Raw genomic sequence first — 44,450 nt, 5'->3', positions numbered from 1 at the left:
CGGGTCGACTGGACCGTGCCCTGGTACTGAGGAACCCGAGCGCCTACCACCCCCCCCTCCCCCCCCCCCCCCCCCCCACCCCGCTGCGCGGAGCACCAGCCTTCGAGACGGACCAGACGGCAAAGAGAGTGGCGGCCTTCCGCACGAGGCTGCGTGGGTACGACAGCGCGTTCCTCGTCCAACTCGATGAACATCCGGGGACCCGGGCCGTCGCCCTGCCGACGCACTACGGCACCGAGTCGGTGGACGTGCAAGTGCTGTGGTGGGTGCACGATCCGGTCCAGGTCGTGCGATCGCGCACCACGCACGGCTGGCTCGCCGTGCGGAAGGACCTCGACCGGCGTCTACGTCACCTCAAGGAGCAGTACGGCACCGACGGGAGCGGCCTCGGTGCGCCCGAGATGATGCAGGACCTGGCCGTGCAGCACGAGCTGCAGGGCTGCGGCCTGGCTTACCGCGTCACGGACATCTCCGCTCGGGAAGATGATGGCGAACTGCGCTTGGGCGAGCCCGGTGACGCGGGACTGCCGTATGCCTGGACTGACAAGAGCCGCGAAGAGTACGCGTTCTGCACACGGGCCGTCCGGGACGGTCCGGTGTCACTTGCGGCGCTCTGGCTGGCCAGACACCCGGATCAGGTCAGCCAGGTGCTTGATTGGGCGGTGAACCACTCCAGCCTGATACGGGGGGAGACCAACTGGCAGGACGAGGTGGCCGGCCTGCTGGGCAAGTTGACAGCACAGGAGCAGCAGGAACTCTCCGCATTGTTGCGTGACCGGCTCGTTGCGCTGGGGCGGCACACACCTGGTCGGCAGGGATCAGGCGCGGACGGAGAACGGGCCCACTCGCAGGCCAATGGCTGGGCACGAGGCACGGCGAAAGGGCAACCGGTGTGATGCGGACAGCCGCCGGCCGGGGCCCGGTGTGGGGAGAGCCACGAGGCATCGCTGCCAGACCCCCGCGCCCGTCTCCGGGTCCTCGCCATCGTCAACTGCACAGGACACTGCGCCGGCGCCATCCGGTGGCTTGCTTTCCCCCTGGCCCAAGCCGGGAAACCGTAGCGGCGATGGAGCGCTTCATGGCCGCCAACGGCGTGGAACTCACGCGAGCGGACACCAAAGCGGCCGTGCTCCTTGGCTTCACAGGAGCGGTCCTCGGCGTCTTCATCACGGTGACCAGGAGTGGCGACGCCGTTCAGACACCCAGCACTTGGGGAGTGCACCTATTGTGGTGGACCGCCGTCATCAGCGCGCTGCTGGCCATCGTTTGCTTCGTATGCGCCATCGTTCCACGCCGCCGCGGAGGGCGTCGCCAGGGAATGGTCGCTCCCGGGTACTTCGAGCACATCACGCCGGAACTGGGCGGCGAGCGGCTGAGCCGTGCCTTCGAGCAGGTCGGACACAATCCGACAGGCCCCTTACTGTCTTCCCTGGGAAGAACCAGCGAGATCATTCGCGCCAAATACCGCTGGATCGAAACGGGAACCGTTCTGCTGCTGGTCGCCCTCCCCCAGTTCGCCGTAACCCTGCGGCCGACATGAGGGAAGAATGCGAGGAGCGCGACCATTCTGGACCATGGGCGTCCAACCCCAGCCGGTCGGAATCTTGCGTTAGCCCTGCTGGGCAGCCCCTTGCCGATCCGTCGCGATCAGTTCCTGCCGGTGCTGCCTGACCGTCGGCGAGTCCAGAAGGCAACGTGGTCGATTGTCCCTTCTTCGAGCGATGGTGTACAGGTCGCGGGATGATGCCACCGACGGCACAAGCGGGATGCCGGAACGCAGATCGGTTGGCATGACTCAAGGCGAGGCGAGTATGACGGTGCATCGGCAGTGGATCGAAGGCGCAACGATCTACGGCCCGGTTCTCCAGGTGCGTGACGTCAATGGGGACATCGTCGTCAATCACAGTCGGCCGCTCTACAGCATCGAACGGTTTCCCCTGTCGCACCCCCGGATCAGCACCGAGCGTGCCCGCCGGCAGCCCGCCCGACTGCTGCACGCACGCTACGCACTAGTCGACTTCATGGGCCGCCGGAAGGAATTGGCAGCCATGGCCGAGTGGCGGGACACAGCGGATGACGTCTCCGTCATGCTCCTGCACGGTCCGGGCGGACAGGGCAAGTCGCGTCTGGCGGCTCAGTTCGCCGAGATCAGTCATGCGGGTGGTTGGAAGGTGCTTCAGCCACGCCACGCGACCGACCCTGTCCCCTCGTCCAGTGGCGGCGAAGCCTTGGATTCCGCGACGTTGATGATTGTCGACTACGCAGAGCGCTGGCCCGTATCGGACCTCCTGGAACTGCTCGTAGACGCGGTACGACAGCGCGGACGGGCTCGGGTACTGCTCGTCGCTAGGCCTCGGGGTACATGGTGGCAAAACCTCGTCTACCGCCTGGATGCACATGACTTGAACACGCAGGACCTGTTCCTTCCCGCCCTCGCCAATGAGTTGCACTCACCGGCAGAGCTGTTCAACGCCGCACGGGTCCGCTTCGCTGGCGCTCTCGACGTGCAGGGTGCACACGCTGTCGCGGCCCCACAAGAGATGAACCGCGATCCCGACTATCGTCAGGTGCTTGCCATCCACATGGCCGCTCTGGCTGCCGTGGACGCTCATCGCCGCAACGAGGCAGCGCCCAATGGAACCGCCGGGGTATCGGCGTACCTCTTGGCCCGGGAAGACGCCCACTGGCGCGCCCTCCACCACAACGGGCGCGTGCGCATCACACCGGACACCTTCAAGCAGACCGTTTATACCGCAGCCCTCACCAACGCCCTCCACTACGACGATGGCCTCGCTGCTCTTCAGCGCATTGGCGTGGCGTCCGCCGAACCTGGGGACCAGATCCTCAAGGACCACGCCATCGCCTATCCACCGATGGGCGGCTCCACTGTGATGGAGCCCCTCTACCCCGACCGTCTGGCGGAGGATTTCCTGGCCCTGACGGTCTTCGGACATGGCATCGAGTCCTACGAGCCGGACCCATGGGCCGAGCTCGCCCCGCAGCGGCTGCTGACGATGGATTCCTCCTGGCAGCGTACGGCCATGACGACGTTGGTGGCCGCTGCGGCGCGTTGGCCACACGTGGCGGAGAAGCAGCTGACACCTCTACTGATGGCAGATCCCGCACTGGCGCTCAAAGGCGGTGGCGCGGCGCTGGCCACTTTGAGCGAAATCACGCACTTGGACGTCTCCGTCCTGGAAGCTGTCGAGACCTGCTTACCGTCCGACAGTCATGCCGATCTCAATGCGGGCATTGCCACCTTGACCCAGCGCCTGACCGACCACCGCGTCGCCATGACCGATGACCCTCATCAGCACGCGCGCCTCTTCGAGACACTCGCCCAGCGGCAGTCACTAGCGGGTCTGCATAAGCAGGCCCTCCTTTCCGGCCGGCGTTCAATGCAGATCAGGATGCAGCTCGACGGAGGCAATCCGACCGCGCAGGAGTCCTCGTTCGCCTCCACGCTATGCGATGTGGGGGTTTACCTCGCACGTAACGGCCAGTATCAGGATGCCCTCGTCACGACCGAGCAGGCCGTCGGAATCTTCCGGAAGCTGGCAGACACGGATCCGGATCGGCACCGCAGCGGACTGGCATCCGCCTTGTTGAACTACGGCGCTGACCTGGCCCAGGTGGGGCGTTGGGAAGAGGCACTCGTCGTTGTCCACGAGTCAGTCGCCATTCGCCGCAAGCTGGTACTGCACAATCCGACGGAGCATGAGCCCTACCATGCCGCTTCGCTCTCCAGCCTGGCCGTTCTCCTCTCAAGATCCGGACAGCGGAGGGAAGCAGTGGAGGCTGCTTCGCAAGCAGTGAATATCCGACGTCGACTGGCGGCAACAAGAGCTTACGCGCATGAACCCGAGCTGGCGATGTCGCTCGTCAATCTGAGCGTTCGCCTGTCGCACGTATCCAAATTCCCTGAAGCGTGCGATGCCGCAGAGGAGGCTGCGGAAATTTACGCGCGACTCGCTGCGCACAACCCTCTGACGTTCGAAGCAGAACATGCCAGGGCCCAGATTAACTTGGGGAGCCATCTCTCGCACATCGGCCTCAACGAACGTGCTCTGGCAGCTACCTCAAAAGCTGTCGCCATCAGGAACAGGCTCGTATCCCTGCACCCGGGAGAGCACGAGGTCGAACTGTCCGAAGGTCTCTCGAAGCTTGGGCTTCAGCTGGCATCCTGCGGACAATTCGACGCAGCAATGAACACCTGGAAGCAAGCCATTGACCTCAGACGTCAACTGGCCGCGACCGGAGGATCGGAACAGCGCCAGGAACTCGCGAAAGCGCTCTGGACCGTGGCATGGATGTGCGTAGCTCAGCAGCGGGATCTCCCCGACGCTGTAGAGACGATTCAGGAGTCGGTGACGGTATACCGCGCGCTGGCTCGGCAGTCGGAGTCCTTCATGGCAGACTTCCGCGGCGCTGTGGACACCTATGCCCGTGCACTTGTCCTACTGGGCAGGGACCAGGAGGCTCGAAGCATCCTCCGCTCGCTCGCCGCAAATCCGCTGGGGGCAGGCGATGAGCTGCGAGCCGACGAAGACGGATGCGAGTATCTGGAGGGTTCGGGCTCGACCTGAGTCATCCCGAGAACCCAGCAGTCTGAAAGCAGCAGTACGAATTTTTCACCCTGGATGCCGGCACATCCCCGGTGTACGTGGAATTTGGCAGCATGCCCCTGCGCTATGCGGAGGACGTCGCCCGGGTGGCCGTCGAGGCGGTCCGGGCACGGGCTGCCGCGCGTCGGTGGCGGCGAGGCTGCTGCGCGATGCGATCGGCTGAAGCCGGGTGTTCCGCCAGCCGCGGCCCGGGGTGAGTCGGCGACCGGCGCCTTCGTGATCCGCTGTGCGCCCCAGCGTGCGCCCAGCGCATCAAGTCGGCCCTGCGCACTCTCTGCCCTGGTGGGCTCCCAACTGCTCTTCTGTGTCCCATGATTCGTACGGATCGGACGAATCACGGCGGCAGCTGAGGAGAAGAGGAACGCCCTTGACCACACAGTCCGAAACCCAGGGTCGGGAGGAGTGGCCCGTCCGCAGCTTTCTCGGCGGTATGTCGGAAGCCGTGCGCGCCGAGCTGCTCCGGCTCGGTACCCGCTGCCGTTATCTGCCGCAGGAGATCCTGATACGCGAGGGCGACCGCTCCCACCATGTCGTGCTGCTGCGCTCCGGCTTCGTGAAGGTCACCGCGCGCCTGGACAACGGCCATGAGGCGCTGCTGGCCATCCGTGTGGGCGGCGACATCGTCGGCGAGATGGCGGCCATGGACGACGCCCCGAGGTCGGCCACGGTCACCGCCTGCGGAGAGGTGGTCGCCAGCATCGTCCGCGAGTCCGACCTGCGGTTCTTCCTCGGTACCCATCCCGATGCGGCGCTGACCATCGCGGGGATCGTCGCCCAGCGGCTGCGCTGGGCGAACCGCCGGCGCATCGAGTTCGGCGGCTATCCGGTCAAGGTCCGGCTCGCCCGGGTGCTCGCGGAGCTGGCGGGTTCCTACGGCCATCCGGTGCCGCGTGGGCTGGTCATCGGCGTGGACCTCACCCAGCCGGAGCTGGCCGCGCTCACCGGTTCCGCGGAGGTCACGATCCACAAGGCGCTCGCCGACCTGCGCAAGGACGGCCTGATCACCACGGGGTACCGGCGTACCACCGTGCTCGACCTGAGTCGGCTGCGGGAGGTCGCCCGGATGGGCCCGGCCGTTGCGTAACACCCGCCACTACGGCCGAAAACCGTATTTCTACGACCCACTCGGTGTTTCCCGCCTCCGGCCGCACAGTTGACGCCCGACCTCGGTCAACTACGGCAGACAGGTGGCGAAAGCCCATGACATCGCAGCCCCCGGCCCAGTCCCAACCGCAGCCGCACGCACAGGAGATCATCACCCGCCATCTGTGCATGGCGGCCGATGTGGAGAAGTACAGCCGTCTCGACACTCCGAGCCAGGAAGTCATTCAGGCCGACCTGGTCCGGGTGCTGGAGGAGTCGGCCGTGCTCAGTGGCCTCGACCGTACGACCTGGTCCCGCCAGCCTCAGGGGGACCAGGAGTTCGCCGTGCTGCCTCCGGACACCCCGGAGGCGGTGGTGCTGGGCGACTTCGTCCGGCACCTGGCCGTCCAGCTGGGCGAGCGCAACGCCAACCGCGCCGAAGGGGACCGGATGCGGCTCCGGCTGGCGATCGACATCGGCGTGGCCCGTACCGCCGCACTCGGGTACTCCGGCCCCGCCCCGATAGCCGTGGCCCGGTATCTGAACGCGCCCCAGCTGAAGCGGGTGCTGGAGGTCATGGACTCGACCGACCTCGTGGTCATCGTCTCCGACCGGCTCTACCAGGACGTCGTGCGGCTGCGGGGGCAGGGCCTGGACCCGCAGCGGTACGTCAGCGCGCACATCCGGCAGAAGGAGTTCAACGGCTACGGCTGGATCCACGTACCGGAGCACGGCCCCGAGGAGGTGCGGCCGCTGGTCGGCGACCCGGAACCGGACGGTGCGACGAGCGGTACCGGGCCCGCGCCCACCAATCTCGTGGAGCGGATCGACGGCGGCGTCGTCCACTTCGGAAGCGGTGACGCGGCCAACACCATCGAGAAGAAGTACTACAGGTGATGGAGCGTCAGGCGGTGGACGACACCACTGGCTCCGCCGACGAGCCCATGGACGAGCTGGTGGACGACGGGTCCGCGGATCCGGCCGGCGACTTCGACGACGAGGAGAGCCGGCAGCCGCAGGACCAGACCGAGGAGGAGCTCGCCGAGCAGGCCGACCACATCCGCCGGCTGCGCCGGCAGGGCCTGCGCGCGCCGTTCATGTCGGGCGGGGTCGCCGGCTTCGGCGCCGGGGACGCCGCCGGGACGATCAACAAGCACTACTACGGCACCGCTCCGCAGGACGTCCCGTTCGACGGACGGGTCCCGGGCGCCGACCTCGACCGGCTGCGGGAGCTGTATGTGGAGCCCCGCTCGCACGGCGAGCTGCGCAAGCTGCTGACGCTCCACGGTGTCGCGGTGCTGCGCGGGGCGCCCGGTTCCGGGCGCTACACCACGGCGCTGCTGACCGCGCAGGAGGTGATGGACGCCGACGTCGTCTACCTGGACCCGGAGGCCGACCTCAAGCGGCTGCTGAACAAGGACCTCCGGCCCGGCGGGCTCCAGCCGGGCCGGGGCCATGTCGTCGAGGGCGACGGCAGGCCCTGGGCGTCCGCGCTGCGCGGACAGCTCCTCAACCGCCTGCGCGCGGAGACCTACCGGCGCTCCCCGCTGGTGATCATCGTCGACGACCAGGTGCCGGTCGACGGGCTGGACGACCATGTCGTCGAGCACCCGAACACGGAGGACCTGCGGCTGGAGGTGCTGACGCGGCATCTGACGGTCCTGCTCGACGACCGGCCGGAGGGCTGCCGGAAGCTCCTGGAGCACGAGGCCCTGGTCGAGGAGTTGCGCGGACGCACGTCCATGGCGGAGATCGCGCGCCTGGCCCGCCAGTTGGCGCAGGGCGAGCGGGACGGCCACGACACCGACCAGATCGTCCAGGGGCTGAACGCCCGGCTGCGCGCCAGGGCGGAGCGACTGCTCCGTCCGCCGGCGCCGTCCGGGGACGGTGGTGCGGGCAAGGTGCCGGTCTCCCTGTGGTCCCGGGCGTTCCTGCTGGCCTGTGTGGTCCTCGACGGGACGCCGCTGAGCCGGGTCAGCCGGGAGTCCCATCGGCTGGCGGAACTGCTGCACGGCGTGCGCTCGCCGTCCTCCGTACCGGAGATGCCGCTCTTCCAGGAGAGCCTGAAGGACTGGCTGGACGACTCCGACGTGGAGTTCACCGACCGTGAGGGCAACCCCGTCGGGGCCCGGCATCCGGAGTGCCGGGTGCGGGTCAGTCAGCGCGGTCTCGGCGAGGCCGTGCTGGAGGTGCTGTGGCACGACCACAGCGGGGCCCGCCGGCCGCTGCTGGAGTGGCTGGACGGCCTGGTGATCCGGGGCGAGGAGGACATCCGGGTCGCGGCGGCCCAGACCGTCGGCCTGCTGGCCACCTTCGACTGGACCTACATCCAGGAGGAGCCGCTCGTCCGCTGGGCGACCGACAAGGGGGAGCACGCCGCCCGGCGGCGGTTCGCCGCGGCGTGGGCACTGGAACGGGCGGCGAACGAGGACGTGCTCGCGCCCCGGGTGCGGCGGCTGCTGCGGAACTGGTCCGGCAGGCGCGACTACCAGGCGTGCGCCGAGGCGGCGTACGGCACCCAGATCGGCGTGCTGTTCCCCGCCGAGGCGCTGGGCAACCTGGAGAAGATCGCCCAGACGCAGCAGCGGAGCGTACGAGCCGCCATCCACGAGATCTACGCCGCGGGGTCGCGGACCCAGACCCTGGAGCGGCTGGCGGACTGGTCGCTCTCACCGCACTACCGGCTGCGCGACGACGCCGCCATGTGTCTTCAGCAGCTCAGCCGGTTCCGCGGCGAGCTGGCGGTCACCGGCTTCCTCAAGGAGCCCCTCCCGCGCGGGCATCTGCTGCGGCTGACCCGGAACGTGCTGCTCAGCCGCGACCTCGCCATCTGGCGGCGGGGCTGGGACACCCTGCGGCTGTGGGTGGAGCGGACCGCGGACGAGCCGGGGCTGGACACCGCGCTGGCGGAGTTCGTCGCCGAGCTGCCGCCCGACACCGGCGAGCCCTCGGACCGCCTGCGCGAGCGGTTCCTGTTCTACCTGCGGCTGTGGGAGCACCAGGGCGTCGGTGTCGACGCGGCCGCGCACATCACTTCCCTTGTCACCGAAAGGTGGTCGATATGACCAGCACCTCGCGTCGCGGCCCGCTCACCTGGCTGCGCGCCCTCCTCGGGCGCGGGCCGCAGGCCGCCGCCCCGCTCTTCGAATCCGCGGAGGTGACCGTCCCGGAGCTGCAGGCGGCGCACCAGGAATCCACCGTGTCGTTCGAAACCCCGGCCCGCGGCGGGGGGTTCGACTTCCAGGTCGAGATCCGCTGCGACTGGTGCGCCGAGGGACGACTGGACCAGGGCACGCTCAGCCGCGCCATCGACGGCTACCGCGCGACCATGCCGCAGCTGCTCACCGAGCGGGTCCGGGACATCGCCGGCCGGTACGCGCCGTTTCGTGTGGAGGAGGCGGAGCGCGCCGTCAACGACGCCCTGCGCGAGGGTGAGTGCTTCGAGAACGGGCTGGTCACGTGCCGCACCACGGCGATTCTCAAGCCCGCGCCCGAGGTGCTGGAGCAGCAGCGCAGGGCGGCACTGGAGATGCAGGAGATCGAGCACCGCTACGCCAAGTCCGCGCTTCAGGTGCGGCTGCTGGGCGAGGTCGCGGAGCAGTGGCGGGAGTTCCTGGCCGGCGGTCTGGCCGGGGTGCGGCACGACGACGAGACCAGTTCCTGGCTCACGCCCTGGGCGGTGCTGCTGGCGGAGCAGCCGGACAAGGCCGCCACCGAGGTCGGCAGCATGTTCCGGCTGCGCCAGGAGCAGTTCGACCGGTACGTCAAGCTCCTGGGTCGGCAGCACAAGGAGTACGAGGCGCGCGATCTGTTCGAGTTCGTCGCGAAGAACGAGCAGCAACTCGGCCAGGCGATGCGGGTCTTCGGGCTGGCCCTGCCGGGCGAGGACGGCTCCGGCGAGGGGCCGGCCGAGCCGCTGCCGCGGCCGGCCCGGACCTGAGCGGCCGCGGGGCGGCTCAGGCCAGCAGCGGACCGGCGAGGAAGGAGAGCCCGGCGACCACGGCCATCAGCCCCGTCCAGACCACCCCCCGGGCGATGTACCGGTGCTTGGCCATCACCACCCGGGCCAGCACCGGGATCAGCTGCCAGATCTCCGCCCGCTCGCTGTCCTCGTCCGGCGGCGGGGGGCTGCCGTCGGCGGCGGCCAGCAGCGGCAGGCTGAACCTGTTCGGGGCGGGCGGCGGCCCCAGCCGGGGGCGGAGCGCCTGGACGACGCAGTACACGGCCGGCAGGAACGCGGCCACATGCAGTACGAGCAGGGCGACCGCCACCCAGGCTCCGGGGCCGCCGCGTCCCCAGGCCTCCCGCACCACGCCGCCCTGTGGGATCGCGGTGGCCGCCAGCGCCACCTGGACGGCCCCGAGTATGCCGACCTTCGTGTCGGCGAACTGGGCCGACGCCTGGAGCGAGGTGTAGACGGCCAGCCCCGACCGGAGGCCGGCGGCGCCGCCCTCGTCCTCGCCGGAACCTCCGGCGGTGCGGGGGGCTGGGGGAACGGAGCTGGACACGGAAACCTCCTGGCGCCGGGTGGTCGAAGGCTCCCAGTAACTCCCCTGACGTGGCCCGACAACAGTCATAAATGCGGATTCCGCTCACTTTTGGAGAGCCCAGCAATGCCCCTGACACGCATATCTCCCCGCCGCTTCGTCGCCCTGACCCTGACCCTGACCGCCGTCATGGCGGGCAGCGGCTGCGGCGCCTTCGACATGCCCACGGCACAGCCCTGTAACTGGCTGGCCGGTGTCTCCGACGACGCGGGCAGCGCCCGCAAGCAGACCGTCGTGCTCGTGGACCGCAGCTCCTCCACCCGGCCCGACCGGGCCACCGCGGCGACGGCCCGGGTACCGGACTGGGCGGCCACCCTGCTGGCCGCCCCGGGGCTCGCACTGCCGGAGCTGGAGGGCGGGCTGCTGTCCGTCGCCGGCTTCGACGGCACCCGGGCCACCGTGGACTGGCAGGTGGACCGGGTGTCCGTCACACCGGCGAAGGGCAACGAGACGCTCAAGGAGGACCGGCGCGACGCCCGGCGAGGCTGCCTGAAGAAGCGGCTGCGGCAGCTGTCCGCCACGGAGCCGAGCGCCGATCGCACCGACGTGCTCGGTGCCCTCGCCGCGGCCGCCGACCAGCTCGCCCCGGGTGGTGGCCGCCGCCGGATCGTCATGGCGACCGACGGCCTGGCGAACACCGGCTGCGCCGACCTGCGCTCCGCCGGATTCGACGGCGTGCCGGAGATCGAGGCCCTCGTGCGGCGCTGCCGCACGGCGGGCGAACTGCCCGACCTGAAGGGCGCCGAGGTGAGCCTGGTCGGCGTCGGCCGCACGGCCCGGGGCCAGGCCCCGTCGTCGCCGCAGACCGCCTGGCTCGCCTCGCTGTGGACCCGGCTGTGCGAGGCCTCGGGGGCCGCACGGTGCAAGGTGGCCGCCACCGCCCGGTCCCACGCGGCGGGAAAGCGCACCGGGGCCGGGAAGAAGGCCGGCAAGGCCGAACCCGAGGTGAGTTTCCCCGCCGTCTCGGAGCGGCCGGCCGGCCGGGTCACCACCCTCACCCTCCCCGGCTCCGTCCTGTTCGCGACCGACAGCGCGGAGCTGTCCGCGGCGGCCCGCAGCACGCTCGACGACGTCGCACGCCGGGTGCGGGAGCTGCACCCGCTGTCCGTCGCCGTCTCCGGACACACCGACTCGCGCGGCAGCGAACAGCACGGCCGGCAGCTCTCCCTGGCCCGCGCCAAGGCCGTCCGGTCCGCGCTCGTCCAGCGCCGGATCGCCGTCGCGTCGGCGCGCGGCTACTCGGACGACCGGCCCAGCTGCACACCCGAATACCGCGACGGCGTACCGGACTACGCGGCCATGGCCTGCAACCGCCGAGTGGAGGTCGCCGTGACGGTGCGCCGCTGACCGGCCCCGGGCCGCCACCCGACTCCCCGACGCAAACCCGGCTCTGAAGCAAAGGACTCGTCCATGTCCCACAAACACCGAGGCATCCCCTGTCACCACGGGTGCGGATGCGACATCCGGCACCTGGTGAAGGGCGCCGAACAGGGCCCCGAACGGGAGCCCGAGCACCTGGACAACGGTGAGATGCGGATGCTGCTGCGCGCGGCCCGCGAGGTCGCCGAACTCGTCGGCCACAACCGCGAGCAACTCGCCGCCGCACGTGCCCGCACCATCGACGCCCACGCCAGAACCGAGGAGACGATCCACTCCCTGGCCCGCTTCGAGGCCGCCGCCTCCCTCCGCACGGCCCGGACGGCCCACGAGGCGGTCGAGGCCCGCCATGTGGCGGACGGGGCCCACGACCGGCGCCGCCGCGAGATGTGGATCCGGGTGCTGCGCTGGCCGGTCATCGGTGCCATGGCCGTGTTCGACGCCTGGTACTTCATGCGGGTCTTCCAGTACCTCACCGTCAGCGAGGAGGACGTCTCGCTGCTCGAACAGACGGTCTCCTTCCTGCCGGGTGTCGTGCTGGCCCTGGCCCTGATGCTGTCCGGGCACGCCATCGCGGCCCCGCTGCACCGGATACGCGAAGGGCTGCACGCGCTCCGCGAGCGCCGCCCCGTGCTCGCGCTGCTCGGCTCGCTCACCCTGCCCGCCCTCTACCTGGCCGCCGTGCTGTTCACCGTCACCGTGTGGGCGGTGCTGCGGGCCCGCGACACCGGAGTGGAGGAGGGAGCGATCGAGGGCGCCCGGTACGCGCCCGGCTGGGTCGCGGTGCTGATGCTGGTGCTCGCGATCACCGCCGTCGCCATGAAGGTCGTCGCGCACAACCCGTACGCGGACAGCGCCGCCGAGGCCCGCCGCGGTCTGCTGCGCACCCGGATGACGTACGCCTGGCTGGTGGGGCGGACCGGCCAGGCCCTGCGCGAGCACGAGCAGGCCTGGAGCGACCTGTGCGCGCTGCGGGACGAACTGGCCTCCCATGTCCGGCTGGAGAGCATGCGCGTCTGGGAGGCGGCCATCCTCACCGCCCGTATGCTGCACGGCCAGGCCGGTCCGACGCCGCCCACCCCGGCCCTCCCGGGCGACGGGCCGGTGCAGGCGCCGACGGCGGCCTGGATGGCGCCGCTCTTCGCCGGTGTGGTCGAGCCGCCCCCGGAACTCGGCCCGCTGGTCGAGGCGCACCGCATCGCCCTCACCTGCGCCCCGGCCGAACTGCGCCTGCGCCGCGCCGAACTGATCGGCCGCATCGACCGCCAGCTCGGCCCGGCACAGGCGGCCTGAGGCGCCGGGCGGCGTGAGGCGCGGGCGGCCCGCTTCGGGGCTGCCGCCGCGTCAGGGGGCCGACGGGCGGGCGCGCAGCTCCTTCTTGAGGATCTTGCCCGTGGGCCCCTTGGGCAGCTCGTCGACGATCCGGATCTCGCGCGGGTACTTGTAGGCGGCCAGCTGCTGCCGGCAGTGCGCGGTGAGGTCCTCGGGGGTGGCCCGCGCGCCGGGGGCGAGGCTGACGACGGCGACGACCTCCTCGCCGAGCCGGTCGTCGGGGCGGCCGACGACCGCGGCCTCGGCGACGGCGGGATGGGTGTGCAGGACCTCCTCGACCTCGCGCGGGTAGACGTTGTAGCCACCGCGGATGACCAGGTCCTTCTTGCGGTCGACGACGAAGAAGTAGCCGTCGTGGTCCTGGTGGCCGAGGTCTCCGGTGTGCAGCCAGCCGCCGCGCAGCGCCTCGGCGGTCTCCTCGGGCCGCCCGTGGTAGCCCTTCATGACGTTGTGGCCGCGGACGAGGATCTCGCCGACGTGGTCGGGGCCCGGTGGCAGGACGGCACCGGTGTCGTCGACGATGCGGACCTCCACGCCCCAGATCGGCTTGCCGATGGAGAGCACCCTGCGCTGCTCGGCGCTGATGTTGAAGGTCGTGGTGCTGGCCGTCTCCGACAGGCCGTAGCCCTCCAGGACGGCCACGCCGGCGAACTTCTCCTCGAAGGCGCGGAGGACCTCGCCGGGCAGCGGCGCGCCGCCGCAGACGCCGACCCGCAGCGCGCCGAGGTCCCGGCCGGCGATGTCGGCCTGCAGCAGGGCGGTGTACATGGTGGGGACGCCGGCGAAGATCGTGCAGCGGTGCCGTTCGAGGGCGTCGAGGACCGCTGCGGACTCGAAGCGCGGTACGAGGGCGAGGGTCCCCCCATGGCGTACGGCCATGTTGAGGACGCCGGAGAGGCCGAAGACATGGAAGAGCGGCAGGACGGCGAGGGCGACGTCGTCGGGGCGGTAGCCGAACACCTCTCCGGTGACGGTGCAGTTCATATAGAGCTGGAAGTGGGTCAGCTCGGCGCCCTTGGGGCGGCCGGTGGTCCCGCTGGTGTAGAGCAGGACGGCGGTGTCGTCGGAGCCGGTCGGCGCGATCTCGCCGGTGTCGTCCACGGCGTACAGCTCCGCGTAGGGGCGGGTGCCGGCGATCGTCCGGTCGCTGCCGGGCAGCGGGACGACGTAGGTGGCGACGCCGTCGGCGAGCTCGGCGCCCTTGACGGCCTGGTCCGCGAACTCCTCGAAGGTGACCAGGAGTTCGACGCCGGCGTCGCGGAGCTGGTAGGCGATCTCGGGGGCCGTCAGCAGCGGGTTGAGCGGGACCATGACCAGTCCGGCCTTGAGGATGCCGAAGTAGGTGAACAGGAACTGCGGCACGTTGGGCAGTTGGACGGCGACCCTGGCTCCGGGCCCCAGGCCCAGGGCCCGCAGTGTGGCCGCGAGGCGACCGGACGCCTGGTCGGCCTGGGCGTAGCTGACGGTCAGCTCCCCGAGGTGGCACAGGGGCTTGTCCGGGTGGGATCGGCGGGATTCACGCAGAGCGGTCGCGAGATTGAAGCTCATCCGGGCTCCTGGCGGGCTGCGGCTCGTATCACGCGGGGCATCGATGGGCGGTACAACGATGGCTGCCGAGCATAGGGAGCCGCTAAGCATCGCTCAACAGCGCCTGCGTCACCCGGGACGCCGGAAGCCGCGCGAGGGACGGAATCCAGCCGGAATCACGGGGAATCGGCCGGAGGTCGCCCCCGATGCGGCGCACAACGCTGACGCAGCTGATCACTCCTCAGTGGATCAGAATGCTAAATATGGGGCATGACGGAAAAATTCCGGCGAGAGGGTGACGCCCCACAGCGGTCGTCGCCCTCCCCCCGGCAACCCCTCCGCTCGCTGCTGGAGGCGCACAGCGTCGCCGGCCAGGTGTTCGTGTTGCAGCTCGCCCTTGTGGTGCTGCTGGCCGTCGCGGCCGTGCTGGCCCTGGTCTTCCAGGCACAGGGCGCGCTCACGCAGGAGGCCCGTCAGCGCTCGGTCGTCGCGGCCGAGATCTTCGCGCACGCGCCGGGCACCCTCGCCGCCATGAAGTCCGCCGACCCCAGCACGGTGTTGCAGCCCCAGGCGGAGGCGGCCCGGAAGGGCTCCGGCGTCGACTACATCGTCGCGTTCCGTCCCGACGGCATCCGCTGGACCCACCCGGACCCGCGCCTGATCGGCAAGCGTGTCGTCGGCGGCTCCTTCCAGCCGGCCCTGCGCGGCAAGGCGTTCACCGCCACCGTCTCCTCGGCCCTCGGCCCCGCGGTGAACACCGTGGTCCCGGTCGTCGACCGGGACCGCTCGGTCGCCGGGCTGGTGTCCGTCGGCATCCGCATCCAGCGGACCGAAGAGCGGGTGGTCGACCAGCTGCCGCTGCTGCTCGGCTTCGCGGCCGCGGCGCTGCTGCTGGGCACCGGCGGGGCGGTGCTGATCAACCGCCGGCTGCGGCGGCAGACCCACGGGCTGTACCCGGCCGAGATGCGGCGGATGTACGACCACCACGACGCGGTGCTGCACGCCGTACGGGAGGGCGTGCTGATCATCAGCAGTGAGGGGCGGCTGCTGCTGGCCAACGACGAGGCACGGCGGCTGCTCGGCCTGCCCGAGAGCGCGGTGGCGGACCGGCTCCCGGTCGCCGGCCTGGGCCTGGAGCCCCGGCTGAGCGCGCTGTTGACCTCCGGCCGGGAGGTGACCGACGAGGTGCATCTGGCGGGCGACCGGCTGCTCGCCGTCAACGTCCGGCCGACCGCCCCCTACGGCGGCCCGGCCGGGTGCGCGGTGACGCTGCGGGACACCACCGAACTGCGGGCGGTCTCCGGCGCGGCGGAGGTGGCACAGGAGCGGCTGAAACTGATCTACGACGCGGGGCTGGGCATCGGCACCACGCTGGATGTGTCGCAGACCTCCCAGGAACTGGCCGAGGTCGCGGTCCCCCGGTTCGCCGACGTCGTCACCGTCGAGCTGTTGGAGCCGGTGCTGCGCGGGGACGAGCCGGAGAGCGGGTCGGGCACCGATCTGCGGCGGATGGCGGTCCGCGGCGTCACCGAGGACTCGCCCGTCTACCAGGTCGGCGAGGTGCTCAGATTCCCGCCCGGCACGCCGATGGCATCGAGTCTGGAGAGCGGCCACCCGGTCCTCGTCGACGACATGGGCAGCTCCCACGAGTGGCGGGAGCAGGATCCCACGGCCACCCAGCGGATCCTGGACATCGGCATCCGCTCGGTGATCGCCGTCCCGCTGCAGGCGCGGGGGGTGGTGCTGGGACTGGCCAACTTCTGGCGGTCCGCGGCCTCCGGCGGCTTCACGGGGGAGGATCTGTCCTTCGCCGAGGAGCTGGCCGCGCGGGCCGCGGTCTCGATCGACAACGCCCGCCGCTACACCCGCGAGCACACCCTCGCCGTCACCCTGCAGCGCAGCCTGCTGCCGCAGGCCCTGCCCGCGCAGACCGCCCTGGAGGTGGCGCACCGCTATCTGCCCGCGCAGGCCGGCGTCGGCGGCGACTGGTTCGACGTCATTCCGCTGCCCGGCGCCCGGGTCGCCCTGGTCGTCGGCGATGTCGTCGGCCACGGTCTGCACGCCGCCGCCACCATGGGCCGGCTGCGTACCGCGGTGCACAACTTCTCCGCGCTCGACCTGCCGCCCGACGAGCTGGTCAACCACCTGGACGAACTGGTCGGTCATATCGACACCGACGAGGCGCGGGCGGCCGGCGGGGCCGCGGGCGAGGGGAACCCGGCGGACGACGAGGCCTTCTGGCCGGGCGTCAGCAGCGAGGGCGACGGCGTCCGCCCGGAGGGCAGCCGTACCGGGATCACCGGCGCGACCTGCCTGTACGCCATCTACGACCCGGTCGGGGGCCGGGCCACCGTGGCCCGGGCGGGCCATCCGGGACCGGCCCTGATCCGCCCCGACGGGACCGTCACCTTTCCCGAGGTGCCGGTCTCGCCGCCCCTGGGCCTGGGCGGCAGCGTGCCGGTGGAGACCGCGGAACTCACCCTGGCCGAGGGCTCCCGGCTGGTGCTGTACACGAACGGGCTGGTCGAGGACCGCGACCGCGATATCGACACCGGACTGGAGCTGCTGCGCAGCGCTCTGGCCTCCGGGGCGGACCGCACCCCGGAGCAGACCTGTACGGCGGTCCTGGACGCCGTGCTGCCCGCGCACCCCAGCGACGACATCGCCCTGCTGGTGGCCCGTACCCGGCTGCTGGACCCCGCGCGGGTCGCCGAATGGGAGGTGCCCTCGGACCCGGCGGCCGTCGCCCCCATCCGGTCCGCCTGCCTGCGCAGGCTGGAGTCCTGGGGGCTGGAGGCGATCGCGTTCACCACCGAGTTGATCCTCAGCGAGCTGATCACCAACGCCATCCGCTACGGCGCCCAGCCCATCCGGGTGCGGCTGCTGCACGACCGCGCCCTGATCTGCGAGGTCTCCGACGGCACCAGCGCCTCGCCGCATCTGCGCCGGGCCGCGACCACCGACGAGGGCGGCCGAGGCCTGTTCCTCGTCGCGCAGTTCGCCGAGCGCTGGGGCACCCGTTACGCCCCGGGCGGCAAGGTCATCTGGACCGAGCAGACCCTGGACAGCGGTGAACCGGAGCCCGGCCCGGAGTCGTTGGACGACATCCTCGACCAGTGGGACGACGTGCCCACGAGGTGAGGTGGGCCCTGGCCGGTGGCCGGGCCGCTTCCGGTGGATCAGCCCGAGCGGATCCACCGCGGTGGTCCTAGGGTCGGTGGAGGGGACGACGACCCGATCTGGAGGCCCGATGGTGCCGCTGCCCCAAGCCCGTGATGTCGCCCCGCGACTGGCCACCGGCGCGTTCATCGTGAACAGCGGGCTGACCAAGCTGCGGGCGGACCAGGCGACCGCCGAGGGCCTGCACGCGATGGCCCGTACGGCGTATCCGTTCCTGGAGAGGATTCCGGCCGAGCGGTTCACCCGGCTGCTGGCGTGCACGGAAGTCGCGGTGGGGAGCGCGCTACTCGCGCCGTTCGTGCCGACCCGGCTGGCCGGGCTGGCGCTGACCGGGTTCGCCGGCGGGCTGGTCGGCCTGTACCTGCGGGTCCCCGGGATGCGGGAGCCGGGCAGTCTGCGACCGACCCCGGACGGGGTGCCGATGGCCAAGGACACCTGGATGCTGGGGATCGGGCTGGGGTTCCTGAGCGCGTCGGGCAGAGCGCGGCGGGCGGCCCGCCGCGGGCGGTGCGCCGCCCGGCACCGGCACCACCACCCCCACCGGTGCCGCTGTCACTGCCACTGACCTCCTCTCCTCCGGCCTCCCCTGTGCCGCGGCTCCGCTCAGCGGCCGGGGCCGGTGCCGGCCGCCGCCTGCCGGCGGAGCGCGCGAACGGCGGCCGCGCAGCCCGCGCCCGCGAGGCCGGCGAGCAGCAGCACCAGCAGGCTCGTCCGGTCGGGCTGTTGGAAGGCCAGGTCCGAGCGCTGGTTGAGCACGAAGCCGTCGTAGAACAGCCAGCCCACCAGGGCGACGGCGGGCACCAGCAGCGGTCTGGCCAGCGCGGAGACGGCCACGGTCAGCGCGGTGAAGACGGCGAGCGCCACGGCGGTGTGCGGCGTCTGGCCGGTCAGCAGCAGGGCGGTCGCCAGCAGCGCCGCGCCGACGGCGCCGAGCGGCATGGCGAGGTCGCCGGCGAGGGTGCGGGTGGGCGGCGCCCGGTGGGCGACGCCCGGAGGGCGCAGCGCGGCGCGCGGGAAGCCGGCGATGTGCACGATGCGCGGGCGCCGGAGCGGCGTCGGGGAGTGAAGCGCAGCCATGGGAAGCACCTCCTGCCGTAGGGCCTGGGCCCTGCCGTCAGTCTGCGCGCCCCGGCGGTGTCCGAGCGCCGCGGTGGCGTCTGTTGACGCGGTACGTACGCACTACGGCCGGATACTGACACTGCCTTGACGCCCGGGGCCGGCGCCGCCGATGTCGCCGGGCGCGGGGCGGGCCGGATCGCCGGGCGCACGGTGTTGCATACTCGCTGCTCGTTGCCGAAAGCAGCCCGAACCCACGACCGACGAACGGCAGGACGCATCCGCATGACCACCCCCACACAGGCGGACCCCACGCCTGCCGTCCCCGCCGCCCAGCGGTGGCGCGGCTGGCTGCTGGACGGACTGAGCAGTCGCACCGCCCGGCACTCCGGGCCGCACGGCACCCCGCCGGCCGAGCACAAGGGGCATTCCTGGTGGCGCGTCATGTGCCTCACGGGCGTCGACTACTTCTCGACCCTGGGCTACCAGCCGGGCATCGCGGCGCTGGCGGCCGGACTGCTCTCGCCGTTCGCCACCCTCGTACTGATCGCGCTGACCCTGCTCGGCGCCCTGCCCGTCTACCGCAGGGTCGCCAAGGAGAGCCCCAACGGTGAGGGCTCGATCGCCATGCTGGAGCGGCTGCTGCCCTGGTGGGCGGGGAAGCTGCTGGTCCTGGTGCTGCTCGGGTTCGCCGCCACGGACTTCGTGATCACCATGACGCTGTCGGCCGCGGACGCCTCGGCGCACGTGGTGGAGAACCCCTTCGCTCCGCAAGCGCTGCACGGCGCCAACCTGTGGATCACGCTGGTGCTGCTGGCGGCCCTGGGCGCGGTCTTCCTCAAGGGCTTCCGGGAGGCGATCGGCATCGCCGTCGGACTCGTCGGTACCTACCTGGTGCTCAACGTCGTCGTGCTGGCCACCTCGGCCTGGCAGGTCATCTCGCACCCCGTGGTGGTCGGCGACTGGTGGGGCGCGATGAGCGCCCAGCACTCCTCGCCGCTGGCGATCGCGGGGGTGGCGCTGCTGGTCTTCCCCAAGCTGGCGCTGGGCATGTCCGGTTTCGAGACCGGTGTGGCCGTCATGCCGCAGGTCCGGGGCGAGGCCACCGACACCGACGTGCGGCCGGCGGGCCGGATCCGCGGCACCCGCAGGCTGCTGACCACCGCGGCCCTGATCATGAGCGGCTTCCTGCTGCTGTCGAGCCTGGCCACCACCCTGCTGATACCGCAGAAGGAGTTCGAGACGGGCGGCTCGGCCAACGGCCGTGCCCTGGCCTATCTGGCGCACGGGCACCTGGGCGAGGCGTTCGGCACCGTCTACGACATCTCCACCATCGCCATCCTCTGGTTCGCCGGCGCCTCGGCGATGGCCGGGCTGCTGAACCTCGTGCCGCGCTATCTGCCCCGCTACGGCATGGCCCCGGAGTGGACCCAGGCGGTCCGCCCGCTGGTGCTGATCTTCCTGGCGATCGCCTTCGGCGTCACCGTCGTCTTCGACGCCAGCGTCGACGAGCAGAGCGGGGCGTATGCGACCGGTGTGCTGGTGCTGATGCTCTCGGCGTCCTTCGCCTCCACCGTCGCCGCCCGCCACCGTCGGCTGCGGGCGGCCACCATCGGATTCGGCGCCATCACCCTGGTGTTCGGCTACACCCTGGTCACCAATGTCATCGAGCGGCCCGACGGCCTGAAGATCGCGCTGCTGTTCATCCTCGGCATCCTGCTGACCTCGTTCGCCTCCCGCGTCCACCGCGCCTTCGAACTGCGCGCCACAGAGGTCGACTTCGACGAGACCGCGGTGCGCCTGATCGACGCCGCGACGGCGGCCGGGCCGCTGCGGGTGATCGCCAACGAGCCCGATGAGCGGGACGCCGCGGAGTACCAGGAGAAGGAGTACAGCCAGCGCGAGGAGACCCATATCCCCGACGGCCGTCCCGTGCTGTTCCTGGAGGTGACCGTCCGGGATTCCTCGGACTTCACCAGCAATCTGCACGTCCAGGGCGAGGAGCGGTACGGGGCGCAGATCCTGCGGGTGGAGGGTGCCGGAGTGGCCAACACCATCGCCGCCGTGCTGATGCAGCTGCGCGAGCACACCGGGCAGGTGCCGCACGCCTACTTCAACTGGACCGAGGGCCACCCCTTCAGCCATCTGCTGCGGTTCCTGGTCTTCGGCGACGGCGAGGTCGCTCCGGTCACCCGCGAGGTCCTGCGCCGCGCCGAGCCCGATCTCGCCCGACGCCCGCGCATCCACGTCGGCTGACGGCCGGACGCCACCACTGAACCCGCCCGGCCGGCCGCCGGGCGGGTTCAGCCGCGTCGGCCGAGCGCCTTCGCCTTCGTGTGCGACCAGCCGGTCAGCAGCACGCCCACGGCGACCAGCGCCAGATGGGCGGTGAGCGCGCCGCCGAAGCCGCCACCGAGCCGGCCCAGCAGGCCGGTGTTGTCGTGGTCGACGAGCAGCCGGATGGCGCCCTGCGCGAAGAGCACCATCACCACGGCGCCGATGCCCTGCAGGATGTCGTACTTCATCGGTGTCCCCAAAGTCCCCTCGTAGAGTTCCGCGCCGCATTGCGCGTCGGGTTTCCTGCCGCCTTGCGCGTCGGTTATTGCGCGCCCTCAGGACGTTACGAACGTATCATCGAGAAAGTGACGACCGGCGGGCTATTCACCGGTGAATTCGCTTTTCGTCACACAATTTCAGGTGCGGGAAAGGGGAATGATGCGTGACGAAAAGAAGCCGGCGACCGGGCCGGTGTGCCGGATGTGCCGTGCGGCGCTGGCCCCTCCCCGGCGCGGCCGGCCGGCGCTCTACTGCTCGCGCGGCTGCCAGGCGAAGGCCTACCGGCGGCGCAAGCAGACACCGGCTCCGGCCGCCGAGCGACCGGCGGTGACCGGCGCCCAGGCCCGCCGGCGCCGGCAGGTGGCCGAGGCGCTGTGGCGGATCGCCGCCGAGCGGGGGCTGCACGCCGCGAGCCTGCGGGAGGTGGCGGCCGAGGCCGGTGTGTCGCTGCGCGCGGTGCAGTACCACTTCGAGAGCAAGCACCATCTCCTGGTCACCGCGCTGCACCTGCTCCACGAGGAGAACGAGCGGATCGCCCGCTCCCGTGTCCCCCACGACCCCGCCGACCCGCGCGCCCTGCTGCGCGCGGTGCTGGAGGAGTTCCTTCCGGTGGACGCCCAACGTGCCACCGCGCTACGGGTGTTCGCCGCCTACTACGCCCGGAGCCTGACCGATCCCGCGCTGGCCGAGGTGTTCCTCGCCGCCGAACAGCCCCTGGAACGGCTGGTGGCCGACCTCATCAGGGCGGCGCAGGACGCCGGGCGGACCGCGCCCGGCCTCGACGCCTGGCACGAGGCCGATCTGCTGGTCTCCGGGGCGATCGGGCTGGGCGGCGATGTGCTGCACCACCGCCGCACGCTGGACGACGTACGCCGCACCCTCGACTACCACCTCGACAAGATCTTCGCCGGGGACCCGGCGCGCACGGCGCGGGTCCCCGGCGAAGGGTCGGACGGATGCCAGGACGGTCAGCGGGTGGCGGGCTCCGGGTAGAACTCGCGCGGCCGGCCGCGGTGGTCCTTGAGGCGGCCGAGCAGGCTCGCCGGGTATTCGACGAGCCAGTAGCTCGCCGCCGCCGCGGGCAGCGCCACCGCGAAGACGATCAGCAGGGCCAGCGGGAAGCCCGCCTGGCCGGCGGGCAGCAGCCCGGCCTTGTGGAGCTGGAGCATCACCGGCTCGTGCCAGATGAAGAGGGAGTAGCTGACCAGGCCGACGGCGGTGAGCCAACGGGCCGTCAACATCCGGTGCCAGCGGGTCTGCCGCCGTACGTGGACGGTGCCGAAGACCAGCCCGGCCCACAGGAGCGAGGCGAGCGGGTGGTAGAAGGTGAAGGTGAAGTTCTCCGGTCCGGAGTCCAGGGAGAGGGCGAACAGCCCGGCCAGCCCCAGCCCGGCCAGCGGCAGCGCGGAGCGCGGACCGAGCCGGCCCCGGTCACCGAGCGCGACCACCGCCACGGCCAGCCCCATCCCGGCCGCGAAGCCGCCGAACCGGGCCTGCGGGCCGAAGTACACCACCCAGTCGGTGTGCGGCACACCGAACACGTAGTGGGCGACGGCGATCCAGGCCAGCGGCGCGGCGAACAGCACCCCACACCCCGCCGCGCACACCGCCACCCGGCTGCCGCGCCGCCGCAGCGGCCGGCAGGCGCGGACCGCGAGCGGCCCGAGCGCCACCAGCAGGAGGTAGAACAGCACCTCCAGCGAGAGCGACCAGGTGGGGCCCAGGGTGTAGAAGATCCGCTGCTGGTCGAAGACATGGGTGAAGGTGAGGTGCTCGACCAGGTCCCGCCAGTCGCCGGGCAGGGTCGGGTTGCGCATCGCCCAGACGACCAGGACCGCCAGGACGTACAGCGGCAGGATCCGGATCGTCCGCCGGAAGAGGAACAGCCGGGCGGGCTTGGTCGAGCGCCCGTCGATCGCGGCCCGCGCGTACGACAGCGTCAGCAGATACGCGGACAGCACGAAGAACACGTCGATCACTTCGAGGGACAGCACCGCGCCGAGCACCGGGTCGTCGACCGGCGGGTGGGCGCCCTCGGCGTCGTAGCGGAAGTACTGCTGCCAGACGTGGAAGACGACGGTGCTCAGCGCGGCGAGCCCGCGGAAGCCGTCGATGGCGCTCGCCCGGGCGGGGGCGGGGGCGGCGCTCATCGGCGGGCCACCGCCTTGGTGGCGGCCCGCGGCGTGACCCGCCACTGCCGGTCTCCCAACGCCTCCTTCAGATGGGCCTGTCGGGCCACCATGTTCTTGAAGTGGCTGTAGAAGAACGTCGAGACGAGGAAGTACGACCAGAACCACCGGCGGCGGGCGCGCAGTTCGGGGACCGCGAGCCGCCAGGCGAAGAGCGCCTGCACGGGGCCGGCCGCCATGGTGAACAGCACGGCCAGTACGCACACCGGCACGGCCCAGTCCAGCCTGTGCAGGCCGCCGGCCCGCCAGGCCGAGTACAGCAGGATCGGCAGGATCTGCAGCGTCAGCCAGGGCTGCACCTCGCGCCAGCCCAGCAGGACGAACAGTCCGAGCTTCTGACGTGCCGTGAACACCGGCGAACGCAGCCCGCGCCACAGGTGCTTGAGCGAGACCTGGAGCCACCCCTGCGCCCAGCGGGAGCGCTGGTTCCACAGGGCCTTCAGGGTGGTGGGCGCGAGTTCGCGGGAGATCAGGGTGCGGTCGACGGCGAACCGGGCGCCCTCGCCCAGTGCGCGCAGCGTGGAGTCGATGTCCTCGGTCAGCATCGAGCCGTGCATCCGGGTGCGGGCGAGCAGGTCGGTGCGCCAGAAGCCGTTCGAGCCGCCGAAGACACCGAATCCGTAGAGCCGGGTGCGGCCCGGGTGGCTGACCGCGTAGATCGCCTCGAACTCCACCGCGACCAGCTCGGCGACCCGGGAACTCTCGCCGTTGCGTATCACGCAGTGGCCCTGGACGACGTCGTGGCCGTTGGACAGCCAGTGCCAGGCGTCCTTGAAGGCGGTCGGGGCGGGGTGGTGGTCGGCGTCGAAGATGCCGACGAACTCGCCGCGGACGCGGGTGACCGCGGCGTTGATGTTCTGCGCCTTGGAGGTGGAGCCGGCGACCGGCAGCAGCACCAGCCGCGGGTCGCGGGCGGCGATCTCGCGCAGGGTGTCCTCGACGGGCAGCGGGTGCGGCGTGTTGTACGCCAGCACGATCTCCAACTCGTCGGGGTAGTCCAGCCTCAGGAACGACTCGACCGTGTCGACGATGGTCGCGGCCTCATTGGGCAGATAGGCGGCGATGACGGCGCTGGCGGGCGGGTACGGCGCTCCGGGGCGCTCGGGACGGGCCGCGGCGTCGAGCGAGAAGAGGCACTCCAGCACGATCAGCAGCGCGGACAGCACCAGCCCGGCCACCACCACCCAGTACATGGCCGAGCCCAGGTCCCAGCCCAGCGCATAGGTCTGCTGGTAGAGCAGGAACGGCACGGCCACCCCGAGCAGCAGCGCCAGGACCGGGGAGAGCGCCGAGAGGGCGGGGCGCAGCAGCGCGCTCAGCGGCGGGCGCCGGTGGCGCTGCGGTGCGCCGCGCATCCAGGGCGCGTACCGCACCGGCCGCAGATCCCGGTGGCGCAGCGCCTCCTGTACGGCGTCCCGGGCCTGCTCGACGGCCTCGGTGCCGTCGGCGCATCCGGTCAGCGGCAGCCAGCCGACGGCCGGGGTGAGGCGGACGTTCTCGTCGGCGACGATGAAGCGGGTGCCGGCCACGGTGGCGGCGAACCGCTCCAGTCCGCGGCGGGCGGTCTCCTCGTCGACGCCGGGCAGCAGCATCAGCAGATGGCCGTCGTCGTCCCAGCCGAGCCGGTCGCAGAAGCTGCCGAGCCGCTCGGCCAGACCGGCCAGCCGCTCGGCGACCTCCCGGCGCACCCGCTGCCCGAGCCGGGCTTCCAGGGCGGCCATCTCGGCCACCGAGACCACGGCGAGCACGCCGCCGTGCCGGGCCGCTTCGGGGCGCTGCAGTTCGCGGTCGAGTTCGTCCAGGAAGTGCGGATGGGAGTAGAGCCCGGTGCGCGGATCGCGCGGCAGGCTCTCGACCGGTACGGGCACCCGGCGGAGTTTGGCCTCGATACGGGCGGACAGCTCCCCCGGATCGAAGGCCTCGGGTATGCAGTCGTCGGCGCCGTGGCGCAGCATGTCCACCACGCCGGACGGCTCCGGGGTGTCGGTGACCATGAGCAGCGGCAGCGCCCGCCCCGCGGACGCGGTACGGACCTCGCGGATCACCGCGAGGCCGCTCTCGTGGGGTGCGCCGTGTGCGTCGAGGGCGACGACGGCGTCCGGGTGCGCCTGCCCCATGCGCCGGTCGACCTCGCCGGGCGGGGCGTGGCTGACCTCGTGGCCGGTGGCGCGCAGGGTCCGGGTGAGGCGCTCCAGGCGCGGTCCCGGAGCGCCGACGACCAGTACGTGCCCGCCGTCGCGGGCGTGGTCGGCGCAGTCGTGCGGGGCGCGGTCCCCGTCGTCGAGCAGGGCCAGGGGTGAGCCCTGGGAGTTGCCGTGGTGCGAAATGAGCACCTGGGAATGTCCTTTCGTGCAAGGAGACATGCGAAAGCGGTCCGGTCGCCGGGTATGCGGCGTTTTTCCGGACCTTCGGCCGTCAGCCGGCCGCCGGCCGCGTGGCCGTCAGCTGCATGGCGGGCGCGACGCCTCGGTCGCTCTCGGCGTCCGTCTCTCCGCGGGACGGACGGGGAAGGGGCGGCGGGCCGCTAAGGCAGGCTCCAAGCCGGGGAACGCGCAGGCGCGTTCGAGCACTGATCGCATATGAGGGGGTCCCATCCTGATCGGATTGTGGGGGGAGGACCGGATGTCGGTGTGCCGCCGGCCGGCTCCGCGGGACGGGGTCGGTCGGCAACGCCAGCCTCGGGGGTCACTGTGACACCACCCCCTCATCCACGTAACGCTCTCATTACAGAGCGCCGTCCGGGCGATCTCGTGACGCGCTACCGCCCGGTAAGCACCGAGGCATCGGCTATACCCAGTAAGTGAGTTGATGAGCGAATTAGGACAGATAGTGCACATCTCTCGCACCCGCCCATCCGTCGGACCCGGAACCTTCGACTCCAAGGGAACTGGAGCTTCGTACGTATGGACCATCTGTTAATCTGCCCGCCCCTGGAGCTTCCTCCAGCCTCCCGCCCCCCAAGCACCCCTCGAACGAAGGGTGCAGCGAGGTGTCCCGTACGTGTACAGCACTCCCTTCTCTCCCGCAGAGGCCAGATCCGCGCGGGCCCGGGTGGGCCTGAGTACGGCTCAGGTCGCCCAGGCCATGACGGCGTGCGGCGCGCCGGTCCGTCCCGAGCTGATCGAGGCCTGGGAGTACGGCTCCCAGGCACCGACCGAGCCTCAGCTGTTCGCCCTCGCCGATGTCCTGTGGTGCCCGCCGACCGTGCTGATGGGCATCGAGCCGCGGACGCTCGCCGAACACCGGATGGCCCGCCAGTTGAGCGTGGAACGGCTGGCACAGCTGATCGGCATGGACCCGGCCCGGTACTGGGCCGCCGAGTCGGCACAGCAGTGGAGCGGTGACTACCGGCAGACCAAGGCGCTGGTGGAGGCACTGGGGCTGTCGCTGCGCAAGCTGATCGGGGTGATGGGCCGGGACGACGAACTGGCCGGACATCTGCGGTCGGCCATCGACGGGCGCTGGAAGGCGCACGTCGGAGCGGTCACCGAGATCACCACGCTGAACAAGACCCGGGTGAGCGACGCGCTGCGCACGATGCACGCGGAGTTCGCGGAGTTCTCCGAGCGCTACATGGGGCATGTGGTGGCGCGGAACGACGACTCCCGGCTCAAGGAGGTCGCGGCCGAGCGCTCGGCGTATCTGCGCAGGCTCGCCGACCACTTCTGGGAGCTGATCGGCGAGGCGGGCGAGGCACCGCCCTTCAACACCGTGACCACACACTGACGGCACCGGCGGGGACGGCGGCGACAGGCGGGCGGGGAGGGACCGGATTCCGGTTCCCTCCCCGCCCGCGGCCGTCGGCGGCCTTCAGTGGGCGGGAGTCCCCCAGGGCGGGCCCTGCGGGTCGTGCGGGGCCTGCGCCTGGTAGCCGCCGCCCTGCGGGTGCTGCGGCGCCGGCGGGCTGTAGCCGCCCTGCGGGTGGTGCGGGCCCGGCCGGCCGTACGGCTCCGCCGGCTCGTGCGCACCGGCCGGCTGGTGCGCCTCCACCGGCTCGTCGGCCTCGATCTCGTCCCAGTCGATCTCCATCGCCTTGCGGCCGGTGAAGACGTTGAAGAAGAGGTTCAGCAGGACGGCGGACAGGCTGCCCAGCGTGATCCCGCTGTTGAGGACCGCGCGGACGTCCTCCGGCATCCGCTCGAAGAACGGCGCGACCGCGCCCGGCAGCAGCGCGGCGGCGAGGCTGACCGCCAGGATCAGGGCGTTGCGCTCCTCACGCAGATCGACCTTGCCCAGGATCTGGATGCCGACCGCGGCGACCATGCCGAACATCGCGATCGCGGCACCACCGAGCACCGGGTGCGGGATCGCGGCCACCACGCTGCCCGCCTTGGGCAGCAGCCCCATGACGATCATGAAGCCGCCGGCCGCGACCACCACGAAGCGGCTCATCACCTTCGACATCCGCACCAGGCCGATGTTCTCGGCGAAGGCCACATAGGGGAAGGAGTTGAAGACACCGCCGAGGACGGTGGCGACACCGTCGGCGCGCAGCGCGTTGGCGACGGTGGTGTTGTCGACCTTCTTGCGCGTGATCTCCCCGATGGCGTAGACGTCTCCGGTCGTCTCCACCATCGTGATCAGCATGACGACGACCATGGCGATGATCGGGAACACCTCGAACTTGGGCATTCCGTAATGGAACGGCGTGCTGACGCCGAACCAGTCGGCGCTGCCCACCGCGCTGAAGTCCGCGTCACCGAGGGCCCAGGCGACCGCGGTGCCGACGACCAGGCCGAGCAGTACGGCGAGACTGCTCAGGTACGACTTCCCGAGCCGGACGACGAGCAGGATGAACACCAGGGTGCCCAGCGCGTACAGCAGGTTCTTGGTGTCGCCGTACTCGGGGTGCCCCTTCAACTGCGCGCCGCCGGCCGCGTCCTGCAGGCCCTGTGGGATGAGGGTGAGGCCGATGACGGTGAGGATCGTGCCGATGACGATCGGTGGGAAGTACTTCACCAGCTTGCTGAAGAAGGGCGCGAACAGGAAGGTCGCTATACCCGCCGTGATCACCGCGCCGTAGACGACGAGCAGCCCGGCGGTGCCGCCGCCCGCCCCCAGCCCGATGGCGATCATCGGCGAGACCGCGGTGAAGGTCACGCCCTGGACCAGGGGCAGCCTGGCGCCGATCTTCCAGACGCCGAGGGCCTGGATGATCGAGGCGACACCACAGGTCAGCAGGTCGGCATTGATCAGATAGACGAGTTCCTCGCGGGAGAGGCCCAGGGCGTTCCCGAGGACGATCGGGACGATCACCGCTCCCGCGTAGAAGGCGAGGACGTGCTGAAAGCCGTAGAGGGTGAGTTTGCCGACGGGAAGGACCTCGTCGACGGGGTGCGCCCGCTGGCCGGGGAACTGCGGGGGGTCTTGTCGGGAGACTCGTGCCATCTCTGCCTTGCCTTCTAGAGGTAGGTGAATAAGAAGGGACCGGCACCGTCGTGTCCGGGATGACAGACGGACCGGCTGGGTCCTACAAAGCCGACGTTTAGCGGTGTTGCCGACACCACGTAGCCCTGTTCTGCACTTTGCGTCCTGGTTCGACAGGACTTCCTTCGATCAGCCGGCAAACTCCGGCATTTCCTTGGAATTTACAGGTTGGGCTAATCGAATTGCTCACCTTAGTTGACCTGCGCCCTTTCTCGCGAGTAACCGGTCGTATTCGCTCGCATAAGGGGCGCTCATACCGCGAAATGCCGTTTTGGGCAGGGACTTTGTGTGCCGCCCCGCCGGTTCGCGAACAGGCGGGGCGTGGCCGGCCGCCGTAAAATCCTGGTATGGCTGAGCGGCCGGACGCGTCCACCGCGCCTGAACTCGTCGTCGAGTCCGACGGCGGCACCCAGGTGATGAGCCCCGGGCGCGTCTATCACGTGGGGCGGGACCCGCAGAGCGAGGTCGTACTGGACGACGCCAGGGTCTCCTGGCACCACGCGGTCCTGCGGGCCGAGGCCGGCCACTGGATGGTGCAGGACGAAGGCAGCACGAACGGCACCTTCGCCGACGGACGCCGCGTCCAGGAGTCCGGGGTCGGGCCGGGCAGCGTGATCCGGTTCGGCAACCCCGCCGACGGGCCGTGCGCGGTGCTCTCCGGAGTGCCGCGGCCGAGCCGGGTCGACCGGCCGTCCGCCGTCTCCCACCCCGCCGGCACCCGCACCTTCCGCCACCCCACCTCCATCCGGCCGATCCCGGCCGCCCGGACCACCCGGATCGGCCGCTCGCCCGACAACGACCTGGTCATCGACGACCTCTCGGTCTCCCGCCGGCACGCCGAACTGCGGGCGGGCCCCGAGGGCTTCGAGATCGTCGACCTGGGCAGCCACAACGGCACCTACCTCAACGGCCAGTCGGTGCAGCGGGCCCCGATGGGCCCCGGCGACATCGTCGGTATCGGCCACACCGCGTTCGCCCTCGTCGGCGACGAGCTGCAGGAGTTCACCGACACCGGTGAGGTGTCGCTGGACGTGCAGGACCTGAGCGTCCGGGTGGACAAGGGCAACAAGACGCTGCTGAACCGGGTGTCCTTCCCGGTGGGCGAGAAGTCGCTGCTCGCCGTGGTCGGACCCAGCGGCGCGGGCAAGTCGACGCTGCTCAACGCGCTGACCGGGCTGCGCCCCGCGGACGAGGGAACGGTGCTCTACGACGGCCGTGACCTCTACCGCGACTACGCCGAGCTGCGCCAGCGCATCGGACTCGTACCGCAGGACGACATCCTGCATCTGCAGCTCACCGTGCGGCGCGCCCTCGGCTACGCCGCGCAACTGCGCTTCCCGGAGGACACCGCGAAGGCCGAGCGGCAGGCGCGGGTCGACGAGGTGATCCACGAACTGGGCCTCGACCAGCGGGTCGACCAGCCCATCCACAGCCTCTCCGGCGGCCAGCGCAAGCGGGTGAGCGTGGCACTGGAACTGCTGACGAAGCCCTCCCTGCTCTTCCTCGACGAACCGACCTCCGGCCTCGATCCCGGTATGGACCGCTCGGTGATGCACATGCTGCGCGGCCTGGCGGACGACGGCCGCACCGTCATCGTCGTCACCCACAGCGTGCTGAGCCTGGACGTCTGCGACCGGCTGCTGGTGCTGGCGCCCGGCGGGACGATCGCCTTCTACGGCCCCCCTTCGGAGGCGCTGCCCTACTTCGGTTACGCGCAGTGGCCGGAGGCCTTCGAGGCCTTCGAGAACGACCGGGCCCGGGCCTGGGCGGACGAGTACCGTGCCTCGCCGCAGCACCGGCGCTATATCGCCATGGACTCCCACCAGCCCCCACGCGCCCCCGAGGCACCGAAGGGCCCGGTGGAGGCGCACAAGGCGCAGAGCTGGGGCGCGCAGCTGAGCACCCTGGTCCGCAGGTACGCGGCGGCCCTGACCGCCGACCGGACGTTCCTGATCATCATGGTCGCGCTGCCGTTCGTGATGGGGGCGATGGCGCACGCGCTGGCCGGGTCCGCGCTCACCGGCGATTCGGCGATCAACGCCCTGCTGATCCTGTGCGTCGGGGCGGTGCTGACCGGCGCCGCCAACGCGGTCAGGGAGCTGGTCAAGGAGCGGACGATCTATCAGCGGGAGAGAGCCGTCGGCCTGTCCCGCTCGGCGTATCTGATGTCCAAGGTGCTGGTCCTGGGCCTGATCACGGTCGTCCAGGCCGTGGTGCTGACCTTGGTGGCACTGATCGGCGTCAAGCTGAACGCTCCGGGCGGCAAAGGCGTGTTGCTGCCGCCACTGATCGAAATCACCCTCGCGGTGGCGCTGTTGGCGTTCACCGCCATGATGCTCGGCCTGTTCGTGTCCGCCCTGGTGCGCAAGGAGGAGGTCACCATGCCGCTGCTGGTCCTCCTCGCGATCGTCCAGGTCGTGTTCTGCGGTGCGCTGCTGGAGCTGAACGGCGTACCGGTGCTGGAGCAGCTGGCATGGCTGGTGCCGTCCCGGTGGGCGCTCGGCGCCATGGCGGGCACCATCGATCTGCGCCATCTGATGCCGCAGGGCGCCTCGGACCCGCTGTTCCAGCACACGCCGGGGACCTGGCTGCTCAACATGGGCATGATGATCGTGCTCTCGCTGGTCCTCGGCTTCGTGGTGACCAAGCTGCTGCGGCGGCACGAGCCCGAGATCATGCGCACCTAGCACCGAGGAGCCGCCTGTGACCTCGCCGGACTTCCTGCCCAGCCATGTCGTCCCGCCGGAGGGTATGGCGACCTGGTCCGCCCCGGACTCGACCCTGCCCAGCTCCCCGCTCGACCCGCTGCTGCCCGTCCAGGTCGTCGACCGGCGCGGCGACTGGGCGCTGGCGCTGTGCTCCAACGGCTGGTCGGCCTGGGTCGACGGCCGGCTGCTGCTGACCGTGCCGCGCGAGCCGCCGACCGCCGCGCAGCCCGCCGCCCGGACCGCGGACCCGCGGTCGCTGCTGGGCGCGGCGGAGGACGAGCTGGGCAGGTACCGGCGGCTGGTCGAGGAGCTGGCCGCCCGGCAGCTCGACCACGAGTCCTTCGCCGAGCGGACCCGCGGCACCCGGCTGGGCGTCGTCGTGGACGGCGAAGCGGTCTGGCTCTACGACGCCCGGCACGAGCGGTGGTGCTACTGCGACGGGGTGTCGATGCAGACGTGCGCGGTGAGTGCGGGACCGTCGTCGAGGGACTCCGGGCAGCGGCCGGGGCCCGCGTCCGGCCAGGAGTACCCGGAGTCACGGTGAACAGCGAGTCGGCCGACCGCAACCGGGAGCGCTCCACCGCCCCGGACTCCTCCGGGCTGCGCGGGCACCGGATCGCCGGATATCTGCTCCAGGACGAGATCGGCCGGGGCGGGATGGGAGTGGTCTACCGGGCGCAGGACGTGCGGCTCGGGCGCATCGTCGCGATCAAGCTGCTGGCGCCGGAGCGGGCCCGGGACGACACCTTCCGTAAACGCTTCGAGCGCGAGTCGCAGATCGCCGCCCGGCTGGAGCACCCGCACATCGTGCCGGTCTTCGACGCCGGGGAGGCCGAGGGGCTGCTCTACATCGCGATGCGGTACGTCGAGGGGCTGGATCTGGCGGCGCTGATCGATCGCGACGGCTCGCTCTCCGGGGAGACCACGTGCCGGATCGGCCTCCAGGTGGCCTCGGCGCTGGACGCCGCGCACGCCCACGGCCTGGTGCACCGGGACGTCAAGCCGGGCAACATCCTGATCGCCCAGGGCACCGACTACGACAGTCCCGAGCACGCCTATCTGACCGACTTCGGGCTGACGAAGCGGTCGATGTCGCTGTCCGGTGTCACCACCATCGGGCAGGTCGTCGGCACGCCGGAGTATGTGGCGCCCGAGCAGGTCTCGGGCGGCCCGGTGGACGGCCGGTGCGACATCTACAGCCTGGCCTGTGTGCACTTCGAGATGCTGACCGGGTCGCCGCCGTTCAGGTGCGACGACATCCTGGCCCTGCTGTGGGCGCATCAGAACCGCCAGCCGCCGGCCTTGACCGACCGGCGTCCGGATCTGCCGCCGGCCGTCGATGCGGTGTTCACCAAGTCCCTGGCCAAGGCGCCCGAGGACCGCTACGAGACCTGCCGGGGCTTTGTGGCGGCGCTGCGGGAGGCCATCGCGGAGACCGGCCCGCCGCGCCCTCCGGCCTGGGCGGCCCCGGTGTTCCACAGCAGCAGGCGATAGCCGCCGGCCGGCGGCTCCTCAGCGCTCGGGCGCCTCGCCCGGATGCCGTACGCCCCGCGCCAGCAGGCTGCCGAGGAAACCGGTGGCCAGCCCCCAGGCGGCGCCCACCCCCACCAGCCGCCAGAGTTGCGGATACACGGTGACCTCGCCGCCCAGGTTGCCGCCGAGGTCGCCGACCCCGATCAGGGAGAGCCCGTAGTGGGCGTCGATCCGGGTGAGCAGTCCGACGACGAGGAGGGTCAGGGCCAGTGCCACGGCCAGCTCGACGGCGTTGCGCCAGGCCGGCAGCCGGGCCGGGGAGCGGACCGCCGCGGTGAAGGCGGCGGTCAGCAGCACCACGGCCGCCAGCGCCACCAGCAGCCAGGCGCGACCGTCGTGCTGGGCGATCGTGCCGACGTCGAGGGTCCGCTGCCCCCGGGCGCGCAGCACCTGGTCCAGGGCGTGCGGCATCGGCAGCCCGATGGCCTTGTCGGCATGCCCCACCCAGCCGCCTCCGGTCCCCAGGCCCAGCGCCATCCAGGTCAGGTTGGGCAGCCCGAGGAGGAGCACCGCGAGGATCTCGGCCGGACGGTCCTTGGTGATCAGCTCGACGATGCCGATGATCAGCCCGATCACCACATAGATCAGCAGCGTCAGCAGCATCGCGAAGGCCGGCGGCCGTACGGAGCCCTGGAAGTGCAGCAGCCGGGAGGACAGCGGCGCCCGGCGCGAGACGAGGAAGGTCAGCACGAGCACCGCCAGCACCCACAAGAGCCCGAAGCCGAGCGTCGCCGGCACATTGGCGGCGAAGCCGACGGTGGGGGTGCTGCCCAGCTCGGCACCGATCTGGTCGACGAGGTCGTCGCCCACCGAGATCTGGAAGTCGTGCCGGGCGGCGAGCGTGAGGAGCAGCAGGAGCACCAGCCAGCACACCGCCGTACGGGCGATCCGGCCGAGCAGCTCCCGGGTGTCGGCGACCGCTCGGTGGCGCAGCGGCAGCAGGAAGACCGACCCGGTCACCAGCGCACCGGCCAGGGTGACCGACAGCGGTACGACGTCGAGGGTGGCCTGTGCCTCGCCGATGATCCCGGCATCGCCGGCCAGGGTGACCGAGCCGCCGGCGGCGCTCAGGACCGCGGCCGCGACCACCGACGGGAACGCCCCGCCGGGCAGGTCCGCCGCGCCGGCCGCCCACAGGCCGAGCGCGGCGACCACGAGCATGGCGGCGAGGCCCGCCACGGCCGCGCCCAGCGCCTCGCCCCAGGCGCGTACGGCGGGCGGTACGCCAGGGGTGTGCACCGGGCCGGGGGGAACGGTGGACGCGGGGCCTCGCGACTGGCTCACGCTCTCTCCTGACCTTTCGCTGCGGATGCCGCGGCCACGGCATGTGGCGCAGGCACCCACCACCGTAAGCACGCCGCGTACCGCCCCGCTTGCGGAGAGTGCCGAACCCGAGCACACAATGGTGTGGACATCGACAAACTAGGGCAATTCGCTTGAGCGGATGGCCCGCACGCGCCGGAAGAGGGACCCGTGACATCGCCACCGTCGCCCGACAGTCGCCCGACCGGGCCGCCGGCTGGTCCGCTCACCCCGTCCGACACCCCGGCCGACACTCCGCACGAGCCGACCCGGGTGGACACGCCGCAGCCGCGGACCGAGGCCGGGGGCCCGCCTCCCCCGCCCCGCGGTCCCGGCAAGGGGGGCGGCGGCGGTGGCGGCGGTGGCGAGTCCGGGGGCGGCGGCCCCTGGTGGCGGTCCGCGCCGAAAGTCGCGATCATCGCGGCCGCCGTGGTCGCGGCCGTCATCCTGACCCTCGTCCTCAACCGTCCGAACGGCGCCGGCACGACCGAGGTCTTCGCCGAACCGGCCGGCTCGACCGGCCGGGACCCCCTCACGAAGTCGACGGCGACCGAATCCGCCCCCGCCCCGTCCGAGACCCCCAGAAAGCCAGCGAAGGGCACCAACGCCAATATTTCCGGCGAGATGCCCGGCCTCTACGGCGGCACCCAGAAAAGCGCGAGCTGCGACATCGAGAAGCAGATCAGGTACCTGGGCAGCGTCCCCGCGAAGAACCGGGCGTTCGCCGCCGTCGTGGGCCAGGCCCCGGAGAACATCCCGGCCTATCTGCGGTCGCTGACGCCCGTACAGCTGCGCTACGACACCCGGGTCACCAACCACGGCTACAAGGACCACAAGGCCTACCCCTTCCAGTCGGTGCTGCAGGCCGGCACCGCGGTGCTGGTCGACGCGTACGGAGTACCGCGGGTGCGCTGCAAGTGCGGGAACCCGCTGACGAAGCCGAAGGCACTCACGGGGGCGAAGACGGGCGGTCATCCGTGGGCCGGCTACCAGCCCTCCCACGCGGTCGTCGTGAAGCCCTCGAAGAAGGCGGTCCGCGCGTTCACCCTGTGCGACCCGAAGACGGGCAAGTGGTTCAAGCGCCCCAAGGGTGCCGAGGGCCCCACCGGGGACCGCCCGACCGCCCCGCCCTCCGAGACCCCCAGCGGCCCCACCACCGAGTCCCCGCCGACCGGGTCCTCACTCCCGCCCACCGAGAGCACCACCGGGGAGACCGGTACCACGACGTCGGAACCCGGTTCGCCGGACACCGGCACCGGGACGGAGACCACCGGAGGGACCGACACCACCGGAGGGACGACCGAGCCGCCCACCGGCGGAACCACCGGCGCGACCACCGGCGGAACCACCGGGGACACCTCGCCCAACGTCGAGCAACCGGGCGGGGGGACGACCGGCAGCAACGGGTCCCCCGGCAGTGAGCCCCACTCCGAAGGGACCGCGCCGGCGACCTGACGCACCGCCCGGCGCCCGCGCCGCGCACCTTCGACACCGAGCCGCACACCATCGATACCGAACCGTGTCCTGAATATTCGGTGCACCGGACAACCACCACAGCGGACAGACCCTCTGCATAAGCGGCGGGTGCATTGGCAGCCTTTGACGGTTACGCCCTCACAGGGCCGGGCCCCGCCAACGCCAGTCGTTCTGCTTTGGAGGGTCCCCAGTGCATGCCGCACTCCGTCGCCACCCCGCCCGGTTGATACCCGCCCTGATAGCGGCGGCCGGCCTGCTGACCGCGTGCGGGGGCGGTGCCGCATCGTCGAAGGCGGACGAGCCGGCGGCCAAGGTGACCGTCACCCCGGCCGGGGGCACCAAGTCGGCCAAGCTCGGCTCGCCGATATCCGTCCGGGCGGACCGCGGAAAGCTCACCTCGGTCGAGGTCAAGGACGACAAGGGCGGCGAGGTCACCGGGCGGCTGGCCGGTGACGGCACGTCATGGGCGTCGGACGGCAAGGTCAGGCCGCAGACCACCTACACCGTGAAGACCAAGGCGAAGTCGGCGGAGGGCAAGGAGTCCGCCGCCACCTCGGTCTTCACCACCGAGCAGGCCGACAAGGTCAACAAGCTCACCAACACCCCCGGCGGCGGGCAGACCGTCGGCACCGGAATGCCGATATCGATCCTCTTCGACCACCCGGTGGCCGAGAACAAGCGCGCCGAGATCGAGAAGGCGCTGAAGGTCACCACCCAGCCGAAGGTCGAGGGCTCCTGGGGCTGGGTCAAGGACTGGAGCGGCAAGAACCGGATCGACTGGCGCCCCAAGGACTACTGGCCGGCCGGCACCAAGGTCTCCGTCAAGGGCGCCCTGGGCGGTATCGACTCCGGCGCCGACGGCGGCTGGTTCGCCCGGGACTACAACTTCGGATTCAAGATCGGCGCCGACCACAAGGCCGTCATCGACGTTCCCTCGCACACCCTGACGATGTACGAGAACGGCAAGAACGTCGGCACCATCTCCGGCTCCGCGGGCTCCCCGCAGGACCCGACCCGCGGCGGGGTGCACACCGTACGCAGCAAGAACGCGGCCGAGACGATGGACTCGTCCACCATCGGCCACGGCGACGAGTGGATGCTGGACTCGAAGTGGGTCACCCACCTCACCGCCTCCGGGACCTTCCTGCACTCCGCCCCGTGGAACAAGCAGATCGGTGTGGTCAACAACAGCCACGGCTGCTTCGGCATGACCACCGAGGACGCTAAGAAGGTCTACGACTTCCTGACGATCGGCTCCACGGTCGAGGTGAAGGGCACCAGCAACCCCAACAAGACCGATGTCGGCAACGGCCTGGAGGTCTGGCAGGAGACCTGGCAGCAGTGGCAGCAGCGCAGCGCGCTGAAGTAGGCCCCGCGGCTCTCCCCCGTACACGCCGCCGCCCGGCCGTCCGGGCGGCGGCGTGTGTCGTGTCCGCCCCGGCACACGGCACCGGTCAGCGGACCTCGGTCGTCGTCCGGCGGTACGTGGAGCGCCGGTCCTCGATGTCGGCCCACCGGTCGCCGTAGACGTTCTCGACGATGCCCGGTTCCCGCAGGAAGTCGTGCGGGAAGCCCAGCGGCACCGCGCTCACCGCGTCGAGCCGCGCCAGCGCGTCGGCGTCCAGCTCGACGTCGACACTCGCGAGGTTGTCGGCGAGCTGGCTCTCCTTGGTGGCGCCGATGACGGGGATGACGTTGCCGGGCCGGCTGCGCAGCCACGCCAGCGCCACCTGCGCCGGGCTCCAGCCGCCCTGCTCGGCGATCTCCAGCACCGCGGTGACGGTCTCCTCCGGGTTGTGGTCCTGCGCGACGCTCTCGACGGTGTCCAGCCGGCCCTTCTGGCCACGGCGGTACTTGCCGGTGAGCCGGCCGGCCGCGAGCGGCGCCCAGGCCAGCACGGCCAGGTCGAAGGCGCGGGCCTGCGGCAGCAGTTCCCGCTCCGGCGTGCGCTCCAGCAGGTTGTAGCGCAGCTGCGAGCCCGCGAACGCGGTCCAGCCGCGCAGTTCGGCGAGGGTGTTGGCCTGCGCGATCTCCCACGCCGGCCAGTCGGAGACGCCGACATAGCTCACCTTGCCCCAGCGCACCAGGTCGTCCAGTGCCCGCATGACCTCCTCGACCGGGGTGAAGTTGTCCCGTGCGTGCACCCACAGCACGTCGAGGTGGTCGGTGCGCAGCCGCGCAAGGCTCTCCTCCACCGAACGGACCAGGTTCTTGCGGTGGTTGCCCGCCGCGTTGACCTGGCCCTTGCGGGTCGCGCAGGTGTACTTGGACGCCAGCACGAAGTTGTCCCGGCGGCCTTCGAGCAGCTCGCCCAGAATCCGCTCGGCCGTGCCGTCGGTGTAGTTGTTGGCCGTGTCGACGAAGTTGCCGCCGGCGTCCGCGTAGGCGTCCAGGATGCGGCGGCTGGTGTCCTTGGCGGCACCCCACCCCCACTCCTCGCCGAAGGTCATGGTCCCCAGGCTCAGCTCGCTCACCCGCAGACCGGTCCTGCCGAACAGTGTGTAGCGCACGGTGTTCCCTTCGTCTCCTCGCTCGACGTGTGGCTTTCACGCTAGGAGCTGGAGCGCGCTTCAACGCAAGTCGTGCGCGACCGCCGGGGCCCGTTCACGAGGGCGGGCGAGCCGGGCCAACAGGAAGGCCCCGGCCCCGCGCCCGTGGGAACGCCGTCGAGCGGCGTCCGTTCAGGGAGCGGGCCCGGGGCCCGGGGCGGCCGGTGGTCAGCCGGTGATGATCGCCGGGTCGCTCACGCCGACCGCGCCGTTCTCCACGTGCCCCGCAAGGCGCCGCAGGAACGTGCGGTCGGTGTCGGACACCACGGTCAGGTCGTACCAGCGCTTGCTCGCCCGCAGGTCGACGGTGTGCTCGACGGTGGCGCCGGCGCGCACCTTGAACGTCTCCTTGGCGCCGCCGTACGCGTGGGTGACGGTGAGGTTGCAGTCGGCGCCGCCGGCGTTCTTCAGGGTCAGCTTGAGGTTGCCGCTCGCCTTGTCATGGCGCGCCGTCACCTCGGGGCCGGCGGTCTTGCCGGGGCCCTGGAAGGTCCGCAGGAAGCCGTTCGGGCCGAACACCGACAGGTCGTAGGCGCCCTTGGAGTACTTGGTGTTCCAGGTGTCGGAGAGCTGCTTGCCCTTCTCCGTGGTGTACGTCCAGGGCCCGTCGGTGCGGTTGCCCGACCGGACGTGGAAGCACGCGCCGGCCGCGTCACCCGCGCTGAAGGTGAGGGTGAACTTCCCGGCCGCCGGGTCCGCGGAGCCGTCGACCAGCGGGGCGTACGGCAGCGGCCGCGCGGGGCGCGACCCGGCCTCCTGCTTGGGCAGGGCGGGGTTGGCGGGCGGCTTGGGGAGGTAGTCGGGGTGCCGCTCGTGGTCCGGCGGCTGGTAGCCGTCGGTCTCCGGCAGCCGGGCGGGGTCGGTGTCCTTGCCGCCGAAGTCGAAGGCGGAGGTGAGGTCGCCGCAGATCGCGCGCCGCCACGGCGAGATGTTCGGCTCCCGCACGCCGAACCGCCGCTCCATGAACCGGATGATCGACGTGTGGTCGAAGACCTCGGAGTTCACGAAGCCGCCAGTGCTCCACGGCGAGACGACGATCATCGGCACCCGCTGGCCCAGGCCGTAGTGCCCGGCGGAGTACGAGGCGTTGCCCGGGAAGTAGTCCAGGGCGGTGTCCACGGTGGACAGGCCCTGCGCCGCGGAGGACGGCACATACGGCGGAACGATGTGGTCGAAGTAGCCGTCGTTCTCGTCGTAGGTGATGAACAGGGCGGTCTTGCTCCATACCTCGGGGTTGGACGTCAGCGCGTCCAGGACCTGCGAGATGTACCAGGCGCCGTAGTTCACCGGCCAGTTGGGGTGCTCCGAGAAGGCCTCGGGGGCGGCTATCCAGGAGACCTGCGGCAGCTTGCCGGCCTTCACATCGGCCTTGAGGAGGTCGAAGTAGCCGTCGCCGGCCTTGGCGTTGGTGCCGGTGCGCGCCTTGTCGTAGAGCGGCTCGCCGGGCTTGGCGTTGCGGTACTTGTTGAAGAAGAGCAGCGAGTTGTCGCCGTAGTTGCCGCGATAGGCGTCCTCGATCCAGCCCCACTTGCCGGCCGCGTCCAGGCCGTCACCGATGTCCTGGTAGACCCGCCAGGAGATCCCGGCCGCTTCCAGGCGCTCGGCGTAGGTCGTCCAGTCGTATCCGAGCTCCTGGTTGCCCAGGACCGGACCGCCGCCCTTGCCGTCGTTGCCCACGTGCCCCGACAGCATGTAGTAGCGGTTGGGGTCGGTGGCGCCCATGAACGAGCAGTGGTAGGCGTCGCAGATCGTGAAGGCGTCGGCGAGCGCGTAGTGGAACGGGATGTCCTGCCGCTTGAGGTACGCCATGGTGCGCTCGCTCTTGGCCGGCACCCACTGGTCGTAGGCGCCGTTGTGGAACGCCTTGTGGCCGCCCGCCCAATCGTGGTCGAGGCCGGCGATGAACTGCATGCCGAGGTCCTCGGCATCCGGGTGGAAGGGCAGCACCTCCTTGCCGCCGTCCGGCTGGTTCCACACCGGCTTGCCGCTGGGCAGCGTCACCGGGCGCGGGTCGCCGAAGCCGCGTACGCCCTTCATCGTGCCGAAGTAGTGGTCAAAGGAACGGTTCTCCTGCATCAGCACCACGACATGCTCGATGTCGTTGATGGAGCCGGAGCGGCGCGTGGCGGGGATGGCGGCGGCGCGGGCGATGCTGCTCGACAGTGCGGAGGCACCCGCGGTGGCGCCGGCGATCTGGAGGAAACGCCGCCGATTGAGTTCAGGCATGGGGCTGAGGACCTCTTCGGGTGTGGGGAAGCTCGCGATATGGGGGGAAGCTGCTGTGCCGTCTTGTGAGGGGCTGTGGACAAACCACGGTCAGCAGAGTGTTCCAAGAGGACCGAGTGTCAGGGAAGGGGGGGTGTCTCACATGTGACACATCGCGGTACGCGCGCCGAACTCCCCGCTCGTGAGCGCGACGCGACGGGCCGTGCGGCGGTGGTGGCCCCCGTGTCTTCGCGCACCGGGACCACCACCGCCCGCACTCATCGGCCCAGCGCCACCTCCAGCCCGGCGGCCCGGGTCAGCCGGCCCGTGCGGTGCAGTCCGTACAGGGCGGCGCCGCAGGCCGCCCCGAGTGCGGGCAGGGCGAGCCAGGGCAGGGCGGGCAGCCCGGCCGCCCGGGAGGCGTCCAGCGCGGCACCGGTGAGCAGATTGCCGAGGGTGATGCCGATCCCGCAGACGGTGTTGTAGAGCCCGTAGTGGGTGGCGACCAGGCGGTCACCGGAGAGCCGGACGATGGTGTCCATCTCGAACGGGTAGGTGATCATCGTGCCGAGGGCGAGCAGCAGCGCGCACAGCGCCGGCGGAACGGCCGCCAGCGCCCAGCGGCCCGGGCCCTGGGCCGGCACCGGCAGTGCGGTGGCCGCCAGCAGCGGCAGGAAGGCCAGACCCATGGTCAGCAGCCCCCAGGCGAGGGCGCGTCCGGCCGGCATCCGGGCCTTGCACCAGCGGGTCACCCGGGTCTGGCCCAGGATCGTGCTCAGCCCCGACACCGCGAACAGCACGGCCACCGCCGCCGTACCCGACTCCCCCTCGCCGGCCAGCCGCCGCACCTCCAGCGGCAGCGCCAGATAGACCTGGAACGACAGCACATACGAGCCGATCATGGCTGCCGAGAACAGCAGGAACGGCCGGTTGGCCAGCACCTCCCGCCACTGGGACAGCACTCCCGCTCCCCGGCCGGCACGCTCCGCCCGCGCGGACTCGTCGTCCCAGGCCGGCAGCGCGCGGATCTGCACCACGCTCAGCACCGCGAAGATGCCCGCCGACACCAGGCAGGTGACCCGGAAGTCGACGCCGGTCAGCACCATGCCCACCAGCGGGCCGAGCAGGATTCCCGCCTGGTAGAAGACGTTGAACAGCGCGAACGCCTCCAGCCTGCGCTCCCCCGCCGCGGCGGCCAGATACGCCCGGACCGCCGGGTTGAACAGCGCCCCGGCCAGGCCGGTGGCCGCGGACGCCGCCAGCAGCGCGGTCAGCGAGTCCACCAGCCCGAGCGTCGCGAAGCCGACCGTTCGCAGCACACAGCCGGCCACGATCAGCGGCTTGTACCCGAACCGGTCGGCCAGTGTGCCGCCGACCAGGAACATGCCCTGCTGGCTGAAGTTGCGCACACCCAGGACCAGGCCGACCAGCCAGCCGGCCAGGCCGAGGGTGCCGGACAGATGCCCGGCCAGATACGGCATCAGCATGTAGAAGCCGAGGTTGATGGTGAACTGATTGGCCATCAGCAACTGGACGCTGCGCTCGTAGGAACGCACCTGCGCGAGCATGCCGGTCACCGGACCACCTCCCGCGGCGCGTCGGCGGGCACCGGGCCGGCACCGTCGGGGCGCCCTGCCGCCGACGGTCCGGGCGCGGCCAGCGGATCCACCACGTTCGCGCACCGGCTCCAGGCGGTGACCTCCCGCTCGTCCGGGTGGCTCAGCGTCTGCGGCGCATCCGCCGGCGGGGTGTCGAGCAGGCCGTGGGCGGCGCAGTACTCGTCGTCGTACACGGTGCTCAGATACCGCTGCGGTCCGTCCGGGAAGACCGCAGCGATACGGGTTCCGGCCGGCTGGACGCGGCTTTGCCAGGCGGCGACCAGCGCGACCGCGCCGACGCTCCAGCCGCCGGTGGCGTAGTGCGAGGAGGCCAACCGGCGGCAGGTCCACACCGCTTCACCCGGTGCGACCCAGTGCACCTCGCCGAACTGGTCGTAGGCGACATTGCGCGGATAGATGCTCGACCCCAGCCCGCGCATGAGCCGGGGACGGGCGGGCTGGCCGAAGATCGTCGAGCCGATGGTGTCGACCCCGACGAGCCGCAGCTCGGGGTAGAGCTGGCGCAGCACCCGCGACACCCCGGCGGAGTGCCCGCCGGTGCCCACACTGCACACCAGGACGTCGATATGGCCCAGCTGGGAGGCGAGTTCGAGGGCCAGCGGCAGATAGGCGGTGGTGTTGTCGGGGTTGTTGTACTGGTCCGGGCACCACGCTCCGGGGTGCGCGGCGAGCAGCTCGGTCACCCGGTCGCGGCGGGCCTGCTGCCAGCCGCCGGCCGGATGGGGTGCGCCGACCAGCTCGACCTGTGCGCCGTAGGCGGTCAGCAGCCGGGTCATCGAGGGCTCCAGGCCGGGATCGGTGACCAGGCTGACCGGATGGCCGTGGACCATCCCGGCCAGCGCCAGGCCGAGCCCGAGAGTGCCGCTGGTGGATTCGATGATCCGGGCGCCGGGCCGCAGCTCGCCGCGGGCGCGGGCGCGTTCGACCATGTGGAGGCCCGGCCGGTCCTTGATGCCGCCCGGGTTGCGGCCCTCCAGCTTCGCCCAGAAGCCGCGGCCGGGCGGGGTGAGCGGCTCGGAGATGTGCAGTACGGGGGTGTTGCCGACCAGGCCGGGGATGCCTGCGGCGGGGCCGGGGGTGCCCGGGTCGTGGAAGACGCCGGGGGCCGGGTGGTCCGGGATCCCGAAGGGGCCGGAGCCGGTGGCCGTGGAAACAGAGTGCATGATTCGCTCTCGCTACGGTGTGGGGAGTGACAGGGACGCTCGTCCGGCCTCGCCCGCGGTGGCGCTCGCTGGCACCACCGCGCGGCGGGGCGCGGCCGCGGCTCCTATATCCGGCACCGGCAGAGGGCGGCGAGGGTGGACCGGCCGTCGCACACCGGTCTGCGGGGCCTGCCCGCGCTCCGGGACGCCGGCCGCCGCACGGTGGTGGCACAGGCGGCCGCCCCGAGGACCGCGGGTGCGGCGCCCTGCGCCTCCGGGGCCGTCCGTCCCTGCGGGTTGTGCCCCTGCGCGTCGGGCCCGCACTCGGAGGCGGAGTGGCCGTCGTCCGTCGCGGCGGGCGCTGCGGCCGCGGGCTCGGACTGCGCCGTGGCCACGGACACCGGCAGGGCCACATGGTGGTGCCCGTCCGTACCGTCGGAGCACGGCAGGAGCACGGACAGCAGCCCGACGGCCAGGAGGAGAAGGATCGTCGGCCGGACGGTCCGGCGGAGCGCTGACCGAAGCGGTGGCCGGGGCGCGGGACGGGGCGTTGCGGCAAGTGGAACGCGATATGGCGTGGGGGCGGGCACGGGTCCTCCGAGGGGCTGCCGCCGTCGCGTCGCAGCGGAGCAGGCGAACGCGCACGCGGGCAGGCGAAGTCAGCAGGGCGTGAACCGGAGTTGGCCGGAAACCGGACCTGCTGCTCTAGACCTGCTGAACGACGGAGCCCGTAGCACCGTTCAAGGGCGGAGGCGCGGCGGCGGCGCGCGGCGCCGGACCGGATCGGGCCTGCGTCGGCGCGTGCCAGGCGGAGCCCGTCAGGGGCTTGGCACAGGGATGCGCCACCGAAGTGCCCTGCTGCGGCGGCTGCGACACACACAGTTCGTGGGAGTGCTGGCCCGGGTCTCCGGGGTGGCCCGGGTGCTCGGAGCGGCCCCCGTCCTCGGGGGCGAGCCAGGCGCCGGACTCCGCGGCGGCGGCCGCGATCGGCATCGCGCTCACCAGGTGCCCCTCGGC

Annotated in this window: 33 protein-coding genes (1 of these 33 cut by a window edge); 19 read left to right on the top strand and 14 right to left on the bottom strand. The window is 71.4% G+C overall.

Annotated elements, in window-relative coordinates; genetic code table 11:
- Positions 1-128: 128 nt before the first annotated feature.
- The 7 genes from ACZ5XZ_RS17805 to ACZ5XZ_RS17775 all read left to right on the top strand — a co-directional run bounded on the left by ACZ5XZ_RS17805 (position 129) and on the right by ACZ5XZ_RS17775 (position 9,648).
- Positions 129-896 (top strand): hypothetical protein, encoded by a 768-nt coding sequence (locus ACZ5XZ_RS17805; RefSeq protein ID WP_468978892.1) that lies wholly within the window; start codon positions 129-131, stop codon positions 894-896.
- Between the two features lie 170 nt (positions 897-1,066).
- On the top strand, positions 1,067-1,540 hold the full coding sequence (locus tag ACZ5XZ_RS17800; RefSeq protein ID WP_468978891.1) for a Pycsar system effector family protein: 474 nt from the start codon (positions 1,067-1,069) through the stop codon (positions 1,538-1,540).
- Positions 1,541-1,811: 271 nt separating this feature from the next.
- Positions 1,812-4,586 (top strand): tetratricopeptide repeat protein, encoded by a 2,775-nt coding sequence (locus ACZ5XZ_RS17795; protein ID WP_468978888.1) that lies wholly within the window; start codon positions 1,812-1,814, stop codon positions 4,584-4,586.
- 406 nt (positions 4,587-4,992) lie between these two features.
- Entirely contained in the window at positions 4,993-5,709 is a 717-nt protein-coding gene (locus tag ACZ5XZ_RS17790) for a Crp/Fnr family transcriptional regulator (protein WP_468978886.1), read from the top strand.
- A 116-nt stretch (positions 5,710-5,825) separates the two neighbouring features.
- Positions 5,826-6,605, top strand: coding sequence for a hypothetical protein (locus ACZ5XZ_RS17785; protein WP_468978883.1), 780 nt, complete (start codon positions 5,826-5,828; stop codon positions 6,603-6,605).
- Positions 6,606-6,619: 14 nt separating this feature from the next.
- The gene (locus ACZ5XZ_RS17780; RefSeq protein ID WP_468978881.1) at positions 6,620-8,773 is read left to right on the top strand and encodes a hypothetical protein; all 2,154 of its coding nucleotides are present in this window, start codon (positions 6,620-6,622) and stop codon (positions 8,771-8,773) included.
- Positions 8,770-9,648 (top strand): hypothetical protein, encoded by an 879-nt coding sequence (locus ACZ5XZ_RS17775; protein WP_468978880.1) that lies wholly within the window; start codon positions 8,770-8,772, stop codon positions 9,646-9,648. Before ACZ5XZ_RS17780 ends, ACZ5XZ_RS17775 begins: the two co-directional genes overlap by 4 nt.
- Before the next feature lie 16 nt (positions 9,649-9,664).
- On the opposite strand, the gene ACZ5XZ_RS17770 is transcribed toward ACZ5XZ_RS17775, so the two are convergent.
- Positions 9,665-10,216, bottom strand: coding sequence for a Pycsar system effector family protein (locus tag ACZ5XZ_RS17770; RefSeq protein ID WP_468978877.1), 552 nt, complete (start codon positions 10,214-10,216; stop codon positions 9,665-9,667).
- Positions 10,217-10,321: 105 nt separating this feature from the next.
- Here ACZ5XZ_RS17770 and ACZ5XZ_RS17765 point away from each other — a divergent pair, with 105 nt between their 5' ends.
- Both ACZ5XZ_RS17765 and ACZ5XZ_RS17760 read left to right on the top strand, forming a co-directional pair.
- The gene (locus ACZ5XZ_RS17765; RefSeq protein WP_468978876.1) at positions 10,322-11,602 is read left to right on the top strand and encodes an OmpA family protein; all 1,281 of its coding nucleotides are present in this window, start codon (positions 10,322-10,324) and stop codon (positions 11,600-11,602) included.
- Between the two features lie 63 nt (positions 11,603-11,665).
- On the top strand, positions 11,666-12,925 hold the full coding sequence (locus tag ACZ5XZ_RS17760) for a hypothetical protein (RefSeq protein ID WP_468978873.1): 1,260 nt from the start codon (positions 11,666-11,668) through the stop codon (positions 12,923-12,925).
- A gap of 51 nt (positions 12,926-12,976) precedes the next feature.
- Here ACZ5XZ_RS17760 and ACZ5XZ_RS17755 read toward each other — a convergent pair whose 3' ends face one another.
- The gene (locus ACZ5XZ_RS17755; RefSeq protein ID WP_468978871.1) at positions 12,977-14,512 is read right to left on the bottom strand and encodes a long-chain-fatty-acid--CoA ligase; all 1,536 of its coding nucleotides are present in this window, start codon (positions 14,510-14,512) and stop codon (positions 12,977-12,979) included.
- Positions 14,513-14,761: 249 nt separating this feature from the next.
- On the opposite strand from ACZ5XZ_RS17755, the gene ACZ5XZ_RS17750 reads away from it, so the two are divergent.
- A complete protein-coding gene (locus ACZ5XZ_RS17750) occupies positions 14,762-17,632 on the top strand; it encodes a SpoIIE family protein phosphatase (protein ID WP_468978868.1) in 2,871 nt (956 codons plus the stop codon).
- 109 nt (positions 17,633-17,741) lie between these two features.
- A complete protein-coding gene (locus tag ACZ5XZ_RS17745; protein ID WP_468978865.1) occupies positions 17,742-18,236 on the top strand; it encodes a hypothetical protein in 495 nt (164 codons plus the stop codon).
- Between the two features lie 38 nt (positions 18,237-18,274).
- Here the strand turns inward: ACZ5XZ_RS17745 and ACZ5XZ_RS17740 are convergent, their stop codons facing one another.
- Positions 18,275-18,748, bottom strand: coding sequence for a DUF4118 domain-containing protein (locus ACZ5XZ_RS17740; protein WP_468978863.1), 474 nt, complete (start codon positions 18,746-18,748; stop codon positions 18,275-18,277).
- A 264-nt stretch (positions 18,749-19,012) separates the two neighbouring features.
- Between ACZ5XZ_RS17740 and ACZ5XZ_RS17735 the strand changes: the two genes are divergently transcribed.
- Positions 19,013-20,983, top strand: a complete 1,971-nt coding sequence (locus ACZ5XZ_RS17735; protein ID WP_468978862.1) for an APC family permease — start codon at positions 19,013-19,015, stop codon at positions 20,981-20,983.
- 47 nt (positions 20,984-21,030) lie between these two features.
- Here ACZ5XZ_RS17735 and ACZ5XZ_RS17730 read toward each other — a convergent pair whose 3' ends face one another.
- Positions 21,031-21,252 (bottom strand): hypothetical protein, encoded by a 222-nt coding sequence (locus ACZ5XZ_RS17730; protein WP_468978859.1) that lies wholly within the window; start codon positions 21,250-21,252, stop codon positions 21,031-21,033.
- Positions 21,253-21,439: 187 nt separating this feature from the next.
- Here ACZ5XZ_RS17730 and ACZ5XZ_RS17725 point away from each other — a divergent pair, with 187 nt between their 5' ends.
- A complete protein-coding gene (locus tag ACZ5XZ_RS17725) occupies positions 21,440-22,276 on the top strand; it encodes a TetR/AcrR family transcriptional regulator (RefSeq protein ID WP_468978858.1) in 837 nt (278 codons plus the stop codon).
- Here ACZ5XZ_RS17725 and ACZ5XZ_RS17720 read toward each other — a convergent pair.
- Entirely contained in the window at positions 22,252-23,433 is a 1,182-nt protein-coding gene (locus ACZ5XZ_RS17720; protein ID WP_468978855.1) for an acyltransferase family protein, read from the bottom strand. The two genes, ACZ5XZ_RS17725 and ACZ5XZ_RS17720, sit on opposite strands and share 25 nt — an antisense overlap.
- Positions 23,430-25,805: a glycosyltransferase gene (locus ACZ5XZ_RS17715; protein WP_468978853.1), complete on the bottom strand. Its 2,376-nt coding sequence runs from the start codon at positions 25,803-25,805 to the stop codon at positions 23,430-23,432. The genes ACZ5XZ_RS17720 and ACZ5XZ_RS17715 overlap by 4 nt, the downstream gene beginning before the upstream one ends.
- Positions 25,806-26,472: 667 nt before the next feature.
- On the opposite strand from ACZ5XZ_RS17715, the gene ACZ5XZ_RS17710 reads away from it, so the two are divergent.
- Positions 26,473-27,198: a transcriptional regulator gene (locus tag ACZ5XZ_RS17710; protein ID WP_468978851.1), complete on the top strand. Its 726-nt coding sequence runs from the start codon at positions 26,473-26,475 to the stop codon at positions 27,196-27,198.
- An 84-nt stretch (positions 27,199-27,282) separates the two neighbouring features.
- Here the strand turns inward: ACZ5XZ_RS17710 and ACZ5XZ_RS17705 are convergent, their stop codons facing one another.
- Positions 27,283-28,860, bottom strand: a complete 1,578-nt coding sequence (locus tag ACZ5XZ_RS17705; RefSeq protein WP_468978848.1) for a solute carrier family 23 protein — start codon at positions 28,858-28,860, stop codon at positions 27,283-27,285.
- A 386-nt stretch (positions 28,861-29,246) separates the two neighbouring features.
- On the opposite strand from ACZ5XZ_RS17705, the gene ACZ5XZ_RS17700 reads away from it, so the two are divergent.
- From ACZ5XZ_RS17700 to ACZ5XZ_RS17690, 3 genes are read left to right on the top strand one after another with little or no spacing between them, the layout of a single operon-like run.
- Positions 29,247-31,586, top strand: coding sequence for an FHA domain-containing protein (locus ACZ5XZ_RS17700; protein ID WP_468978845.1), 2,340 nt, complete (start codon positions 29,247-29,249; stop codon positions 31,584-31,586).
- A 16-nt stretch (positions 31,587-31,602) separates the two neighbouring features.
- Positions 31,603-32,151 (top strand): hypothetical protein, encoded by a 549-nt coding sequence (locus ACZ5XZ_RS17695; protein WP_468978842.1) that lies wholly within the window; start codon positions 31,603-31,605, stop codon positions 32,149-32,151.
- Positions 32,148-33,101 (top strand): serine/threonine-protein kinase, encoded by a 954-nt coding sequence (locus ACZ5XZ_RS17690; RefSeq protein ID WP_468978839.1) that lies wholly within the window; start codon positions 32,148-32,150, stop codon positions 33,099-33,101. Before ACZ5XZ_RS17695 ends, ACZ5XZ_RS17690 begins: the two co-directional genes overlap by 4 nt.
- A gap of 18 nt (positions 33,102-33,119) precedes the next feature.
- Here the strand turns inward: ACZ5XZ_RS17690 and ACZ5XZ_RS17685 are convergent, their stop codons facing one another.
- On the bottom strand, positions 33,120-34,424 hold the full coding sequence (locus ACZ5XZ_RS17685) for a streptophobe family protein (protein ID WP_468978837.1): 1,305 nt from the start codon (positions 34,422-34,424) through the stop codon (positions 33,120-33,122).
- Between the two features lie 189 nt (positions 34,425-34,613).
- Between ACZ5XZ_RS17685 and ACZ5XZ_RS17680 the strand changes: the two genes are divergently transcribed.
- Positions 34,614-35,897 carry a DUF6777 domain-containing protein gene (locus ACZ5XZ_RS17680; RefSeq protein WP_468978835.1) on the top strand — a complete coding sequence of 428 codons (1,284 nt, stop codon included), beginning with the start codon at positions 34,614-34,616 and terminating at the stop codon, positions 35,895-35,897.
- 211 nt (positions 35,898-36,108) lie between these two features.
- Positions 36,109-37,287, top strand: coding sequence for a L,D-transpeptidase family protein (locus tag ACZ5XZ_RS17675; protein WP_468978832.1), 1,179 nt, complete (start codon positions 36,109-36,111; stop codon positions 37,285-37,287).
- 85 nt (positions 37,288-37,372) lie between these two features.
- Here ACZ5XZ_RS17675 and ACZ5XZ_RS17670 read toward each other — a convergent pair whose 3' ends face one another.
- From ACZ5XZ_RS17670 to ACZ5XZ_RS17645, 6 genes are all read right to left on the bottom strand, one after another.
- Entirely contained in the window at positions 37,373-38,428 is a 1,056-nt protein-coding gene (locus ACZ5XZ_RS17670) for an aldo/keto reductase (RefSeq protein ID WP_468978830.1), read from the bottom strand.
- Positions 38,429-38,635: 207 nt separating this feature from the next.
- Positions 38,636-40,693, bottom strand: coding sequence for a phosphocholine-specific phospholipase C (locus ACZ5XZ_RS17665; RefSeq protein WP_468978828.1), 2,058 nt, complete (start codon positions 40,691-40,693; stop codon positions 38,636-38,638).
- Positions 40,694-40,950: 257 nt separating this feature from the next.
- Positions 40,951-42,240, bottom strand: coding sequence for an MFS transporter (locus tag ACZ5XZ_RS17660; RefSeq protein ID WP_468979055.1), 1,290 nt, complete (start codon positions 42,238-42,240; stop codon positions 40,951-40,953).
- A 5-nt stretch (positions 42,241-42,245) separates the two neighbouring features.
- The gene (locus ACZ5XZ_RS17655; RefSeq protein WP_468978825.1) at positions 42,246-43,454 is read right to left on the bottom strand and encodes a PLP-dependent cysteine synthase family protein; all 1,209 of its coding nucleotides are present in this window, start codon (positions 43,452-43,454) and stop codon (positions 42,246-42,248) included.
- 104 nt (positions 43,455-43,558) lie between these two features.
- A complete protein-coding gene (locus tag ACZ5XZ_RS17650) occupies positions 43,559-43,888 on the bottom strand; it encodes a hypothetical protein (RefSeq protein ID WP_468978823.1) in 330 nt (109 codons plus the stop codon).
- A gap of 250 nt (positions 43,889-44,138) precedes the next feature.
- On the bottom strand, positions 44,139-44,450 hold the 3' portion of the coding sequence (locus ACZ5XZ_RS17645) for a hypothetical protein (protein WP_468978821.1). It continues 126 nt past the right edge of the window; the window shows 312 of its 438 coding nt (coding positions 127-438); the start codon falls outside the window, past its right edge — the gene reads right to left on this strand; the stop codon is at positions 44,139-44,141.

Source organism: Streptomyces sp. NPDC033270, assembly GCF_055576575.1.
The sequence above is the reverse complement of the archived record's forward strand: the minus strand, read 5'-3'. Positions and strand labels throughout refer to the sequence as shown.

Coding starts and splice junctions, on each gene's coding strand:
- ACZ5XZ_RS17725 (WP_468978858.1), top strand. CDS start 21,440: ATGATGCGTGACGAAAAGAAGCCGGCGACCGGGCCGGTGTGCCGGATG.
- ACZ5XZ_RS17745 (WP_468978865.1), top strand. CDS start 17,742: ATGGTGCCGCTGCCCCAAGCCCGTGATGTCGCCCCGCGACTGGCCACC.
- ACZ5XZ_RS17720 (WP_468978855.1), bottom strand. CDS start 23,433: ATGAGCGCCGCCCCCGCCCCCGCCCGGGCGAGCGCCATCGACGGCTTC.
- ACZ5XZ_RS17785 (WP_468978883.1), top strand. CDS start 5,826: ATGACATCGCAGCCCCCGGCCCAGTCCCAACCGCAGCCGCACGCACAG.
- ACZ5XZ_RS17800 (WP_468978891.1), top strand. CDS start 1,067: ATGGAGCGCTTCATGGCCGCCAACGGCGTGGAACTCACGCGAGCGGAC.
- ACZ5XZ_RS17755 (WP_468978871.1), bottom strand. CDS start 14,512: ATGAGCTTCAATCTCGCGACCGCTCTGCGTGAATCCCGCCGATCCCAC.
- ACZ5XZ_RS17750 (WP_468978868.1), top strand. CDS start 14,762: ATGACGGAAAAATTCCGGCGAGAGGGTGACGCCCCACAGCGGTCGTCG.
- ACZ5XZ_RS17665 (WP_468978828.1), bottom strand. CDS start 40,693: ATGCCTGAACTCAATCGGCGGCGTTTCCTCCAGATCGCCGGCGCCACC.
- ACZ5XZ_RS17740 (WP_468978863.1), bottom strand. CDS start 18,748: ATGGCTGCGCTTCACTCCCCGACGCCGCTCCGGCGCCCGCGCATCGTG.
- ACZ5XZ_RS17705 (WP_468978848.1), bottom strand. CDS start 28,860: ATGGCACGAGTCTCCCGACAAGACCCCCCGCAGTTCCCCGGCCAGCGG.
- ACZ5XZ_RS17655 (WP_468978825.1), bottom strand. CDS start 43,454: ATGCACTCTGTTTCCACGGCCACCGGCTCCGGCCCCTTCGGGATCCCG.
- ACZ5XZ_RS17795 (WP_468978888.1), top strand. CDS start 1,812: ATGACGGTGCATCGGCAGTGGATCGAAGGCGCAACGATCTACGGCCCG.
- ACZ5XZ_RS17730 (WP_468978859.1), bottom strand. CDS start 21,252: ATGAAGTACGACATCCTGCAGGGCATCGGCGCCGTGGTGATGGTGCTC.
- ACZ5XZ_RS17660 (WP_468979055.1), bottom strand. CDS start 42,240: ATGCTCGCGCAGGTGCGTTCCTACGAGCGCAGCGTCCAGTTGCTGATG.
- ACZ5XZ_RS17700 (WP_468978845.1), top strand. CDS start 29,247: ATGGCTGAGCGGCCGGACGCGTCCACCGCGCCTGAACTCGTCGTCGAG.
- ACZ5XZ_RS17760 (WP_468978873.1), top strand. CDS start 11,666: ATGTCCCACAAACACCGAGGCATCCCCTGTCACCACGGGTGCGGATGC.
- ACZ5XZ_RS17775 (WP_468978880.1), top strand. CDS start 8,770: ATGACCAGCACCTCGCGTCGCGGCCCGCTCACCTGGCTGCGCGCCCTC.
- ACZ5XZ_RS17735 (WP_468978862.1), top strand. CDS start 19,013: ATGACCACCCCCACACAGGCGGACCCCACGCCTGCCGTCCCCGCCGCC.
- ACZ5XZ_RS17765 (WP_468978876.1), top strand. CDS start 10,322: ATGCCCCTGACACGCATATCTCCCCGCCGCTTCGTCGCCCTGACCCTG.